Source organism: Shewanella sp. (assembly GCF_047975355.1).
Lineage (GTDB): Bacteria > Pseudomonadota > Gammaproteobacteria > Enterobacterales > Shewanellaceae > Shewanella.
On sequence record NZ_JBKEDJ010000034.1, the window covers coordinates 1 to 56,247 of the forward strand.

54 protein-coding genes are annotated in these 56,247 nt (G+C 48.1%); 30 read left to right on the top strand and 24 right to left on the bottom strand.

All coding sequences use genetic code 11. The annotated features are described in order from the left end of the window. From ACK5NH_RS11155 to ACK5NH_RS11170, 4 genes are all read left to right on the top strand, one after another. The coding region (locus ACK5NH_RS11155) for a sugar nucleotide-binding protein (RefSeq protein ID WP_416920124.1) at positions 1-358 on the top strand (358 nt) is incomplete at its 5' end. Next, positions 351-1,640 (top strand): ATP-binding protein, encoded by a 1,290-nt coding sequence (locus ACK5NH_RS11160; RefSeq protein WP_416920126.1) that lies wholly within the window; start codon positions 351-353, stop codon positions 1,638-1,640. The genes ACK5NH_RS11155 and ACK5NH_RS11160, both read left to right, overlap by 8 nt. Beyond that, on the top strand, positions 1,637-2,188 hold the full coding sequence (locus ACK5NH_RS11165; RefSeq protein ID WP_416920128.1) for a response regulator transcription factor: 552 nt from the start codon (positions 1,637-1,639) through the stop codon (positions 2,186-2,188). Before ACK5NH_RS11160 ends, ACK5NH_RS11165 begins: the two co-directional genes overlap by 4 nt. A gap of 31 nt (positions 2,189-2,219) precedes the next feature. Further along, positions 2,220-2,696, top strand: a complete 477-nt coding sequence (locus tag ACK5NH_RS11170; RefSeq protein WP_416920130.1) for a hypothetical protein — start codon at positions 2,220-2,222, stop codon at positions 2,694-2,696. A 76-nt stretch (positions 2,697-2,772) separates the two neighbouring features. Here the strand turns inward: ACK5NH_RS11170 and ACK5NH_RS11175 are convergent, their stop codons facing one another. From ACK5NH_RS11175 to ACK5NH_RS11220, 10 genes are all read right to left on the bottom strand, one after another. Further along, entirely contained in the window at positions 2,773-3,483 is a 711-nt protein-coding gene (locus tag ACK5NH_RS11175) for an SDR family oxidoreductase (RefSeq protein WP_416920132.1), read from the bottom strand. A gap of 25 nt (positions 3,484-3,508) precedes the next feature. Then, positions 3,509-5,086, bottom strand: a complete 1,578-nt coding sequence (locus ACK5NH_RS11180; RefSeq protein ID WP_416920133.1) for a cryptochrome/photolyase family protein — start codon at positions 5,084-5,086, stop codon at positions 3,509-3,511. 623 nt (positions 5,087-5,709) lie between these two features. Continuing rightward, complete coding sequence (fliB, locus tag ACK5NH_RS11185; protein ID WP_416920134.1) at positions 5,710-6,891, bottom strand: flagellin lysine-N-methylase; 1,182 nt, start codon at positions 6,889-6,891, stop codon at positions 5,710-5,712. Between the two features lie 281 nt (positions 6,892-7,172). Continuing rightward, positions 7,173-7,559 carry a gamma-butyrobetaine hydroxylase-like domain-containing protein gene (locus tag ACK5NH_RS11190; RefSeq protein ID WP_109287479.1) on the bottom strand — a complete coding sequence of 129 codons (387 nt, stop codon included), beginning with the start codon at positions 7,557-7,559 and terminating at the stop codon, positions 7,173-7,175. 147 nt (positions 7,560-7,706) lie between these two features. Next, complete coding sequence (hslU, locus tag ACK5NH_RS11195) at positions 7,707-9,035, bottom strand: ATP-dependent protease ATPase subunit HslU (protein WP_416920135.1); 1,329 nt, start codon at positions 9,033-9,035, stop codon at positions 7,707-7,709. Positions 9,036-9,053: 18 nt separating this feature from the next. Then, a complete protein-coding gene (gene hslV / locus ACK5NH_RS11200; protein ID WP_011073856.1) occupies positions 9,054-9,578 on the bottom strand; it encodes an ATP-dependent protease subunit HslV in 525 nt (174 codons plus the stop codon). 152 nt (positions 9,579-9,730) lie between these two features. Then, complete coding sequence (locus tag ACK5NH_RS11205; RefSeq protein WP_416920136.1) at positions 9,731-10,333, bottom strand: type II secretion system protein; 603 nt, start codon at positions 10,331-10,333, stop codon at positions 9,731-9,733. A 514-nt stretch (positions 10,334-10,847) separates the two neighbouring features. After that, positions 10,848-11,054, bottom strand: coding sequence for a hypothetical protein (locus tag ACK5NH_RS11210; RefSeq protein ID WP_416920137.1), 207 nt, complete (start codon positions 11,052-11,054; stop codon positions 10,848-10,850). Between the two features lie 14 nt (positions 11,055-11,068). Next, positions 11,069-11,350, bottom strand: a complete 282-nt coding sequence (locus tag ACK5NH_RS11215; protein WP_416920138.1) for a hypothetical protein — start codon at positions 11,348-11,350, stop codon at positions 11,069-11,071. Between the two features lie 418 nt (positions 11,351-11,768). Further along, positions 11,769-12,371 carry a response regulator transcription factor gene (locus tag ACK5NH_RS11220; protein ID WP_416920139.1) on the bottom strand — a complete coding sequence of 201 codons (603 nt, stop codon included), beginning with the start codon at positions 12,369-12,371 and terminating at the stop codon, positions 11,769-11,771. A 207-nt stretch (positions 12,372-12,578) separates the two neighbouring features. On the opposite strand from ACK5NH_RS11220, the gene ACK5NH_RS11225 reads away from it, so the two are divergent. Then, entirely contained in the window at positions 12,579-14,384 is a 1,806-nt protein-coding gene (locus ACK5NH_RS11225; RefSeq protein ID WP_416920140.1) for a sensor histidine kinase, read from the top strand. Positions 14,385-14,459: 75 nt separating this feature from the next. Here the strand turns inward: ACK5NH_RS11225 and ACK5NH_RS11230 are convergent, their stop codons facing one another. Then, entirely contained in the window at positions 14,460-15,371 is a 912-nt protein-coding gene (locus ACK5NH_RS11230; protein WP_416920141.1) for a LysR family transcriptional regulator, read from the bottom strand. A gap of 110 nt (positions 15,372-15,481) precedes the next feature. Here ACK5NH_RS11230 and ACK5NH_RS11235 point away from each other — a divergent pair, with 110 nt between their 5' ends. The 4 genes from ACK5NH_RS11235 to ACK5NH_RS11250 are packed head-to-tail and all read left to right on the top strand — an operon-like array spanning position 15,482 to position 18,266. Continuing rightward, positions 15,482-16,618 carry an alkene reductase gene (locus ACK5NH_RS11235; protein ID WP_416920142.1) on the top strand — a complete coding sequence of 379 codons (1,137 nt, stop codon included), beginning with the start codon at positions 15,482-15,484 and terminating at the stop codon, positions 16,616-16,618. After that, positions 16,618-16,815 carry a hypothetical protein gene (locus tag ACK5NH_RS11240; RefSeq protein ID WP_416920143.1) on the top strand — a complete coding sequence of 66 codons (198 nt, stop codon included), beginning with the start codon at positions 16,618-16,620 and terminating at the stop codon, positions 16,813-16,815. The genes ACK5NH_RS11235 and ACK5NH_RS11240 overlap by 1 nt, the downstream gene beginning before the upstream one ends. A gap of 6 nt (positions 16,816-16,821) precedes the next feature. After that, positions 16,822-17,265: an ester cyclase gene (locus tag ACK5NH_RS11245; protein ID WP_416920144.1), complete on the top strand. Its 444-nt coding sequence runs from the start codon at positions 16,822-16,824 to the stop codon at positions 17,263-17,265. Continuing rightward, complete coding sequence (locus ACK5NH_RS11250) at positions 17,262-18,266, top strand: polysaccharide deacetylase family protein (protein ID WP_416920145.1); 1,005 nt, start codon at positions 17,262-17,264, stop codon at positions 18,264-18,266. Before ACK5NH_RS11245 ends, ACK5NH_RS11250 begins: the two co-directional genes overlap by 4 nt. A gap of 65 nt (positions 18,267-18,331) precedes the next feature. Here the strand turns inward: ACK5NH_RS11250 and ACK5NH_RS11255 are convergent, their stop codons facing one another. From ACK5NH_RS11255 to ACK5NH_RS11285, 7 genes are all read right to left on the bottom strand, one after another. Continuing rightward, a complete protein-coding gene (locus ACK5NH_RS11255; RefSeq protein WP_416920195.1) occupies positions 18,332-19,492 on the bottom strand; it encodes a putative sulfate/molybdate transporter in 1,161 nt (386 codons plus the stop codon). 278 nt (positions 19,493-19,770) lie between these two features. Beyond that, positions 19,771-21,159 carry a tetrathionate reductase family octaheme c-type cytochrome gene (locus ACK5NH_RS11260; protein WP_416920146.1) on the bottom strand — a complete coding sequence of 463 codons (1,389 nt, stop codon included), beginning with the start codon at positions 21,157-21,159 and terminating at the stop codon, positions 19,771-19,773. 47 nt (positions 21,160-21,206) lie between these two features. Beyond that, positions 21,207-22,937, bottom strand: a complete 1,731-nt coding sequence (locus tag ACK5NH_RS11265) for a DUF3373 domain-containing protein (protein ID WP_416920147.1) — start codon at positions 22,935-22,937, stop codon at positions 21,207-21,209. Positions 22,938-23,115: 178 nt separating this feature from the next. Beyond that, on the bottom strand, positions 23,116-23,445 hold the full coding sequence (locus tag ACK5NH_RS11270; protein WP_416920148.1) for a c-type cytochrome: 330 nt from the start codon (positions 23,443-23,445) through the stop codon (positions 23,116-23,118). 504 nt (positions 23,446-23,949) lie between these two features. Next, the gene (locus ACK5NH_RS11275; RefSeq protein ID WP_416920149.1) at positions 23,950-24,726 is read right to left on the bottom strand and encodes a substrate-binding periplasmic protein; all 777 of its coding nucleotides are present in this window, start codon (positions 24,724-24,726) and stop codon (positions 23,950-23,952) included. Positions 24,727-24,867: 141 nt separating this feature from the next. Further along, positions 24,868-26,406 (bottom strand): tetratricopeptide repeat protein, encoded by a 1,539-nt coding sequence (locus tag ACK5NH_RS11280; protein WP_416920150.1) that lies wholly within the window; start codon positions 26,404-26,406, stop codon positions 24,868-24,870. A 118-nt stretch (positions 26,407-26,524) separates the two neighbouring features. Further along, the gene (locus ACK5NH_RS11285; RefSeq protein ID WP_416920151.1) at positions 26,525-27,361 is read right to left on the bottom strand and encodes a mechanosensitive ion channel family protein; all 837 of its coding nucleotides are present in this window, start codon (positions 27,359-27,361) and stop codon (positions 26,525-26,527) included. A 168-nt stretch (positions 27,362-27,529) separates the two neighbouring features. On the opposite strand from ACK5NH_RS11285, the gene ACK5NH_RS11290 reads away from it, so the two are divergent. Beyond that, on the top strand, positions 27,530-28,009 hold the full coding sequence (locus tag ACK5NH_RS11290; RefSeq protein WP_416920152.1) for a hypothetical protein: 480 nt from the start codon (positions 27,530-27,532) through the stop codon (positions 28,007-28,009). Between the two features lie 413 nt (positions 28,010-28,422). After that, positions 28,423-29,598 (top strand): type III PLP-dependent enzyme, encoded by a 1,176-nt coding sequence (locus tag ACK5NH_RS11295; protein WP_416920153.1) that lies wholly within the window; start codon positions 28,423-28,425, stop codon positions 29,596-29,598. 63 nt (positions 29,599-29,661) lie between these two features. Here the strand turns inward: ACK5NH_RS11295 and ACK5NH_RS11300 are convergent, their stop codons facing one another. Further along, entirely contained in the window at positions 29,662-29,874 is a 213-nt protein-coding gene (locus tag ACK5NH_RS11300) for a YdcH family protein (RefSeq protein WP_416920154.1), read from the bottom strand. Positions 29,875-30,286: 412 nt separating this feature from the next. Between ACK5NH_RS11300 and udp the strand changes: the two genes are divergently transcribed. Beyond that, on the top strand, positions 30,287-31,045 hold the full coding sequence (gene udp / locus ACK5NH_RS11305) for a uridine phosphorylase (RefSeq protein ID WP_011624236.1): 759 nt from the start codon (positions 30,287-30,289) through the stop codon (positions 31,043-31,045). 113 nt (positions 31,046-31,158) lie between these two features. Here udp and ACK5NH_RS11310 read toward each other — a convergent pair whose 3' ends face one another. Beyond that, positions 31,159-31,911, bottom strand: coding sequence for an outer membrane protein OmpK (locus tag ACK5NH_RS11310; RefSeq protein ID WP_416920155.1), 753 nt, complete (start codon positions 31,909-31,911; stop codon positions 31,159-31,161). Between the two features lie 487 nt (positions 31,912-32,398). On the opposite strand from ACK5NH_RS11310, the gene ACK5NH_RS11315 reads away from it, so the two are divergent. Genes ACK5NH_RS11315 through ACK5NH_RS11325 form a run of 3 tightly spaced genes read left to right on the top strand, consistent with a single transcriptional unit; the run spans position 32,399 to position 34,748 of the window. Continuing rightward, positions 32,399-32,869: an NfeD family protein gene (locus ACK5NH_RS11315; protein WP_416920157.1), complete on the top strand. Its 471-nt coding sequence runs from the start codon at positions 32,399-32,401 to the stop codon at positions 32,867-32,869. Between the two features lie 11 nt (positions 32,870-32,880). Further along, a complete protein-coding gene (locus ACK5NH_RS11320) occupies positions 32,881-33,816 on the top strand; it encodes an SPFH domain-containing protein (RefSeq protein ID WP_279770366.1) in 936 nt (311 codons plus the stop codon). Further along, on the top strand, positions 33,816-34,748 hold the full coding sequence (locus ACK5NH_RS11325; protein WP_416920160.1) for an SPFH domain-containing protein: 933 nt from the start codon (positions 33,816-33,818) through the stop codon (positions 34,746-34,748). Before ACK5NH_RS11320 ends, ACK5NH_RS11325 begins: the two co-directional genes overlap by 1 nt. Positions 34,749-34,957: 209 nt before the next feature. On the opposite strand, the gene ACK5NH_RS11330 is transcribed toward ACK5NH_RS11325, so the two are convergent. From ACK5NH_RS11330 to priA, 4 genes are all read right to left on the bottom strand, one after another. Beyond that, entirely contained in the window at positions 34,958-35,182 is a 225-nt protein-coding gene (locus ACK5NH_RS11330; RefSeq protein ID WP_011624229.1) for a hypothetical protein, read from the bottom strand. A 302-nt stretch (positions 35,183-35,484) separates the two neighbouring features. Beyond that, positions 35,485-36,180: an SPOR domain-containing protein gene (locus tag ACK5NH_RS11335; RefSeq protein ID WP_416920162.1), complete on the bottom strand. Its 696-nt coding sequence runs from the start codon at positions 36,178-36,180 to the stop codon at positions 35,485-35,487. 3 nt (positions 36,181-36,183) lie between these two features. After that, on the bottom strand, positions 36,184-37,929 hold the full coding sequence (gene argS / locus ACK5NH_RS11340; RefSeq protein ID WP_416920164.1) for an arginine--tRNA ligase: 1,746 nt from the start codon (positions 37,927-37,929) through the stop codon (positions 36,184-36,186). A 111-nt stretch (positions 37,930-38,040) separates the two neighbouring features. Then, positions 38,041-40,251 carry a primosomal protein N' gene (gene priA / locus ACK5NH_RS11345; RefSeq protein ID WP_416920166.1) on the bottom strand — a complete coding sequence of 737 codons (2,211 nt, stop codon included), beginning with the start codon at positions 40,249-40,251 and terminating at the stop codon, positions 38,041-38,043. A 103-nt stretch (positions 40,252-40,354) separates the two neighbouring features. Here priA and ACK5NH_RS11350 point away from each other — a divergent pair, with 103 nt between their 5' ends. The 15 genes from ACK5NH_RS11350 to ACK5NH_RS11420 form a co-directional block, all read left to right on the top strand. Further along, a complete protein-coding gene (locus ACK5NH_RS11350; RefSeq protein WP_416920168.1) occupies positions 40,355-41,485 on the top strand; it encodes a FimV/HubP family polar landmark protein in 1,131 nt (376 codons plus the stop codon). A 165-nt stretch (positions 41,486-41,650) separates the two neighbouring features. Further along, entirely contained in the window at positions 41,651-41,863 is a 213-nt protein-coding gene (gene rpmE, locus ACK5NH_RS11355; protein ID WP_011624224.1) for a 50S ribosomal protein L31, read from the top strand. 511 nt (positions 41,864-42,374) lie between these two features. Then, entirely contained in the window at positions 42,375-43,619 is a 1,245-nt protein-coding gene (locus ACK5NH_RS11360; RefSeq protein ID WP_416920171.1) for a malic enzyme-like NAD(P)-binding protein, read from the top strand. 213 nt (positions 43,620-43,832) lie between these two features. Beyond that, on the top strand, positions 43,833-45,743 hold the full coding sequence (gene csrD, locus ACK5NH_RS11365) for an RNase E specificity factor CsrD (protein ID WP_416920173.1): 1,911 nt from the start codon (positions 43,833-43,835) through the stop codon (positions 45,741-45,743). A gap of 238 nt (positions 45,744-45,981) precedes the next feature. Next, entirely contained in the window at positions 45,982-46,860 is an 879-nt protein-coding gene (locus ACK5NH_RS11370) for an MSHA biogenesis protein MshI (protein ID WP_416920175.1), read from the top strand. Next, entirely contained in the window at positions 46,857-47,459 is a 603-nt protein-coding gene (locus tag ACK5NH_RS11375) for a PilN domain-containing protein (protein ID WP_416920176.1), read from the top strand. The genes ACK5NH_RS11370 and ACK5NH_RS11375 overlap by 4 nt, the downstream gene beginning before the upstream one ends. Beyond that, the gene (locus ACK5NH_RS11380; protein ID WP_416920178.1) at positions 47,456-48,106 is read left to right on the top strand and encodes an MSHA biogenesis protein MshJ; all 651 of its coding nucleotides are present in this window, start codon (positions 47,456-47,458) and stop codon (positions 48,104-48,106) included. The genes ACK5NH_RS11375 and ACK5NH_RS11380 overlap by 4 nt, the downstream gene beginning before the upstream one ends. Then, positions 48,093-48,410 carry an MSHA biogenesis protein MshK gene (locus tag ACK5NH_RS11385; RefSeq protein WP_416920180.1) on the top strand — a complete coding sequence of 106 codons (318 nt, stop codon included), beginning with the start codon at positions 48,093-48,095 and terminating at the stop codon, positions 48,408-48,410. Before ACK5NH_RS11380 ends, ACK5NH_RS11385 begins: the two co-directional genes overlap by 14 nt. A 14-nt stretch (positions 48,411-48,424) precedes the next feature. After that, positions 48,425-50,107 carry a pilus (MSHA type) biogenesis protein MshL gene (gene mshL / locus ACK5NH_RS11390; RefSeq protein WP_416920182.1) on the top strand — a complete coding sequence of 561 codons (1,683 nt, stop codon included), beginning with the start codon at positions 48,425-48,427 and terminating at the stop codon, positions 50,105-50,107. 6 nt (positions 50,108-50,113) lie between these two features. Continuing rightward, positions 50,114-51,043 carry an ExeA family protein gene (locus ACK5NH_RS11395; protein WP_416920184.1) on the top strand — a complete coding sequence of 310 codons (930 nt, stop codon included), beginning with the start codon at positions 50,114-50,116 and terminating at the stop codon, positions 51,041-51,043. Beyond that, positions 51,040-52,236 (top strand): tetratricopeptide repeat protein, encoded by a 1,197-nt coding sequence (locus tag ACK5NH_RS11400; RefSeq protein ID WP_416920186.1) that lies wholly within the window; start codon positions 51,040-51,042, stop codon positions 52,234-52,236. The genes ACK5NH_RS11395 and ACK5NH_RS11400 overlap by 4 nt, the downstream gene beginning before the upstream one ends. Then, positions 52,233-53,993, top strand: coding sequence for a GspE/PulE family protein (locus ACK5NH_RS11405; protein WP_416920188.1), 1,761 nt, complete (start codon positions 52,233-52,235; stop codon positions 53,991-53,993). Before ACK5NH_RS11400 ends, ACK5NH_RS11405 begins: the two co-directional genes overlap by 4 nt. A 2-nt stretch (positions 53,994-53,995) precedes the next feature. Then, positions 53,996-55,216, top strand: a complete 1,221-nt coding sequence (locus ACK5NH_RS11410) for a type II secretion system F family protein (protein WP_416920189.1) — start codon at positions 53,996-53,998, stop codon at positions 55,214-55,216. A 38-nt stretch (positions 55,217-55,254) separates the two neighbouring features. Next, positions 55,255-55,749: an MSHA biogenesis protein MshF gene (locus ACK5NH_RS11415; protein WP_416920191.1), complete on the top strand. Its 495-nt coding sequence runs from the start codon at positions 55,255-55,257 to the stop codon at positions 55,747-55,749. A gap of 76 nt (positions 55,750-55,825) precedes the next feature. Further along, positions 55,826-56,247: pilin (locus ACK5NH_RS11420; RefSeq protein ID WP_416920193.1), on the top strand; the 422-nt coding region annotated here is incomplete at its 3' end.

Sequence of the window (56,247 nt, forward strand, 5' to 3'; positions counted from 1 at the left end):
CGCGCCAACATCGACGGCAGATATTGCTAATGCCATCGCTAAGCTCATCCAGCGGCAGGCTGACGGTGCGAAGGTGTCTGGGATTTACCATTTTAGCGCCTCGCAAACCATGACTAAGTATCAAATGCTGATCAGCTTAGGTGAACTGTTAGGGATAGATACTGCGCATTTACTTCCTGAGCAAACACCCATGGATAGCGCCAAAAGGCCGCAAGATTGCACCTTAAGTTGTGGGCGTTTAGCCGCATTGGGGATTCACTCTGAGCTTGATTTTAAGGCTGGGCTTAGTCAGGCGCTTAGCCAATCCAGTGCGGCACTGGCGGCGGTAGGCTGTCGTTTAAGGAATCACCATGGTTAAGATTTTAGGTACCAATTTACAAGCCGCCGACCAAGTGGCGCTGCTTAGAACCTTAGGCTTATTGCTGCAAATTGGTTTGACGTTATTTGCCGCCGACACCTTTGGTTTGAGTTTGCAAATGGAGCCGCTAGTGCATGTGTTTGTGCTGGAGGTGTTGTATTTGTCGCTCACCTTGGCATTGCGTAAGCCCTTGTTTGCGAAAGAGCGTGGCCTGTTTATTGCCCTGAGTCTCGATACCTTGTTTTGGATCTCTTGGCTGTATTTTTCGGGCGGGGCGACCAATGCGTTTATCTCCTTACTGCTATTACCCATAGCGCTCGCCGCCGTGACTCTGCCGATTTGGGCGCCTTGGAGCCTGACGGCGATCTCTACGCTTGCCTACAGCCTGATGATTTTTACCGTGCCTGAGTCGCAAATGCATCACCACGGTATGGATATGAGCTCCCACTATCTCGGCATGTGGTTTAACTTTGTGATTTCGGCACTGGTGTTGACCACGAGCGTGGCGTTAATTGCCAAGCGCATGCGCCGTCAGGATGCGCAGCTTGCCTATATGCGCGAAGGACAACTGCGGCAGGAGCAGTTATTGGCGCTTGGTACCGTTTCGGCGCAAATGGCTCATCAATTGGCGACGCCGCTATCGACACTGCGATTATTGCTCGACGAATTAAGAGAAGAACAACCCGAACCTTCGGTCACGGTTGTTGAGATGGAAACTGCATTAGGCCGCTGCGAACATACCTTGACCGAACTGCGGCTGGCGACTGAGTCGATTCGCGACCGTCGTCAGCGGCCACAAAAGATCACCGAGCTGGTGGCCGGATTAAAGCAGAAAACCCAGTTGTTGATGCCACAAACTGAACTTAATTGGTTGATCACCTGCGCGCCTAAGCAGTTGGAAGAACAACAGATCTTAACCGATATGAGCTTAACCCCCGCCATTATGGCCTTGATTGAAAATGCCGCCCGCGCCAGCGCCGAAACCTTAGGCGTCGCTCAAGTGGATATCAGTCTCGATAGCGCGCCGAGCGAAGGGCAGATCTATTTGCAGATCCGTGATTATGGCGCGGGTATCGCTCCCTCATTATTGCCACAATTGGGTACCTTATTAATTGAGAGCCCCAAAGGTTTAGGCGTGGCCTTGCTGCTGAGCCATGCCAGCCTCGAGCGTTTGGGGACGGAGTTGGTCCTCGCCAATCATCCTCAAGGGGGCACAGTGGCGCAAATTCGTTTTAAGCTCTTGCAGCCTAATGCATCGGCCATGACTGCGGAGGCGCTATGAAACGGCTATTGATTATCGAAGACGATCAAGCGCTTGCGGGCGTATTAGCGCGGCGTTTGACTCGCCATGGTTTCGAATGCCGCTTAAGTCACGATGCCAGTAATGTGCTGCTGGTGGCGCGGGAGTTTTGCCCAACCTATATCCTGCTGGATATGAAACTGGCCGAGGCCAATGGGCTGAGCCTCATCGTGCCCCTGCGTAACCTATTGCCTAAGGTCATCATGGTGCTGCTAACGGGCTACGCCAGCATTGCTACCGCGGTAGAGGCGATTCGTCTCGGCGCCGATAACTATCTTGCCAAACCCGTCGATACCCAAACCTTGTTGGCGGCCTTCGAGGTGAATAGTCAGGCGAGCGCGCTGCCAGAAGATGAAATCGACGACTCGCCGCTCAGCCCTAAACGGCTAGAATGGGAGCATATTCAGCAAGTGCTCAATGCCAATCAGGGCAATGTGTCGGCTACCGCCCGCCAACTGGGTATGCACCGCCGTACCTTGCAGCGTAAGTTATTAAAGAAACCCGTGAGTGAAACCGGGCCGCTCAAGTAAAGACAAATGCACTTAAGGAAGGAGTCGTTGTATGCGTGAGTATGATGGTATCGAAGTGCGTTATCGCAAGCCCGATGCCGATTTAGCCAAAAGCTTGCAAGTGATTGAAAACCTGTTGGGCTTTGCCCCCGAGTTGCAGCAGCTAGACTTTGATTTATCCTTTTGGGCTGGCGGTTCTGGGGTGCTTGATAAGCTGGCGATCTCCTGCAATGTCACGCCCGAGCAGTGGTCAACACTCAAGCAAAAGCTGGATTTATATTCCCCCGAAGAGATGGTTGCGAGGGATGATTGCCGCGAAGACTTTATCTGGTTAGTTGCCGATGATGAGGAATGCAGTGATATTTTGGCGGCTTCGGCGCAATTTATTAATGACAACAATGCGCCGTTTCAAGGGGAATGTGATACATCGCAGGCAATCCACTTTGGCTATATGAGCGATGTGAATACTTGGACGGCAGTATGGGGGCAAGGCAGCCGAATAAACTATGCCTACTTTTGTGAAGGTTAAGAGTTGTCAGGGCTAAGCACTGTCAGTACTGAAAGCTGCCAAGGTTTATCTGCATTAGTGCTAAATGTTTGTATCGCTACCAAGGCAGCTCTGAACCATCGTAGGCCAAAAAGCTGCCCGTTTGTGCTGGAGTGGCATTGGCGATAATACTCACCAAACATTGGGCAACATACTCTGGTGTAAACAGTTTTTCTTTGGGCACACTCTGCTGAAAAGGTTTGGATAATCGCGTATCCGTAGTGCCGGGATGCAGTGCTAGCACCACGCAGTGTTTCATCGTTCTTTGCCATTCAATCGATAGCGTTTTAAGGAACATATTCAGCGCCGCTTTCGAGGCGCGATAGCTGTACCAACCGCCTAATCTGTTATCGCTAATGCTGCCGACTTTGGCCGATACCACAGCAAACCTTGCCGACGCACTGCGTTTTAACGCCGATTCAAAGTGTTTTGCCAACATCATACTCGGCAGCGTATTGAGCTGGATATTGTGCAGGAAAAAATCCCCATCGAGTGCCTGCAGGCTTTTTTCTGGCCCCTTATCCTCCGTGTACAGCATGCCAATACAGTTAATCAGCCAATCTAATTGGGGGATATTTTGACTCAGTTGCTTAATCTCCTCCTCAAGAGTGATATCCAGCTGATGCCAAATCACTCCATCGTCTCGCCCTGTATCGGGCCTATGATGTTTATAGGTCGCATGAATGGTGGCCTCGGGATAGAGTTCGCGAAGCTTATTCACTATGGCGTGACCTATGCCACCGCTACCGCCCAGTACTAGAATATGCATGGCTTTTCTCCTCAATACTCAGTCGTTATAGCCGTTCCAGTTGCGCGAGATGTTGTTCGGCCGTTGCCAGAATGGCCTGCCTTGCTGCCTCATCGGTTTTATCCCAAGTGCGGTACAGCATGGCGATGCGTGGATTGTGGGAGAGTTGTGCGCGGTGTTTATTCATAAAGCGCCAATATAGGCTGTTTAACGGGCAGGCGAGTGCGCCGCTACGTTCTTTTATCTTGTAATGACAACTGCCACAGTAATCACTCATTTTATTGATATAACTGCCGCTCGCGGCATAGGGTTTAGTGCCGACGATACCGCCATCGGCGAATAGCGCCATGCCGCGAGTGTTGGGCATTTCGACCCATTCAATCGCATCCACATACACGCCTAAGTACCACTTATCCACCTCATCGGGGGCTATTTCGGTCAATAGACAAAAATTGCCAATCACCATTAAGCGTTGAATATGATGGGCATAGGCATAATCGAGAGACTGAGATAAGGCATGGCGCAGGCAATTCATTCGAGTCTTGCCACTCCAAAAATAGTCGGGCAACTTGCGCGTGGCCTCGAGGGCATTAATGCTGGCGTAGCTGGGCATATTCGCCCAATAGATACCGCGCACATATTCACGCCAGCCGAGGATTTGCCGAACAAAGCCTTCGACCTGAGCTATCTCAATAAAAGGATTGGCATGATAGTGCTCAATCACCGCATTAATCACTTCTAATGGACTGGTTAATTTGGCGTTTAGGCTAAAGGACAGTCGACTGTGATACAGGCTCCACTGCGCTGGATGTTGCTGGATCATCGCATCTTGAAACCGGCCAAAGGCGGGTAGGCAGTACTCACAAAAATACTGAAGTAATTCGAGGCTTTGTGCGCGGTTTATCGGCCAGAGTAAACGCGTATCCGCCTTGCCCATAGTATTAATCCCATGGCGTTGAAGACGCTCGAGAATGTCTTCCACATTGTGGCCAAACATCAAGGGGGTTGGGAGCGATTTGATATCTTGGGATTTAAGCTTTTGCCTGTTGTTGGCATCAAAGTTCCATTGTCCGCCTACGGGTTTGCCATCTGTTATTAAGATATTGAATCTTTTACGCATTCGCCGATAAAAATGCTCCATCAGCTTGTGTTGTCCTTGGGGAAACTCCCTATCAATCTCGTCAAAGGGGAATAAAAAGTGCTCGGTATCGACGCAATTCACAACGGCATTGGCTAACTTCAACTGGCTTAATTGCGCGAGGAGTCGATATTCGTCAGGCCGTTGATATTCAAACTTAATCGCACCCGTTTCGGCGACAAAATACTCTAGTAATGCGTTGAGGTCGGCAAAGTCTTGGGTATCGTCGAGGGTGAGGTAACGCACTTGATGCCCAGCAGCGCCTAGCTCGCTGGCAAATTGCGCCATGGCACTAAAAAACGCGCAGACCTTTTGCACATGGTGCGTCACATAGGTGTTTTCTTGATGCAATTCTGCAATTAAATACAGCACCTTGGGATCGACTTGCTGATACCAAGTATGCTGGGCGTTAAGCTGATCGCCTAAAATCAACCTAACCGTATGGAAGTGCTGTAATTGCTGCTGTGATTGCTGCCGTAATTGCATTAGGTGGACTCTGGTGGATGACTCTCGCGGTTACACATTTCACGATTGGATATTGCTGAACATTACGGATAGCAGCACTGTGAGGATCATAAGGCGGGGTATTTGTCGTTATTTCGACGGTGAGGTCTATCTAAGCTTGGATTGATTGCTTTTAAAAGCAAAATCAAAGTCGTGGGGCTTCACCCCCCTGATTTTTAATCAAAAGGGGAAAAGCGCTTGTTCCCCTTTCGGAAATCCCCCTGCGCCCTCATCCATGATGTCGCCACGACATTTTTATCTGCGTATTTCGACAACTTCTCAGGAACGGTGAACTACTGAAGTTTCAGTGTTAACCTCTAATCTCAAAAGAGTTCTGCCGGTCTCATATTTTCATTTTTTGCTTAGTCGCTGACGATGAGGAGTGAGGTTATATTTTGGCGGCTTCGACGCAATTTATTAACGGCACAATAAGGCGCCCTTCCAAGAACTTGCCTTGACTCTTATACCATCTGTTTTAGCTACATGAGGGATATGAACTAGGGATAGGGCCAAAGGCATAGTCAAAATATGCCCATGTTGGCCAGGGTTAACGTTTATCAAAAGACCATGTCATTCCAGCTAAAAATACTCCGATACTTGTGGTCCTAGTTTGTCGTTTTTAATAAACTCATTGCGGCCGGAATGCTATCAATACCGCACTCTTGTAGCGTTTCATTTATACCTTCTGAGAATTTTAATTGATGTTGTCGTACAACATGATAAATCTGAAAGCACATAACGATATCGCTTTCAGATAATCCTTTGTTTTTATAGGCGACGGCAGATAGATAGCAGCGGACCATAAAACAGTCTAGTACGAGTAAGCGGAATGCTACCCAAGGCTGCTGAGTATCGATAAATGGAAAGTGATTATGATAAATTGAGTATAAAATGTATCGGTCAAAGAGATCGGGATGATTAACAAGAGCAGGCATAGCGTACTCATCCCATGCATTATTTAATGCGTCAATTTGATATTCATTTTGTTCATTGCACAATAAGGCAATCGCTTCATTTAGTGACGTAAATCGAGGTCTTAAACTTCTAGAATGGGACTTGCATAATTGGTCGTGTACCGAGAGAAAAGCCCGCATTTGAGGTTGTGGTGTGTAGGGGATTTTTTGATATTGCTCCGTTATTAATTTTGACTCTGCAAGTAATTTGAGTTGTTGAAAGCGTTTATCTATCTCTGATATTGGTAGTTCATCTTGGCGGACTTGGTCACTGACTTTAACTAAAAATCCAATTGCCATAAGTGCTTGTTGCCAATCTAGTCCCAAATTAATTAACAGTTCTAAGCTGTATTCATAGGTTTTTTCTAACCAAAGGGGACTTGGCGATGACTGTCGCTTTATTCCACTCGTGTTTACATCAAATTGAAAAGCATCTTGGTTAAATAACACTAAGCGAGCTACTTCAGGGCACGATAGCGATAGGCTCTCATATTTAGTCCCTCCAAAAATATTGTGGGTCCGTGGATAGGTCCGGCATGTGTCACTAAGCGCTTTTTCTCCTGCTTTTGCATGAATATTACAAAGCTTATGCTCATTGACAAATGGACATGTTCCTTGGGGGTTGAGTTTTATTTGTGCCCAACGATCTGCATCCGTTTTTATTTCAACAAACGCAATTTTTGCAATTGCAGAGAGTTGTGGATTTTTAATTGTATTTTTATAGCTCTTTTTATCGAAAGTTATCGTCCAATCGCTACAGCAACTATCTTCACATGAAGCACCTATGCAATTGAATAGTGTAACATAGCTTGGTTTTACGATGAGGTTATCCATTGGGCTATTGATTCTTTCTGATGTGCATTAAACATTAAGGTAACAAATCAATGTGGTTTGCGCCATTTGGGATTAAATGTTTTGGAATTTAACTCGCTAAATAATAGAGGTTAATTTTCTGATAATCAGCGCTATATCGCAGTTGTGAAGGTTGAAAATTTAGAGTCTAAGCAGGGTATCGCTAGCAGCGAAACCCTGCAATGTAGCAAAGTAGCAAATTAGGATCAGTTATTCAGAAGTTCCGCGCATAGTGCGGAGATAGGTATAAAAGGGTTAATAGTTTAGTTGTACTTTATATTCATCGCGATCAGTGGTTCGCGTGAGGCCTTTTCGGCTCTCAGGCGAGCTAAGTATTTTTCCCATAATTCCACTTGGTGAGTGGCGAGATCGTAAAGCACTTGCCAGGAGAACAACCCGGTATCGTGACCATCGTCGAAGACGATTTTTACCGCGTAGTTACCCACGGGTTCGATGCTGGTGATATTGACGTTTTTCTTGTGGGTGACCAGTTTGGGGTTGCCGTGACCATGGACTTCGGCGGAAGGGGAATAGACGCGTAACATCTCACAGGTGAGTTGATACTGCTCGCCGTTATCGAAGCTGATTTCTAAAATGCGCGATTTACGCTTGAGCTTAAGATCGGTGACATTGGGTGTGCTAGTGGTCATAGTAGGTGCCAAGAAAATGCTGGGAATGGACTAGTTGTAACATAACAATTTGTGGCTAAGGTTACAAAGTGTAAGCCCTAGCCACAGTCACAATTTTGCGCTTAATGTTCGGTATCTTGGGATGCCGAACATTGCAGGCTGACGTAGTTAGAGGATAAAGCGGCTTAAGTCTTCGTCTTGAACCAGGTTATCTAAGTGAGCACTTACATAATCGGCATCAATCACAAATGAGCTGCCAGACTTGTCAGAAGCATCATAGGAAATGTCTTCCATCAGCTTTTCCATCACAGTATGCAGACGACGTGCACCAATGTTTTCGGTACGCTCGTTCACCTGCCAAGCCGCCTTGGCAATGCTTTCTATGCCCGATTCGGTAAACTCGATTTTCACGCCTTCGGTGCCCATTAGCGCCACATATTGCTCGGTGAGCGAGGCGTGTGGTTCGGTCAGAATACGTTTAAAATCATCGGCCGATAGTGCATCTAACTCAACGCGTATCGGTAAACGGCCCTGTAACTCTGGGATTAAATCCGAGGGTTTAGACATCTGGAACGCACCCGAGGCGATAAACAGAATATGGTCGGTTTTTACCATGCCGTGTTTGGTGGTCACAGTGCAGCCTTCGACTAACGGCAGTAAATCACGCTGTACCCCTTCGCGGGAAACGTCTGGGCCTGAGGTTTCGCCACGCTTACAGATTTTGTCGATTTCATCGAGGAACACGATACCGTGCTGCTCAACCAATTCAATGGCTTGCTCTTTTAAATCTTCCTGATTAACCAGTTTGGCCGCTTCTTCTTCGATCAACAGCTTAAAGGCTTCTTTGATCTTCATTTTGCGACGTTTTGCCGGTGCTTGGCCCATGTTTTTAAACAGGCTTTGCAGTTGGTTGGTCATTTCTTCCATGCCAGGTGGTGACATGATTTCGATACCGATTTGCGGCTGGGCCACATCGATATCGATTTCTTTGTCATCTAATTGGCCTTCGCGCAGCTTCTTGCGGAAGATCTGACGGGTATTGGAGTTAGCGTCGCTATCTGTGTTGTCCCAGTCGTTTTTAGGCTTTGGCAGCAGGGCATCGAGAATACGCTCTTCGGCGTGTTCTTCGGCGCGTTGGCGGCATTTGCCCATTTGTTGCTCGCGGGTCAGCTTGATGGCGATGTCGGTTAAATCACGGATGATTTGCTCGACTTCTTTACCTACATAACCTACTTCGGTGAATTTAGTGGCTTCAACTTTGATAAATGGCGCGTTGGCGAGCTTTGCTAAACGGCGGGCGATTTCGGTTTTACCTACGCCAGTTGGGCCAATCATCAGAATGTTTTTTGGGGTAACTTCTTGGCGGAAATCGGCATCCAGTTGCATGCGGCGCCAGCGGTTACGCAGGGCGACGGCGACGGAACGTTTGGCCTTTTTCTGGCCGATAATATGGGCATCCAGCTCGTGGACAATCTCACGGGGGGTCATTTCAGACATAATATTCCTCACGCCCTGTTAGTAATTAAGTTCTTCAATTGTCTTGAATTGATTGGTGAATACGCAGATATCGCCTGCAATAGTCAACGACTTTTCTGCAATTTCCAGCGCCGATAATTCAGTATTTTGCAGCAGTGCCAGCGCCGCCGCTTGGGCATAGTTACCGCCCGAGCCAATGGCGACTAAATCATGTTCAGGCTGCACTACGTCACCATTACCTGTGATGATCAGTGACGCTTCGGCATCGGCGACCACAAGCATAGCCTCGAGTTTGCGCAACATGCGGTCGGTACGCCAATCTTTAGCAAGTTCAACGGCCGATCGTAATAGATGGCCTTGGTGCATTTCGAGTTTGGACTCGAAACGCTCAAATAGGGTAAAAGCGTCGGCGGTGCCGCCAGCAAAACCTGCCAACACTTTGTTGTGATATAAGCGACGCACTTTCTTGGCGTTACCTTTCATTACGGTATTGCCTAGGGAGACTTGGCCATCGCCGGCGATGACAACTTGGTTATTACGGCGTACTGATACGATAGTGGTCACAATGAATCCTCTTCTCTTGCCCGCAATGAAAGTCCTGCGGTGGATGATGGAGTAGATATGGGGATGGATAACAAGAATTCAAGTTATCAAAGGAAAAGCCACAGGGAGTTGGGGATTTTATGCCCTATGGCGATCGCTGATGTGCTGGAGCGTTAAGGTGCAGGTGGTTCTGGCGGAGAAAAGGTGGAACGACCGACAACAGTGCGTCCATCGAGGGGATAGTATTTTAGCTCCCAATTCTCGCTGCCAAGGCGGCGATCATCCGACACATAGTTAAAGTAACAATAAGTGTTAGGGTCGGTTATCGTGCCACCGCTGTACCAATAGACGATATCGACATTGGAGGCTTGTTGCGTTTCCCAATTCGTGTGGGAGGAGATAACAAAGTCCTGATTATCGAGTAAAGATTGCCACAGCTCACCGCAGTAAGCGCCTTGTAATTGCGTGCCTTGATTGCTGCTTTGGGCTGTGTCTTTACCGAGTGGAAAGCCCGTAGTGGTGGAGTCGACTGTGCCATCACCATAGCAGGCAAGATTTTGGGTATAACCCGAGTGCCTACCCGCAAGCCAACAACTGTGATACAGCTTTACGCCAGAAGTAAAAGCGGCAAATGCGGCTTTTGCCCGTGCATCGTGGGCGTCTTGACTGAGGTTCATAAAGCGAGGTGCCGCGACCACGGCAAGAATCCCTAAGATGATGATAACCACCACCAGTTCGATTAAGGTAAATCCCTTATATGTGTGTAGACGGCTCATACTGCTCACCTGTTGCTAAGATCGCCGCATTCTAACTTAACTTTTAACGATGAACATTAAGTTATTGATACTAATTGTTTTTAACTAACATACTGGTTACATTGATGACTTGGTTTTGGGAAAGCCGAGTCGGTCAGTTTTCCCATAGGTGGGGTTTGATATCAATTAACCAATACGCTATATCGGCTTTTAACCAATACGCTATATCGGCTTTGCAAATAGCCATTGTCATATTGCTGAGTGTGCAATGACTCTAGTTGAATGGCTTGGGCTAAGTCACTAAAGAGAGGGATACCACTCCCAAGTAGGGGTAGGATGCGTGTTACCGTCAACTCCTGTATCAGTCCCTCCGCGAGAAAGCCTTGAATGGTTTGCCCTCCTCGATATAGAGATGTTAAAGCCGCGCTTTTTTAGCTCTCTAACACTACGGCATCTCCATTAAGCACTTCCCTTTAGTGCTTAATTCTGCGGAGACTTGCATGCCTTGATGGCTTAAGACAAACACTGAAAGCGATTAGTAGGGCCAGTCGCAGTCAAAGGACAAGACATTTTTAAAGCTTTTTCGCCCCATAACAATGGCATCAACCGTTTCGATAAAGGCGTTATAACCAAAATCCTCTTCAGGATTGCTGCTCGGATGCTGATTTAAAAAATCGATATCTCCGCCGGGCGTGGCAATAAAACAATCGAGTGTGACGGTAATAAAAACAGAGGCTTGCATTTTCTTCTTTGAGGTTACTTACGAGAGTGCTTGTTTAGTGATTCTCTTAGGGCTTGCTGTTGAGCAAAGCAATCTTCTTTCGCTTTGCCGGACATATCGGCGCAGCTTTGGCCTTTATCTGAGTCCTCTAATAATGCTGAGGCTGTATAGATTGCAGCGTCAGTTTTGTCGCATTCTTGCTGATCAGAAGGATATGTTTGGTTGCATCTATTACTGACCAGTGTGTTTGTAAGGCATCCGCTTAGGGTGCTAAGCATAAAGAGACTAAAAAAGAGGGTGATACATATCTTAGACATAAATTCTTCCTTGATTGAGTTTTGAGTCTGCTAATTATGTTGTTGATTATGACCTCAAATCATTATGAATGTTCTGAGTCTATGAATGAATTTACTTTGTTTACGGCTGAGGGGCGAGCCTTATTGACAAAACAGAAGTGATAAAAAAGCCCCGAGGGAACTGGCGCCCTCGGGGGAAGGTTCAAAGCAGTGGATCTTTAATGCCTGCGGGCATAAAGGAGAGAACCTGAGCCGAGTGTGGCAGTTTATTGCTCGAGCGACAAAGCCAAAGTGACAAACTGCGACAGCTTGTCGCAGGTAGGATGAAAGTTGTGTTGTTACTGTATCTTGAATAGTCTAGGAAATATGGGGTTAGTTGATAATAAATCATGGCTGGCGAGAGGGGGATGCGAATATTTAACCTATACAGGGCTCTGATTTATAAGACAGAATTTAGATTCCCTACGTGTTGCACTAACTCCGCCATATTGTTTACTTCGAGCTTTTTCATAATCTTAGCGCGATGGACTTCGATGGTTCTTAGGGATAAATACATGGCTTCGGAGATCTGTTTATTGGTCATGCCTTGAACCACATGGGCTAATACTTGTTGTTCGCGCTCGGTCAGTTGGGCAAATTTTTGCTGCAGATGTTGTTGTTCAAAACTGGCTTGGCTTTCTTTATGCGCTTTTTCAATCGCTTGAACCAAAGCTTTGCCGGACACGGGTTTTTGAAAAAAGTCGCAGGCGCCCTTGCGAAAGGCGCTTAATGCCATAGGTAAATCGCCGTGACCCGTGAGAAAGATAACCTCCAGCGGACTTTGGGTCTCGAGCAGTTTTTGCTGCACTTCTTGGCCGGTGATCTCCGGCATTCGGCTATCTAAGATCACGCAGCCCGCTTGGGTTAACGGACATTGGGCTAAAAAGTCTCGGCCACTGTTAAAGGTTTGTACTTGATAGCCAAATTGCCCAAGCATAAAACCCAAGGAGTCGAGAATTGCTTCATCATCATCGACTAAATACAGTGGCAGTTTGGTGGACATGGTTTCCCTTGCGGTGGTTTGCTACTACATCAGCTTAAGCCTGCACTGTAGTAGGCTCAATTTTAAGCCTAGGTCTTGGGAGGTGTATCACTAAATTAGCCAAATCCCATTGGGTCAATCCTAGAGTTTGGCGCCATTCACAGCTTAATTGTTGCCTAGCGCATAGAGTATTCCGAATACAAAGGCATATAACACAAGGCGATAGCAATGGGAGATTGGTGTAGGGCGCTGGTGGTGGTGTGCATCTTGAGCCTGATGGGGGTCAATCTAACCTATGCCGATGAAGAACTCCCAGTGAATGAATTTAGAGTGGGGGTATTGGCTAATCACGGGGTGTTACAGGCGAAACAACGCTGGCAACCTATGATGGATTACCTCAGCGAAAAAGTCCCCAATAGCCGTTTTGAATTGGTGCCCGTCGATTTTAATGGTATGCGTAGCCAGTTACTCAGCCACGACTTGCAGTTTATTGTGACTAACCCCGGCCAGTATCTGCACTTAAGTAATAACTTTCCGCTATCTTGGCTCGCGACCATGAAGAGCCGTAAGCATCAGGGCAGCACTTTTACCATAGGTGCCACCATCATTGTGCGTGCCGATAGCCCGATCCGCAGTCTGCAGGACTTGAGAGGCAAGAATGTGGTCGCCAGCGATCCGCAGGCGCTGGGTGGCTATCAGGCGGCGATGGGATTACTGCATAAGATGGGCTATCTGCCGGAGCAATTCTTTGGCCAGGTACGATTTCTTGGATTCCCTTTAGAACCGCTGATCTACCAAGTGCGCGACGGCAATGCCGATGCCGCCATTGCACCTTTTTGCACCTTAGAGGAAATGATCGAAACCGGGCTTATCAATCAGGCGGATTATCGAGTGATCCACCCTACCAATCCGCCCGGATACGATTGTGAGGTCAGCACCCAGCTTTATCCTAACTGGTCATTTGCGGCGGCGGATACCGTCTCTCCACGACTCACCATGCAAATCACCCGTGCTTTGTTTGATTTACCCGCCGACCATGTGGCGGCCATTACCGCCGATACCTTAGGCTGGACGGCTCCGGTGAGTCAGCTAAAGGTGATTGAATTATTTAAAGAATTGCAGCTGCAAGGCGCAGCTCAGCCCTTGTATCAAACTGTCTATAAATGGATGGAGAAAAATAAAGAGTGGGGCGGGGTTTTGCTGCTGATCTTTATCGTGTCGACCATTTATCATCTGTGGCTCGAATATAAATTCCGTCAAAAGAGCGAGTTTTTGGTCAGCACCGAGCGGCAGTTAAAAGATAAAGCATTGCAATTAGAACGGTTGCAGAGTGCGGCGATTCTAGGGGAGATTGGCGCGGGGCTGGCCCATGAGTTGAATCAGCCCATAGCTGCTATCACCCAATATAGTGAAGGCGCCATGTTACAGTTGGAAAGGTTTGGGCAGGACAATCCCGAACTCTATGATATTTTAGGTAAAATCAACGCGCAATCGATACGGGCGGGCGCGGTTGTGCACCGCATTCGCGGCTTACTCAAACGCCGCCAGTCCAAGGCCGAACCGCTTAATGTCACCTTAGTGGTTAAAGAGGCTTTAGCCCTATTACGCCGTGAGCTAGACCGAGCCGGCGTACAAGTGATTGTAGCCGTTGAAGGCCATCCCTTTGAATTAATGGGTGATACTGTTGGCTTAAGTCAAATGTGGGTCAACCTAATGAAAAACAGCTTAGATGCACTTGAGGCCTGCAAGGATAACCGGGCGCGACAACTAAGGATTGAGATCTATTACCACTCCAGTGAAATCAAGGTATTCGTCATAGATAATGGCGAAGGTTTACAAGGGCAGGCTAGCGAGTTAATGGCCTCGTTTGCCTCCACCAAAGATGCGGGGCTCGGTTTGGGTTTGGCTATATGTAAGGATGTGGTTAGCCGTCACCATGGCAGTATTCAGATTGAAAATTGCCAACAATCGGCACACGCACAACTACCTTGGCAACAGGGCTGTGTGGTAACTGTCATATTACCTCGGGGCTAGAATGGATCGCCGCAGTGCTGTTAATCGCTCATTTTCAGTCGCTACTGAAGTCCTATTTATCTGTTTATTTATCGCTTAAGGTGCTGGGTATTCTTGGCTAAATTGCAGTAGCTTTTGGGCTAAAAACTCAATGGTGCGGCGTATTTTATGGCTCGGGTAGTCGGTTTGCAGGTAGACCAATTGCAGTGGCACCGCAGGCGCGAGTTTATCGGCTAAGATTAGCTTTAGCCTGCCTTCGGTGACATCCTGCGCCACATCGAGCCAGCTCTTATAGGCGATACCTCGCCCCGCCAGAGCCCAATCGCGTACTACGGCACCGTCGTTACAAAAGCGTTTTCCTCTCACTTCTATCTCTACGGCTTCACCATTGTGGCTGAATTTCCACTTCTGCCACGGTTCACCGCCACGATTTAAAATCAACACTTGGTGCTGACTCAGTTCGTTCAGTGTTTGCGGCTCACCATGTTGAGCAAGATAAGCGGGGGAGGCGACCAGCACTCTTGGGGTCATTGACAGCTGGCGCCGCTTTAGATTGGAATCCTCAAGCTGGCCATAGCGCAGGGCTAAATGGATATTTTGATCGATAAGATCCGCCATATGATCGCCAAAATAGAGTTGGATCGACAGATCTGGCGCGCTATCCATCAATTCATCTAACCAACCGCGGATCCAGCTGCGACCAATATCCGAGGGCAGGGCAATACGCACTTCACCTTTGAGTTCGCCCCTATGTTCGGCCAAATTGGCTGAGGCGGTTTCGAGTAAGGCGAGTGCAGGCTTGGCGGCGTCGAGAAATATTCGCCCTTCTTCGGTGAGCTGCAATCGCCGTGTCGAGCGAGCAAACAGCTGACAGCCTAGCTTTTTTTCAAGCCGTTGGAGGGCGGCGCTGGCGGCGGCGGGCGTCATACCAACCTCTTTGCTGGCGGCGGAGAGGCTTTCGAGCGCCGCGATACGCAGGGCGAGTTGCAGATCGTTTATATGGTGCATATCAAATTATTTTTGAAAATGATTTAAATATTTGGCCGATTATCAATATAGATTAATTAATGCACTATTGCACTCAGATATTCAAACTTCATTTATGGTTCGGAGTGCATATGAGTTTATTTACAGCCTATGAGTCAGCGGCACTGACGCTGCAAAATCGTATCGTGATGGCACCGATGACACGGGCGCGTACCACACAACCTGGGAATATTCCCAACGACTTAATGGCGCAATATTACGCCCAGCGTGCTACGGCAGGCCTGATTATCACCGAAGCGACCCAAATTTCGGACGACAGCCAAGGCTACTCTTTCACCCCCGGCGTCTATACCGAGGCGCAAATTGATGGCTGGAAAAAGGTTACTGCGGCGGTGCATCAAGCGGGTGGAAAAATCTTTAATCAAATCTGGCATGTAGGCCGAGTGTCCCATCCGATTTTTCTGCAGGGGGCAGCGCCAATTGCGCCTTCGACGATTACTCCAGTAGGCACTAAAGTGTGGATTGTCGATGAACAGCATCCCGAGGGACAAATGGTGGACTGCCCCGAGCCGAGGGAAATGACCCAAGCGGATATTGACCGCGTAGTGGCCGACTTTGCCAACGCGGGGGCAAGTGCCATTGCCGCAGGTTTCGATGGCATCGAAATCCATGGTGGCAATGGTTATCTCATCGACCAATTCCTGCGGACTAATTCTAACCATAGAACCGATGCCTATGGCGGCTCGCCCGAAAAACGTATTCGGTTTTTATTGGAAGTGGTTGAAGCGGCAAGTGCCAAGATTGGTGCCGATAAAGTAGGCGTTCGCCTTGCACCCTATGTGACCTTTAAGGATATGGCTTGCCCTGAGATAGTCGATACTATCCTGTTAGCCGCTAAGCATTTATCGGCTTTGGGTGTGGCGTATTTACACTTATCGGAAGCCGATTGGGATGATGCGCCCAAGGTGCCAGAGTCCTTCAGAATCGAGCTACGTAAAGTGTTTAAAGGCAGCATCATTGTGGCGGGTCGTTACTGTGTCGAGCGTGCCAATGCGATTATTGAAAAAGGTTATGCCGACTTAGTGGCCTTTGGTCGCGCCTTTATCGCTAACCCCGATTTGCCCTATCGATTAGCCAATCAATTACCCCTATCGCCCTTCGATAAGGGGCCATTATTTGGCGGCAGTGCGGCTGGATATACGGATTATCCTAGCTACCAAGCGGCGCTACGAGCCGTTATCCGCTCTAGCGATGATGAGGTGGCATAATGCAACATCGTACTTATTGCGCCGTTGCGCCTTGGATAAAAGTTGGTTTATGGAGCTCAGGATTACTCGGCTTAGCCATTTTAGGCTTTGCGCTTGCGAGCCATAGTATGACGGTTTTTGCTGCTCAAGGTGGTTCAACCAAGCCAGTGTTGATGTCAAAACGGCCCTCACTCCTAAGGTTATGGCAATGGAGCTGATCAGTGATGGCTCGCCACAATCTGAGACCATTGCCCACGCCGCCCGCCCTGTTATACGCTAGCTTTTGGGATACCGGCGACCCGACATTTGCCCACTGGGCATTAGCGACCCGTTTTATTGATCGCACTCTGCCAGAAGGCCGTGCACAGGGGATTACAGGGCCGCTAGACGCCTCTAAAACCTTTAGAGCGGCAGTGCCCGATCTTTCGGTATCCGTCGAGCATCTGCTGGTGGTCGGTGACCGTGCGGTTGTGCGCCTCCGCTTTAATGGCCATTTTACCGGTGTCTTTGGTGAACAGCGTGGACAAGGGCAAAAAATTGATTTTCGCGCCGTAGATATGTACCGAGTTCGTGATGGTGTTATCACTGATAACTGGCACCTCGAGGATTATCAAACGCTATTTAGCCAACTGGCCTCAAAAGCCGTAACCACGGGAGCTAAGTCATGAACCCGCGTCGACAATTTTTAAAGGCCAGTTTACAGGCGGGTGGCGCCTTGATTGCGGGTGTAGGATTAAGTCAGTCAGCCTTCTCTATGGGATTATCGGGGACAATGGCACTCGATGAACAAACAAAAACTTCGGTAGGAGGCAGTATGAACAACCGTTTTTGGCCTAATGGTGAGCAATTGGTGATCTCTATATCCATGCAGTTTGAGGCTGGCGCGCAGGATCAAAACGCCGAAGGCCCGTTTCCACCAATGGAGCAGGGTTATCCAGATACTATTACCCCCAGTTGGTACGACTACGGGATGAATGAGGGGATACCGCGTTTGCTGCGTTTATGGCGTAAGCACAATGTTCACGTGACATCCCATATGGTGGGCCGCGCCGCCGAATTACATCCATTACTTGCAAAACAAGTGGCGGATGAAGGCCATGAGATTTCAGGCCATGGGCAGACGTGGACGCCGCAATACAGCATGTCGCCAGCGCAGGAGCGTGATTCTTATATCCAGAGTATCAATACCTTAGAAAAGATCACCGGCCAGCGCCCCATAGGATTTAATGCGTTTTGGATGCGCCATAGCACCCAAACTTTAACTATCCTGCAGGACTTGGGCTTTATCTATCATATTGATGATTTATCAAGGGATGAACCTTCGATTATCCCAGTGCAGGGGAAACCGTTTGCGGTGGTGCCTTACACCTTACGTAACAATGATATAGGCCGTTTTGGTGGCAATACTGCGATGACGGCTGACGCCTTCTTACAGGAGCTTAAGGATGAATTCGACATGCTCTATCAGGAAGGCGCATCGCAGCGGCGGATGATGTCCATCAGTGTGCACGACCGTATCGGTGGTACGCCAAGTCTTGCCAATGCCTTAGACAAGTTTATTCAATACGCTAAAGAACACTCAAAAGTGGGTTTTATGCGTAAGGATGCGATTGCTAAATGGGCGCTGGCACAAAAGGATACGCCCACCAATCCTGCAAGAACATTTTAAGGGTTAAAACCACAGCGCATACGCATAATGCGCTGTGGTTTTTGATATCGGAGAGATATATGTGGCTAACGCATAGCGAGCATGGCCCAAGTGCGGCGTCCCTGCTCGAGAATAATCCCGACAGCCAAGCCCGCAGCGGCGTTGATGGCAAGGCAAGTCATAGCGGTCGCGAGGATCACAAAGATACAGAAGGGCTTACCATCGATCAGGCGTTTTGACCACGCCAGTTGCAATCCGCCGATGGAGAGTAAACTGCCGAGAATGGCCACAGGAATAAGCCCGAGCAACCACGCAATTTGGCTATCCCAAAACAGGGCAATAACCACACAAGTACCACCGAAGATTAATGGCGCGAGGTGAGTGCGCGCGCCAAAGTGATACTGCACCGCGAGGCCTCCCGCACCGTGACACATGGCCGCCGCACCAAAAGGCGCGAGTAACAAATTGGCAAGCCCAGAGCTAATGGCCAAGTTTTTGGGCGTGAGTTTAGCGGCGTCTTCGGGGAATTTTTCCTGCGCCATGGCTGAAGTTGCAATGACGGCATTGGTTAAGGTGAGGGCGAGCTGTGGCAGCACCAGTAAAATCGCCGCCGAGCTCCACTCATTAAGACTCGGCCAAGCCAAATGCAGTGAGGCGCTCAAAGCGGGAATCGTCAGGCTGCTAGTTATTTCGGTTTGGCTGTTGGCTTGCCACAACATACCCGCTGCGATAACGAGTGGCATGGCAAGGTAGCGTAAGGGTAAGAATTTACTCACAAAAAGCAGAGTGAATGCGCCGAGTCCGAGCAGCCAAAAATCGCTCATCATCTTGGTGCCCATCCACATTAATTGCAGGCCAATGGCGAGTTGAATGCCTACACTCACGGCTTGGGATAATTGCTTGGCAAGCCAAGTGATGGCGCCACTAAACGCTAAGATTAACAGTATGATACCCATCAGCATTGCGCTGGCTTGGAGCATCCCAGGCGTTAAGCCTTGGGCGATGACGAGGGCGGCGATGACCTTCATGGGTTGGACGGGAATAGGGCGGCGATAAAATAAGGCGCTTAATATCGCGAATAAGCCAAAGCCTAAAAATATCCCTTGGGGCGAAAATTGGTTTAGGGCAATTAAGCCCAAGACTAAGGGTAAAAAAGTGCCTAGGTCGGCGAAGGCGCCGCTGGTTTCGCCGAGTAAACGGTTGAGCGGTTGAGTCGGGTGCTGTGTTGGGGTTTTGCCCGCGGTCATAGAGGTTGCCACAATTGAACATTGCCTGATTAGGCAAAATAAATGCCATAAAAATCAGTTAATTTTACTTGTAAACAGAGTCAAAGTCCTTTTGTCGCCTATAGGGTGAGACAAACTGGGATAGTGCTCATTTGTGACTGTGGCGATTTGTCTTTGTTGGCGGAAATGCCACGGTAAAAAAGAGAGCTTAGCCAGAGGGAACTAAGCTCTCAAAGGTTTGCAGGGGAGCGATACTCGCTATGCCTTAAGTTCGGTTAGGCGATAGCGAGTGGAACAGCTTATGGTTGTTTATGCTTAGGGCCTTGCTTGTTTTTCATTGGGTCGCCTTGATAGCCCAAGGCTTGCCAATCGAGACGAGTGCCTTTGTTGTGGCAGTCATTACAGTTAAGTGCTTGTTCCTTCGGTGATACCATGTGGTTGATACGCCACCACATTTCAGTAGCGGCAAAGTCATATTCACCACTGTATTTGATGCCTTTTTCAGTCATGGTGGTGTTTGCTTCCATACCCAGTTTCGCTGCTAAATTCCAATCAAACTCGCTCCAATATCCGCCCTTGCCATAGGTTTTGGGGGTGATAAAGATGTTGAGTTTTTTGTCGTAAATCTGCTTACCGGTATGCACCTTAAAGGGATAAATCTTGGCTTTAGCATCGTTAATGTCGCCCGTAGGGTAGGTCAGTTTAGTGACGACATTCGGGTCCATTTTGTCCCCCGCCATATAAGCGTTTGCCGTGCCGTTGTACCAAGCGTATTGGGGCTTGACCATTTTCTCCCACACGAAGTCACCCTTCTTCTTCTGATAGGTGTGTTTGCCATATTGGTCTACGGTCTCAGGCTTATCATCACCCGCAGTTGACCAATCCCAGTGCATCTTGGTGGGTTCATTCTTAGCGAAGAAAGGAATATGGCAGGTTTGGCAGGCCACGGTTGCGGTATGGGTATTGAGCTTTTTATTGCTGTGCGGCGCGCTCTCGTGGCAGTTCTCACAGCCTATATGGTCAATACCGCCTGGGGATACCCCCATGGCATTTCCCGAAATTTGATGTTTCTCAGTGGTATGGCAGTTTTGGCATTGGAAGTTATTGCCGTCGCTATCCATGTGCACATCGGTGGCTTTATCGGGATAGGCCATGGAGGAGTCGAGATCCCCGTGTTTGACTGCATCACCACCGCCACCGTAGAAGTGGCAGCTACCGCAGTTATCCCGCACGGGTTCACCCACGTTTTGCGCGATCTTCGCCAAATCGAGTTTTGCCATGGGTTCGCCTGCACCGGCGGGGTCTTTCACATAGGTGCCTGTGGTGTCGTGGCAGACAAGGCAGTCCACTTTGGTTTTGTCTTTAAAATCAAAGTTACTGTCCTTCCAACCATAACCTGCGTGGCAGCTGGTGCAGCGAGGCTCGTTGCTGGAAATCGACACACAGAAGTTATTAATACTGTTTTTCTTACCGCGTAATACGGTTCTATCGGGGAGCTTTTGTTCTAATTCCCATGTCCAATGGGAGGTTTTCATCATGTCCGTGGCTTGTTCTTCGTGGCAGGTTAAACACTGAGTCGTGACCTCTGAACCTGTGGCGAAGGGGCCTTTGAGAACGTCTTTATGGGGATTGGCAGCCTGCGCTTGCAACGCCATACCCGCTAAGGCAATAACAATGATTTTTTTCATTCTGGACTCCTGCCCTCGGCAGTACCGAGGGCTGAATGGCATTTAGGTTAGAAGTTAATGGTTAGCGAGGCGTTCACATCGAAGGCCTTATCGACTACCGGCAGCATTGAATAGGCTGAGCCCGCTAACACTTCATCGATTTTTTGTGGTGCGCCAACAGGTGTGCCGCTACCTGTGTATTCGTAGTCGTAGTAGAGTCCGGCCAACTTGATAAACATTTTTGGATTGATATCAAAGATGTAATAGGCTTCGCCGACATGGCCACGGGTGGCTAACTTGCTACCGATTGGGTCATCTTGGGCTTGGGTGAAGGGCGTCCAATATTTAGAACCGTAGTTATATTCCAAGCCAAACTTGCCGTATGGCGCAGGGATTTGGATACCCACATAGATGCCATAACCATCTTTGGTTTCGGTATCATCGCTGGTTTTCGGCACCATGATGATTTCGGTCCCAGTGCTATTGAGCTCAGCTTCAAACACCGCATCGGATAACATGCCGCCGAACATGCCGGCATTACCATTAGGCTCTGCACGTGTCCAACCCAGTGAGGCAAACCATTTGATATCGTTAGCTTCCTCCCGCGCAAAACCAATGCCGCCGAGGTACATATCACCAATGACGCCGCTAGGCTGTACTCGGGTGACAAAGTTAAAGTTGTCAAACTTTTGCATATCCTGGTACATGGTGGGGGCAAAAATACCCGCCAGTTGAGTTGGGAAGGCCATAGTGCCTTTAAAGCCATCGTTGATGTCTTTGGCACCAAACAGGGTAAATTGCAGGAAGTTAGTGCCGTCATTGATGGCATCGATATTAAAGCCGCCGAGGTGGGTATCCTTGGTGACTATGTCGCCAAACATTTCGCCATTACCCCATTGGGATTCAAAGCCTTGGCCGTAACAGAAGCGAACCACTTGCCCCTCTACCCCGGTGATTTCCCCTAGGTTGTAGCCTAAGGTTGCACCGTCGAAGTTAAAGTTGACTAAATGGCCTGAAGGCGTGCCGCCACGCAGTTCGTTTTCACGGTAGTGGCTTGGTGGGCCATAGGTGGATGGGCGGCGACCAATCGAGAGGTAAAACTCGGAGCCATTGATTTTTTTCCAGTCGAAATAGGCGCGTTCTACCCTTAGCCAGTCACCACTGGTGTTGCCGCTGCTGGTGCCATCCATAGTGAATGACCGCCAAGAGTCGAACACTTGTACGCCAGTGGAGTCGCCCCAGTTTTTGTACATGCTCAGACGACCGGCAAAGCTGACGTTATCCCATACCTTAGCCTTAAGGTTTAACCGCAGGCGAGTGGTGTAAAAGATATCGTTATCAATATCTTGGATATGTTGCTGTGCGAGTACGTAGGGCATAACACCCTGTAACATGCCATTTTGGAAGGCGGCTGCCAGATCGGGATTGGCTTGCATCATCTGTCCGAGTGGTGAGTTAGGGTCGTTAGGCATCCCAAAGGAGCCTGACATGGCTTTGGCGCCAAAATCATTGAAGTTAACCTTAATTGCTGGGTTCCAAACCACGTCGCGGTAATGTAGAGAGTGTGCCTTGGTTCTAAAGTCACCAGTGATTTCAAGCCGGTCTAACGAGGTGTGGCGCTCGGTTTTATCGACGCGGCTATTCAGTTCATCGAGCTGCTCGGTGATGTCGGCCAGTTGTTGTTTCAGCTCGGCCATTTTTTGGGTGTCCGCTTGTACTTCATTGGCCGCGGCAAAGGCTTGGCAAGACATAAACAGCGCATTAGCAACCAATATCGAAATGAGTGTAGGTGTACGCATAGGGTTTCTCCCTGAGTGTTCCGTTGGCACCGACTCAAGGTCTGGTGCCAAATTTACCCAACAGGAGGCCCTGAGGTGTGCTCCCCATTTTTCTCTTATTGGGCTTTGGTTTTATATCAATGGGTTAACTGACAGTTGCAGGCCTGCGGTTATCCCTTTGATTTAGGCTTAGCAGCGATTAGCCGCAGGTTTGCGGTTGCTCCGAGTCGGCGGCATGGTCATACAGGAATTGCTGTATATCTTTGAGGTCTTGCTCGGTGAGGCCGTTGAATGCCTCAGGTTTGAGTTTGTGCTTATCTTTGTCGAAGAAGCGGTCCCATTGGCTCATGGTTTTGCTCATTGGGGTTAGCTCGCCACCTTCACCACCTTGGCTATGGCAGGCTTTACATTCTTTTTTATAGAGGTGTTTTCCCTTTTTGGGATTGCCTCCATCGGCGGCGTAGGCTTGAAGCCCAAGACTACTGACTAGCGCGACGGCGATTGCGATCTTAGTTGAAGTTTTCATCATCTCATCCTTTCTTAATTGTCATTCGCATGACTTTGTTGGTGGAATGTGGTTATTGCTTCCACCTTGTGAATAAATTTATCAAAAGTGATGGGATGTTTATTTGAGGTGTATCACTTTCATTAAAAAAATCTAATTGATAAAAAATTCATTGATAAAAATCTAATTGATAGGTGATGGAGTGGTTTTGACAGGGATTTACATTTGCAAAAACAACAGTTTGTTTTTGCAGCTAAATTAGTGTTTTGTGTAGCATGGAGGATTTAAGGCCAGAAAGGGCTAAGAATCGACAGTGATCGAGTTAACATTTTGTAAAACTCCCTATATCTAAAGTAGTAACTCTGAATAATTTGACTCGATTAAAGGTGTTTAAGTTTGATGGATTGCTTGCTATTTAAAGTTGCTGCAGCAACAAGGTTTTCAGGGACAATTACACCACCCATTTCATCAAACTGCTGGGCAAGCGCTGGCAACATTACTGCCGCATCTGATGACCATAACGGCTTCTTAGTTAGGTGTTTTGGCTAAATCATGTTGATTGATAGGCGGGTCGACGCCAAAGGACTCAAATAGTTGAGTGATTTCCCCCGAGTTACGCATATCATCAACGATTAATTCAACCTGTTTAGCGTATTTGTGCAGTGGTGATTGTAGTGGGATGCTGAAGAAGCGGCCATTTAAACTTATATCAGCATAATCCATTGCTTTAAATTGCGCGTTTCCCGCAAATGTGTGCATTTCATTTAGCTCTGAGGTTATTGCTAAATCAATACGTCCAGCCTTTAGCATGTTTATTAACTGCTGATGATTATTAACAAATGTGACCTTGAGTTGTGATTTGTGGTTATTAAATTGATGACTGTAAAAGGTGCCTCGTATGGCTCCAATCACATAAGGCTTTAACTCCTCAAAATGGGTGACATGGATTGGAGAAGCGGATAGGGCATAGTAATACACGTAACGTTTATGATATCCAAGGAGCATAGGATGGAGAAACTGGCTACGTTCAGATGTCATCGAATGAATTGGAATGAGATCGACTTGTCCTGTTTCTGCCACTTTTATGGTACGTGCCCATGGCACATTACTCCAGCTGATTTGATGCCCTAGGCGATTGATAACCTGATTGATTACAAAGGCACCAGGGCCTTTACATTGCCCATTTTCAAAATAGATTACGGGATGTCTATCACGGCAATGGGCTTGCCACACTGGGGAGGCTGTGTCAGCCTGAACCTTTGAGATAAGTAAGCTGGCAAAGAAGATAAACGGGATGAATCTCATATCGTTAGCCTTGGATGATCACCTATATCGGTGGGCAATGCTAAAACTTGCTTGATAGAGTGTAGCGTTTAAATATAACTTTGCTTGTTAGACAAAGGTTTGACCTATCAGTATTGGGCAAACCTTATGCTCAATTTACCGCTAGTTATCTTTTTCTAGATAAGGCGCTAGCTGGGTTTCAATCTTCTCGATTTCGTCCTGGGCATACAACAGCTCGGATTCCGTTAAGCGCGGCAGGGCTTGTTGTTGATACAGGAGTTGATCGCTATTCATACCGTATTTGCCAAAATTGCGCAGCAGTATGCTCGACCAAATATATACCTGAACCGGTTTATCGATCGACTCATGGCGATTGATTTCAACTAGGGCTTGCATGGCATTTTGACTGCCCAAGTCGGCGGCTTTGCGGTAACAAGTTTCTGCGGTTTGTAGCGCTTCGCGGCTCGGATGCTCGCCTTTGCGGTAGATTTCTGCTTGGTTAAGGTAGTAATAAGCTTGCTGCTCATCGGGGATAGGGTGTTGATGCAGAAAGTTATTACACAGGTTTTTGGCTTCGCGGATCTCTAGGGTGCCCAAGCGCTTACTAAGCTTCTCAAATGCGTTTTGATAGTCACTGATGTGGCTCATGGCCGCCAGTTGGTAATACATTAAGGCTTTAATCGGTTGGCGCGAGACGCCTAAGCCTTCTTCGTAGATTTTACCTAGGCCGAATAGGGCTTCTTCTTGCCACTGGGACGCCAAAGTCTCGAATTCTGTTCTTGCCTGCAGGTAGTCATTATCAGTTTGTGGGTCGAGTAGCTTAAGATGTGCCAGCGCTAACTTGGCAAAGACATTGTCAGCGGCGCAGGATTTTTCTAACCAGTGGCGGGCCTTGCCGTAGTCGACGGCAAAATCTTCACCATAAAGGAAACGTTTGCCTAGGTAATACTGGCGAAAATCATTTTCTGCGGCATATTCGCTGAGTAGGGCTTCGGCACGGACGAGATCCTTAGGGCCGCCTTGGCCTGCGGCAAGCATATGGCCTAAGTTATCTTTTGCGAGTTCATCACCAGCGGCGACGGCTTTCTCAAAGTATTCCCGTGCTTTGCTATAGTCCGACGTGACACGCTCATCGTGCCAATAGAGAGTCCCCAAGTGGTAATAGGCATCATGGTTGCCTTGGGCGGCCGCCTTTTCGAACCAATAAATGGCTTGGCTAGCATCGGGATCGAGAAAGGGTTGTCTGAGATACAAATAAGCGAGCTCATATTGAAACTCGACTTGCCCCGCTTCTGCACTGGCTTTGAGTTGATCTACCTGCTCGCGTAACTGCTCGGGTGTTTGTGCCTCTGAGGCGACCAAGCTAGTCAGGGTGAGCATGGGTAAATATTGCGGATCGATCTCGGCGGCTTTTCGATACCAATATTCAGATGCCTTAGGATCGGCGGGGACTTGGGGGAATCGACCCGAATACAGCTCGGCCATGGCAATGGCGGCCACGGCGAAGTCCTTATCGACGGCCTGCTGAATATAGTCTAGGCCTGAATTGACTTCGCCCTGATTGATTAATGTGAGTCCGTGATTGAGCAGCGCCGAAGGTTCTCCCGCGGCAAGCGCTTCGGCTTGTATCTTCTTTTTTTGGTATTTGGCAAAAAGAATAAACAGTACGACAAAGGCTATAATGATAAGTATCAACAACATAGTATTCCATCACTATCGATATTTGGGCTGCACAGTAAACGTGGTTCCCGCAAAAAATGCAAGTTTACAGTGGGAGAAGCGGGGCGGATGGCCGAGTCCATTGCCCCGGTAGATGAGGTTACTTTTCTTGCAAATGAATTTCCCGCACAGGGCAAGCCATCTCGATACCGGCCTGCTTGAGGGCGTTATACATGGCTAGATTAATCTTATATTTATGCTGAAAGTAACTTTGGGTTGGTACCCAGTAACGCACACCAATCTCAATGCCGATGGCATTAAAACCGTTGATACCAATATTTGGCGTAGTGTCCTGGCTGACATTGGGATTTTGGCTCAACAGTTCAGTGATTAAGGTTATCGCCGCTTCTGGGTCGTTGTTGTAGCTCAGGTTAAATTGGGTTTCGACCAGCTTATTACTGAAGGAGTTATGCAGGATCTCGCCGACTATGTGTTTGTTGGGAATGCTAATTTGCTCGCCTTCCTCGTTGGTTAAAATTGTCATACCCAAATTAATGCGCGTCACAACACCGCTTTCACCTTTGATTTCGATGGTGTTTCCGACCACAAAGGGACGAGTCACAATAATGGTAACCCCAGCGGCATAGTTCGACAGCATGCCCTGCAGGGCTAAACCAGCACCGAGGGAGGCTGCACCGATGGCAGCCACCATGGGCGTAACACTAATCCCTATCTTGCCAAGGGCAATAATGGCCACCATGACGATGATCAGGATACGTATCAGATTGCTGACAAAGTTACTGAGGGTGATGTCGATGTGATGCTTTTCGCACTGCTTGGCAACCAAGCGCGAGACTTTACTGGCGAGCCACAGGCCCAATAAAAAGACCAGCGCCGCACCGATTAATTGGAAACTATAATTGATTAAAAATTCGGTGATCAGTTGGTAGACGCCCTGCAGTTGTTGCAATTCTTGATCGAGCCCCGGTGTTATCATCATGATATCCTTGCAATAAATTTAACTGCCCTAGTATAACGCACAATTGCTTTGAAAGGCGTATTCACCATGCATTGTGAAGCGTATCATGTAATGGCGCGGATTAAATGAGCCAGTTGCGAGACTCGGGTATGCTATTACCTGTATCAAAAATGGAGTTAAGTGTTTATGAGAAAGCTGTTATTGTGCCTGCCCTTGCTTTTCACTCCCATGATGGTCCTTGCGGCGAGTTATGTTGCCGGTGATGCCATCAATCCTATTTCATTGCAGGATCAAAACGAGCAAGCGGTCAGTGTGACCGACGAAACCAAAGTGGTGCTCTTTAGCCGCAGTATGAAAGGCGGCGATATCATTAAAGAAACACTCACGCCACTCACCGGAGATAAGTTTCCGCAACACTTAGTCTATGTGGCGGATATCAGTGGTATGCCATCGTTGATCGCCAAATTTGTCGCAGTGCCGCAAATGCAGGAGTTGCCTTTTGCCATTGGGTTAGACAGAGAGGGCGAGATCAGCCGCCTGTTACCCGATACTAAAGATATGGCGACGATGATTTTACTGGATCACCGCAATATTCAGGACATCGCCTACTTCGATTCGAGTGAAGCCCTAAGCCAAGCCTTAACGAAATTGAGCGAGCAGCAGTAAGTCTTCTTCGTGGTCAATCTTGAGGGGTGTTCACCCCTCAGCTCATTTCATCCTGCTTAGAAATATGGTATTTGACTCGTTAAGATGGCGCAGGAGTCTTAAATCGGTCGTCAAATTTTACTTAGCGTTTCCCTCAGTCAATCCTTAGCGACATTAAGCTTGGTTGACGTCGTAAAAAATTCATTTTTCCTACCTCAAAAACGTCAATATTCTCTGTTGCGCTCTTGTGCATAATTATCTGTTTTAACGATGCTTTTTTTAAGTCTGTTACTGCTTAAAATTTCTCGGAATAAAAAGTTAGTTATTAAGCATAAAAATTCGTTGCGTTAAATAAAAAAATAGCGTTTACTGCGCACGTTTTTAAGACAGATAGCGAATCTTTTACCATTTGACCCAAAGGAGACTCTGGCCCAATGAGCCAATTTCAATCTATTGATGTTGCTGACTATTATGATGCTCAAACCTTCAAACGTATCGAAGAGTTTGCCAAAGATAAAGCGACCCCGTTCGTAGTGATTGATACCAGTATCATTGCGAAACAATACGATGACATGGTTAATAGTTTTCCTTATGCCGATGTTTATTATGCAGTTAAGGCAAACCCAGCGGCCGAGATCTTGACCTTATTAAAAGATAAAGGGTCAAACTTTGATATTGCCTCGATTTATGAATTAGATATGGTCACTAACGTGGGCGTAACGCCTGATCGTGTTAGCTATGGCAATACCATCAAAAAGCGTCAAGATGTGCGTGCGTTTTATGAGCGTGGTGTGCGTATGTATGCATCGGATTCTGAAGCCGACTTACGTATGATCGCCGAAGAAGCGCCTGGTTCTCGCATCTATGTGCGTATCCTGACCGAAGGCACAGACACCGCAGATTGGCCATTGTCACGCAAATTTGGCTGCCAAAATGAGATGGCTTATGAGCTGTTAGTCTTGGCGAAGGAATTAGGCTTAGAGCCCTTTGGTATTTCATTCCACGTGGGGTCACAGCAACGTGATATCGGCGCTTGGGATTCGGCGATTGGTAAAGTGAAGAGCATCTTCGATCGTTTGCGCGATGAGCACAACATCGTCCTGAAGATGATCAACATGGGTGGCGGCTTCCCTGCCAACTATATCGACAAAACCAATCAACTCGGTGTGTATGCAGAGCAAATCACCCACTTCCTGAAGGAAGATTTTGGTGATGATTTGCCACAGATCATTCTGGAGCCAGGTCGCTCGCTGATCTCTAACGCAGGGGTGCTGGTTTCTGAAGTGGTGCTTATCAGTAAGAAATCTTACACCGCATTAGAGCGTTGGGTATTTACCGATGTGGGTAAGTTTTCAGGTTTGATCGAAACCATGGATGAGGCGATTAAATTTCCCATCTTCACCCATAAACAAGGTGAGTTAGAGAAGTGTGTTATCGCGGGCCCAACTTGCGATAGCGCCGACATCATGTACGAGCATTACAGCTATGGCCTGCCGAATGACTTAGCTATTGGAGACCGCATGTACTGGTTAACCGCCGGTGCTTACACAACTACTTATTCAGCGGTGTGTTTTAACGGTTTCCCACCACTCAAGGATTACTACCTGTAATCTGTGCCAGATGGCAACAAAAAGGGCGCTTAGGCGCCCTTCGTTTTTTCCCGCGATTTCAGCTTAGCTGTGGGACTTAAGAATTTGATATATCTCTTCTTTTAAGTGGAGCTTTTTGCTCTTAAGTTCTTTCACCGCGGGATTGAAATCACTACCGACGCGTTTTTCCAGTTGTTTGATTTCCTCATCTAATTGATTGTGCTCGTCGAATTTACGTTGGAAATGAGCATCTTGAGTCTTTAAGGTGGTAATTAGCTCTCGATATTCTGGAAACATTGGCGTTCTCCTTGTCGTCTTTTATCGTGCTTTGGTCTCGTCTTAACCCTAACCTTAGGCACAATGATGAAACGTGATTTGGATCAATATTTGTCCTTCTACAGATTAATACTAAAGGTTGATTTCAGCAAACTGGCTATAAATCAATAACCTATATATTTTATATTGCTCAGTGTGGCGACTGAGTCAGATCTGGCTCACACTTAATTTTACCTAATTGACGGGTGCCGACAGAAACATCACAGATTTGCTATCTTTGTGATCAAGCTGTAATAGATTTGGTAATTTCATTACGGATGAACAATTCTTCTTGCCGATAATTCTGTGATCAAGTTAACCTTCACCGCTTCGATACTAGGTTAAAGTCGATTCAATAAGAATTTTATTATCAAAAATGAAAGGGGTTTTCACGATGGCTGATGTATTTCACTTAGGTTTGACCAAAGCGATGCTCGATGGTGCCACTTTGGCGATTGTGCCTGGCGATCCAGAGCGTGTAAAACGTATTGCCGAGTTAATGGATAATGCCACATTCCTCGCAAGCCACCGCGAGTACACGAGCTACTTAGCCTATGCTGACGGTAAGCCTGTGGTGATTTGCTCAACCGGTATTGGTGGTCCATCAACTTCTATTGCTGTTGAAGAGTTAGCGCAATTAGGCGTGAATACCTTCCTGCGTGTCGGTACTACGGGTGCGATTCAACCCCATGTGAATGTGGGCGATGTGATTGTAACTCAAGCGTCAGTGCGTTTAGATGGCGCGAGTTTACATTTTGCACCTATGGAGTTCCCTGCGGTTGCTAACTTCGAATGTACCACTGCTATGGTTGCTGCGTGCCGTGATGCGGGCGTAGAACCTCATATCGGTGTTACCGCGTCTTCAGATACTTTCTACCCAGGTCAAGAGCGTTATGACACTGTGACTGGTCGTGTGACGCGTCGTTTTGCTGGCTCAATGAAAGAGTGGCAGGATATGGGCGTGCTGAACTATGAAATGGAATCAGCGACTCTATTCACTATGTGTGCGACTCAAGGTTGGCGTGCTGCCTGTGTGGCCGGCGTTATCGTAAACCGCACTCAACAGGAAATCCCGAACGAAGCCACAATGAAACAAACTGAAGTCAGTGCGGTTTCTATCGTTGTCGCTGCGGCTAAGAAGCTACTGGCTTAATTTGCTGAAACACTCCCCTGCAAAGCGAGTGTAGTGTGCGTAATAATAAAAAAGGTGCCCAAGGCACCTTTTTTATTTTCCGTCACCACTGAGGCGACTACGTATCACTCAGATTAGAAGTGGTACTGAGCAATCACAGAATACGTGTCTTGGTCGACACCTTTCACACCGTATTTATTGGTCCACAGATCGTACTCGATACCCACAAGTAGTTTATTGGCTTTGTGGTCACCAAATAGGCTCTTACCCAAATCGTATTTCAGCTGAGGGTTGAAGTGGAAGTTTTCTTCATAGCCACTGTTATCAGTCGCAAATACCCAATCGATAAAGCCATCGAGAACGATATTGGCAGAACCCACAGGAATATCGATTCTGAAGACTGGGGTGAACTGCCAGCCATCACTGATATTGCCTGAGCTCATCGCATCGCGACGATAGGTGTTGAAGTTAAGGTAAGTAAAGTAAGGCACTGCAACATCAACCCCTAAGCCATAGAGCAAGCTATGTACTGGGCCTTCACCTTCTTCGTAGGTAAGGGCTAATGAAAGATCGGTTATAGGGCCGAATGCAATCTTTTCGCCGAGGATTTTGCTCGCGCTAAAGCGAGGTGAAATCTCTCCGTAGGTGGTGCTATCCATGCCCGTGTGGTTGCCTTTAAAGTAGATAAAATCTTGGAAGGCAAACCAATCACCGTATTTCCATGCACCAGCGGTTTCGAGTGTGACTGTCGTTTGCTTGTCCGAAGGAGCCAAGTCGTAGTCTTCGCCATAAAGGGCGGTTGCACTGAAATCCCACCACTGTACTAAGTCACCAGCAAATGCTTGAGGTGAAAGCATTAATGCTAGACATAGGCATGTCTTTTTCATTGTTATTTCCTGTTGTAGGGGTAGAGGCTAAATAAGGTTGTACTCAGTTCCTGCTCGTAAGGCAGAACCCGCAAACGGCTTAGCAGAAGCGGCTTACATTGGTGCTGGCTGAGGGCAAGGTAAAAAGTGCGGGCAATATATGCAAAAATTTACAATTATTCAAAGTTTTTTATCGAATGTTGTTGTGAAAATCACATAATCAAATTGTGGACTTTTAGTTGTTTAATCTATTGATTTTTAGTGGTTATTTTATATGTTGATACATTTTTGATGATATTTTGAGCTAACTTTTTGAATTGATTGTGCTTAATTTTAGAACAACTCAAGTCAGCTTTTGGTCGCGAGTAGACTTACTCTCTCACTATCCCAAGTTAATTGTCTTGCTGTGTTCTTTAAATCGGCGTATAAATTTATGACATATTATGTCGCATATCTATCACTCTGCTGTTATAGTGCTGCATAGGATGCTCTCATTTCAGGGGGGAATATGGAGTTTTCGAATCTGATTTTAGTCTGGTCTATTATCGGGATTATCTTGATGTTAGCCGAGCTGGTGATACCAGGAGGTATTGTCGTGCTACTCGGTGCCGCCTGTTTAGTGGTAGCTGGCGCCTTAGGGATTGGTCTAGTGGAAGGATGGGTTCAGAGTCTGACACTGTGGTTTATTTCCGCCATCGTCTTATTACTCGCCTTTCGGCAAGTCACTCAAAAATTGGTTGGTGGAGATTCCCATGTGGATAACACCGATGAAGAACTTGATATCTACAATCAAATCGCCCGTGTTAAAAAAACCATAGGTCCAGGACAAACGACAGGAAGAGTCGAGTTCCAGGGGAGCGAATGGCCCGCATTGGGGGATGGTAGTATTATTGCTGTGGGCACTGAGGTCAGGATTATCTGCCGTGAAAACATTGCCCTAGTGGTTGAGCCTGTTGATCAGGCAACGTCTCAAAACTAAAGGATGAGTCTATGTTTGTGTTTACCTTAGTCATTTTATTTGTCTTGTTTATTCTCTATAAACTGATGCTGATAGTGCCGATGCGTGAGGTGCATGTCATTGAGCGTTTAGGGAAATTTCGCACTGTACTGCAACCGGGATTCCATTTCTTAATTCCATTTTTCGACCGCGTCGCATATAAACACGATACCCGTGAGCAAGTACTCGACGTGCCGCCACAAAGCTGTATCTCAAAGGATAACACCCAGCTTGAAGTGGACGGCTTAGTGTATCTCAAGGTCATGGACGGAAAATTAGCAAGTTATGGTATTGAAAACTATCGTAAAGCCGCTGTGAATCTTGCGCAGACGACCATGCGTTCTGAAATCGGTAAGCTCACCCTCAGTGAGACCTTTTCCGAGCGTGATCGCTTAAACGAATCCATAGTGCGCGAGATTGATAAAGCGTCTGAGCCTTGGGGGATCAAAGTGTTACGTTATGAGATCCGCAATATCACACCATCGCGCCATGTGATCCATACCCTTGAAAAACAAATGGAAGCCGAGCGTCGTAAGCGCGCCGAAATCACCTTGGCCAATGCCGAAAAGGCCGCGATGATCAATATGTCAGAGGGTGAGCGCCAAGAGGCGATTAACATTTCTGAAGGCCAAAAACAGAAGCGTATCAATGAAGCTAAAGGTACGGGCCAAGAGATAGCCATTATCGCTAAGGCCAAGTCAGAAGGCATGGCGATGATTTCCCAAGCGCTAGCGGTCAATGGCGGTAACGATGCGATGAATATGCTGTTAAAAGAGCAGTTTATTGCTCAGGTCGGTAAGATCCTCAACGATGCGCAAGTCTCGGTTGTCCCTGCTGAAATGGCAAAACTCGAAGGTTTCTTCGAGGGAATGGAACAAGTCACCCAAACAGTAGGTGGCCATAATGCAACTAGCAAAGGAGCACGCTAATGCAAATCCCATTGAATACTGATGTCGCGGTAATGGTCATTTGGGGACTGATTTTCGCAATATTCGTGATTAAGTTGTTCCAATCCATCCGCTTAGTCCCAACTAAATCGGCTTATATTGTTGAGCGTTTAGGCAAGTACCACTCGACTTTAGATGCGGGTTTCCACACCTTAATTCCTTTTGTTGATAAAGTGGCTTATATCCATGACTTAAAAGAGGAAACTATCGACGTACCACCGCAGGAGTGCTTCTCGAGCGACGAAGTGAATGTGGAAGTCGATGGGGTGATTTATATCTCTGTTATCGACCCTGTAAAGGCCAGCTATGGCATCACAGACTATCGCTATGCGGCAATTCAATTGGCGCAGACCACTACGCGTTCAGTGATCGGCACCTTAGATCTCGATCGCACCTTCGAAGAGAGGGATGTGATTTCGGCTAAGGTAGTGGAAGTGCTCGACCAAGCGGGCGCCATGTGGGGTATTCGCGTGCACCGCTATGAAATTAAGAACATCACGCCGCCCGAGACAGTGAAAAATGCCATGGAAATGCAAGTGAATGCCGAGCGTGAGCGCCGTGCATTACTAGCAAAGAGTGAAGGTGATAAGCAGAGTAAGATCAATCGCTCAGAAGGTATTAAAGCGGAAACCGTAAACCGTTCTGAGGGTGAAATGCAGCGCCGTATCAACGAGGCCGAAGGTAAAGCGGAGGAGATTTTAACCCTGTCGCGAGCCACTGCGGAATCGATTGAGCGTTTAGCGGCGGTGATTGCCGCGCCAGGTGGTCATAACGCACTGCGGATGCAACTCGGTGAGCAGTATTTTAAGCAGCTCGATGGCTTAAGTCAGAAGTCCAGCCGTGTGGTGCTGCCAGGTAATATGGTCGATTTCGATTACTGGATGAATAGCATAGGCTTAAAAGAGAAAGATTAAGGCGCATAAACTATGCAGCGGCTTAAATATTCATAAGCTTAAGCACCCATAAACCTAAGGCCAAATAGTGATATTTGGCCTTATTTTTTGCGGTTTAGCATGGGATTTAAGATAAAGAGACTGGTTATAAAATATTGGTTTAATTGGCGCGGTGAATGGGGGACTCAATGAAGCCATCCATTGGCGTGTCGCATCATCTTCAGCCGTTATTAATAGGCCAAGCGCTCGGAAATTTCAGAGTGGGAATGGGTTTCGATAAGACGTGCAATCGTGTCTTGTTCGAGCACAGCTAAGGCCGAAATCTCGTTGTAAATCTTATCCTGAACATCTAAAGGCATGTGCACATGCTCCATATACATCCGGATGCTTAAAGCGTCACCGCTTTTGAACAGTTGGCTGAATTCAGAGGCTTCAATCTCGATTAATGCATTCATAATACTTCACCCTGAGGTTGGATTTTTGATGAGTAGACAACAGGTTTTGCTGTTACCTAAGAGATACGCCTAAGTTTGATCTAGGTCAATTAAACACCATATTAATCTTTCTTAATAAACAAATTTTCCTTTTAAAAATAGATTGTTATAAATTTGATAAAATGAAAGTGTGACATGTCTCAATGTTTGAAACGAGGTGAAAGAGGGCTATTTTCGATTTAGAGTGGCAGGGGAGAAAATAAAAAATCGCGGCGAGTGATGGCTCACGCGCCGCAATATTAAGACTCGTTTTACGAGTAGGGTTACTTAGGAATGGCTAGGAGTTGGCAGCCATTGATCCCTGCATTTTGTAGGGTGTGGCGCTTACGCTCGGCATCGCGTCTACGTTCGTAGGGGCCGAGGATAACCTTGTACCAAGTGCCAGAGGTGCCTTCAATTTGTCTGACCTGCGCCTCTAGTCCTTGGAACGCAATCACAGCCTTCATCTGGTTCGCCTGAGACTCCTGACGGAATGAGGCGCACTGTAATTGATATTGCTGTGGTGTGCGCGTGGCCACGACATCGGGAATATCCACTTCGACGTTTTTATTCTCAAGCTCGTCCAGATAGGTCCATTCTTCCTTGGGCTTGGGTGGCAAGGCGTTAGGATCTTTCTTCGGCGCTTCAACGACGGGCTTTTCTTCCTCGGGCGCAGTCACGACCACGGCTTGGCGCTCGGCCTCTTTCACCTTAGGCGTCAGAATCGTTGCCGGTTCTTTTGCCTTGGTCAGCTTCTCGGTTTTCACCTCGACAGGCGCTTCCTGCTTGGCAGTATCTTTAATGCTAAACAGAAAATAGCCAAAACCACCGACGGCAATAAAGGCAAACAGGATCAATGGGATCGGGAGCTTACGGCGAGGCGCAGCCTTTTTAGCCGCGGGTCTCGCTCGTGTTGCGCGCATAGGGCGCTGTTTCGCGCCCGCTTGCGGTCTTCTGTTGGCATAGTCACGATTGCTCATGGCTTACATCCGTTCTAGGGTTTCGATACCTAGTAGATTTAGGCCTTTTTGCAGTGTGTTGGCCGTCAGTTGTGACAGCAGTAAACGGCTATGCTTTTGCTCGTCATTATCGGCGGCAAGCACTGGGCAGGCTTCATAGAAGCTAGAGAAAGCCCCTGCTAATTCATAGAGATAACCACAAAGTACATGTGGTTGGCCCTTGTCGATCACCCGGCTTAGGATTTCACCAAACTGCGCCAGTTTGTTACCTAAGTCTTTCTCTTTTTCGTGCTCGAGTACGATCTTCGCTTGGCTTAAGTCAATATCGGTTGCACGCTTGAAGATTCCAGCAACGCGGGTGTAGGCGTATAGCAGGTAAGGCGCGGTATTGCCTTCAAAGCTCAGCATTTGCTCGAAGCTGAAGATGTAATCGCTGGTACGGTTTTTCGACAGATCGGCGTATTTGACTGCGCTGATGCCCACAACACGGGCGATTTCAGCCAGAGTCGCTTCATCCATATCAGGATTTTTGCTGCGAACCAGCTCAAGTGCACGGGTATTAGCTTCATCCAGCAGATCGACCAGTTTCACGACGCCACCGGTACGGGTCTTGAACGGGCGACCGTCTTCACCATTCATAGTGCCGAAGCCTAAGTGTTCCAGTGACATATCATTACGGACAAACTTGGCCAGCTTGGCAAGGCTAAACACTTGTTGGAAGTGTAGCGCTTGGCGTAAATCGACAAAGTACAGCACGCGGTCGGCTTTTAGCACGCTTGAACGGTAACGCATGGCGGCTAAATCGGTAGTGGCATAGAGGTAACCACCATCGGCTTTTTGAATGATAACAGGCAGTGCTTCGCCTTCTTTATTACGGAATTCTTCTTGGAAGACCACTTTGGCGCCATTGCTTTGGGTCAGTAAACCTTGGGCGTCTAAGTCTTTTACCACTTGTTCTAAATCGGCGTTATAGGCGCTTTCACCGTGCACGTCGGCGCGGGTTAAGCTCACCCCTAAACGCTCGTACACTTCGTGGCAATGGCTTAGGGAAATATCGTTAAATTCACGCCACAGTTTGTTGCAGTATTCGTCACCAGATTGCAGTTCAACCACGAGCTGACGGGCACGAGTCGCGAACTCGGCGGATTCGTCAAAACGCAGTTTGGCGGCACGGTAGAAGGTTTCGAGATCCGATAATTCTAATTGAGCTTGTTCGCCATTTTGCGCGCGCAATTCTTCCATGTAAGCCAGCAGCATACCAAACTGGGTACCCCAGTCGCCTACGTGGTTTTGGCGGATCACTTTGTGGCCTAAAAACTCGAGGGTACGCACCACGCTATCACCAATGATGGTCGAACGCAGATGGCCGACGTGCATCTCTTTGGCGAGGTTAGGTGAAGAGTAGTCCACAACGATAGTTTGTGGCGTTGGTAGCTTAATCCCTAAATGCTTATCGCTAATTGCAGCCTGTAACTGGTTCGCTAACGCGTTGTCATCAATGAAGAAGTTGATAAAACCAGGGCCTGCGATTTCGACTTTTGCCACATAGGCTGAGGCGGGGAGGTTGTCGATGATCAGCTGTGCCAATTCGCGGGGATTTTTACCCGCCGCTTTAGTTAGCATCATGGCTAAGTTGGTTGCCAGATCGCCATGGCTCTTATCCTTGGTTCGATCTACTTGAATTCGCGCCTCAAAATCCGCAGGTAAAATACCTTGTTGTTTAAAGGATTCGATAGTTTGTTCAAGTAATGATTGGATATGTGATTTCATGGATTAATTAGCTACTAACTTTAAGAATGAATACAGGGAATAACCGCGTATTTTAGCCGTTTGTGGTGACTAATTGCTATCTTCCCGATGATTTTTTATCAAATTATTGAATCACAACAGATCCTGCGGATCTCTATCCAGGCTCCAGCGGCAACGTTTGGCCTCCGGCAGCTGTTCGATTAGGGGATAAATACGCTCAAATTCTTGTTGTAATCTATGCCTGTGCTTGGCTTGAAACATCAATTGACGGCGAAACTTACCGGCTTTTCTGTCGAGTGGCGCTGGCATTGGGCCGATGATTTCAAACTCTTTATCTTGGGGCAGTAGCGCTGCAAACGCATTAAGAAAGTTATCGGCGTCCACGGCGGAGTGAGCTTCTGCGCGCACCAGCACCATGTGCCACGCTGGAGGCAGCAGCGCCATTTGCCGCTCCTTTAATTGGCTGCGGGCAAACTCGCCATAACCCCGGTGGAGCAAATCCCTCAGTATCGGGTTATCACTCTGGTGAGTTTGCAGCAATACAGTGCCGGGTTTATTGGCACGGCCAGCGCGACCCGCCACTTGGGTATAGAGCTGGCCGAAGCGCTCTGGCGCCCTAAAGTCGGCGCTAAAGAGCGCGCCATCGACATCCAGTAATCCCACTAAGGTCACATCTGGAAAGTGGTGCCCTTTGGCAAGCATTTGAGTGCCGACCAAGATCTTGTACTCGCCCTTATGAATTGCGCTTAAGTGGCTTTCGAGCGAGCCTTTAAGGCGGGTGGTATCACGATCGATTCGCACCACGGGATATTTCGGGAACTCCTGTTGCAGTGCTTCGGCGAGTTGTTCTGTGCCTATACCTTGGCCCATCAACATAGTACTGCCGCAATTGTGGCACTGCCTTGGAATGGCATATTGGTTGCCACAGTGGTGGCAGCGGATCTCGCCAAGGGATTGATGTACAGTAAAAAACGCATCGCAGCGATCACACTCGTGTAAGTGCCCACACTCGTGGCACAGCAGTGCTGGGGCAAAGCCGCGGCGGTTCAAAAACAGTAATACCTGATTCCCTGCCTCTAAATGGCTGCGGATTTCGTTGATGAGTGGCGCCGACATCCCCGCCTTGAGGGGCAGGTTTTTGATATCGATAATCCCTTGGCGTACTTTTTTCGCATTACCCGCTCGTTCTCCGAGTTGCAGATGATGATAGCGACCACTGAGGGCGTTCTGCAGGGTTTCTAACGAGGGCGTCGCCGAACCTAAAATCACCGGGATCGATTCTAAATGTCCGCGCATCACGGCGAGGTCGCGGGCGTGATAGCCCACGCCTTCTTGCTGTTTAAAGCTGCTGTCGTGTTCTTCATCTAGGATGATTACGCCGGGAAAAGCCATGGGCGTAAACAGGGCAGAGCGGGTGCCAATGATGATGGCGGCTTGGCCGCAGCGAGCCTGTCGCCAAGCTTCGAGGCGCTGGTTGTCGGTCAGCCCCGAATGCAGCACGGCCACATTGACTTTAAAGCGGCGCTTAAAACGATTAATGGTTTGCGGTGTTAGGCCAATCTCGGGTACGAGGATCAGCGCTTGCTTACCTTGCTTAAGGATATGTTCGAGTACGGCTAAATAGACCTCGGTTTTACCCGAACCGGTAATGCCCTCGAGCAGAGTGCAGTGGTATCCTTGCTGTTGGGTGAGCAGGGTGACGGCAACTGCTTGTTCCTTATTGAGTCTATGGGGGGCTTCATCGAGTTCCAGTTGGCTGCGCCAATCGAGATTGAGCTCGGCGAGTTTCTCGTGTCTGGCAATCCAGCCCTTATCCTCTAAGGTTTTGAGCGCGGCTTTATTCAGTTCTAAACTGATGACATCTTCTTGCGTCAGGCTGGTTTGCTGTAAGCGTTCGAGTAAGCGTTTCTGAGCCGGGGCGCGTTTTAATGTCTCAGGCGCAATATTGCTGCCCAGCTCTGTGATTTGCCAGTACTGAATTTTTTGCGGCGCGGCATCGAGCCCTTTACGCAGCGCCACGGGGAGCGCCTGTGTCAGCATTTGCCCTTGGCTGCAAAAGTAATATCTTGCGGCCCAGAGGGTTAATTTATAAAGCGATTCTGGCAATAAGGGCGCGTCATCAATAAACTCTATGACAGATTTAAGTTGCGTAGGTGCTAGATCGCAGCTGTCGGTGATGGCGGTGACAAGGCCAATCAGTTGCTGGCGTCCAAAGGGGACTTTTACTCTTATACCAATCTGAGGCTCTTGAGCGCTTTCCTCACCTTGCTCAGCGGTATCGACTCGATAGGTAAAGTTTTGCCGCATAGGCACAGGTAACGCAACTTCAACAAACAGTGACATATGCAGGTCGAGTCTTAAGGGAAATGAGGTTTAGTGTACTCAGCACGGCTAGCGAGGGCTAGTCCTAATGACAGTTTATCCAAGGATAGTTGAGAGTAAGTAAATGACTAAAATAGCGAAATCATTAGGACTATTCGCCTTAGTGTGTAGCGCATGTGTGCAGGCGCAAGTTTCCCATGTGAGTGTCAATAGCCGCATGTTTGAATTGGGCGCTTACCCCAAAATGCGCGTCAATGTGATCACCGATAATCAGGATATGACGCGGCTTGAATTTGCGGTGCAGCAGTCAGGCGGTGAAGAAAAACTCATGGCCGAGCAGCTTAACCGTTTCTTGGTTTTGCTAACAGGTGTGGAGGATGTGACCGACCCCAAGGCACGGCTGTTAGTGCGCGAGTATCGTGTCGACCGTTGGTATGAAGTGAAAAATCTGCCGCTGTTTGATAATGCTTCCTCTGCGACGTCTTCAGTATCGCAAGCAAAAACGGCGGTTGTGAAATCGAGTAAAGCGGCCACAGCCGAGACAAGTCAGTTGGTGGCAAGCTCTGCTAAAAGTGACAAAACCCCAGTTAAATCAACTAAGGTTGTGCAAGAGGTGAATTTAGTCACCGCTGAAGCTGATGTTGCTCCCGTTGCACCCGTCGTTGTGGCTGCGTTGACGGCAGAGGTCGCTGCTGCACCTCGCACCTCTGGATTTACTTTCCCAGAGGATAAGCCTGATGCGAAAGTATCATCCACCTCGAGTTCGTCGGTAGCGGCATCTGCTGAGGTTAAATCTGAGCCATCTAAATCTGATATGTCTACACCAGAGCCGTCGACAACAAAAGCCGCGAGAGAGCTGGCGGTTGCACAAGCGTCTGCTGATGTATCAAAAGTCGACAAGAGCAAGGCTGCGGTTGATGCGCACGAAGTTAAGGCTGCCGAAGCAACTGCAACCGAGGTTAAGGTGGTAAGTTCGACAAACGCCAATGCAACAAACTCGGGTGAGTGTATGTTGGATTATCACAACGAGACCCTATGGCGCATTGCCAATCGTTATGCCCCGAAATGGCAAGTGAGTGTATATGGCGCTATGTTGGCGATTCATGATGCCAACCCTAAGGCATTTTCGAAGAATCGAATTAACGCGTTGAAGAAAGATGCCACTCTCCATTGCCCATCGGCTGAGATACTTGCGCGCTATCCCGAAGCGCAGGCGGCTAAGACAAGTTTCGAGGATAGAGAGGCGGGGAGATAAATGTTTGCGAGCAAGTAGATTATCGTGAAAATGCTCAGATAATCTACTTGTATCCGCGTAGGTGATACTGTACTATTCTGCGCCCTAACATATCGTTATTAACTGCATGTGGTGTCCGACTTCGGGTTGGAAGAGCGACATGGCCTTACATTTGAGGTAATCCCAATGAAACCAGGTATCCACCCAGAATATGCAGTAATCACTGCAAACTGTACTTGTGGCAACGTAATCAAAGTAAACTCTACTGCTGGTAAAGACCTGCACTTAGACGTTTGTGGTGCATGTCACCCATTCTACACAGGTACACAAAAAGTTGTTGATACAGGCGGTCGTATCGACAAGTTCAACAAGCGTTTCGGTATGCTTGGCAAGAAATAATTGCATTAGCAATGTTTCTCCAAAAGGCGCCTATGGCGCCTTTTTGCTTTCTGGTTCTCTGGCACAAAATCGCTACTTTTCTATCTTTCTGGTACGACTTCACTTAAAAAAGCATCAAAGTCACTTTATGACTGCCTAAAACTGCATAAATTGACTTATTTATAGCAATTAACTATAAGATAACGCAGTTAACTATCACTATTGTAATTTAGTCAATATTTTTGGTTTTGTTAAGCGTTTTTTCATTGTTTTAGCGGGTTATGTTCGTTTGTTTTCTACAAATTTAAACAGATAATCATCCTTTCTTGGCAGAGATAAGTTTATAAAACTTGGCTTAGAGAGATAAATCTGTCGCAAAGGCGAAATTTCTCAATATCTTATTTAAAAATTTACCCAATTGGCGTATCTTACCCCGACCTGCCACACTGTTTAAATCGCCCGTAAATGAGGTGATCTTGGGTTGGTCGGCCTTACTTCCATACTTATAAATGTCGCATTTCAGGATGTTAAAATGTCAGATATTCGTCAACAAGCACTCGATTATCATGAATTCCCCGTTCCCGGTAAAACCGCAGTCTGCCTCACTAAACCTGCTGAAACGAGCCATGACCTCGCACTAGCCTATAGCCCAGGTGTAGCTGAACCGGTACGTGAAATTGCCGCTAATCCTGACAATGCATATCGTTACACCAACAAAGGTAACACAGTCGCTGTTATCACCAACGGCACAGCGATTCTGGGGTTAGGTAACTTAGGCCCATTAGCATCAAAACCCGTGATGGAAGGTAAGGCTCTGTTGTTTAAACACTTTGCAAATATCGACTCGACCGATATCGAAGTGACCCACAACACCCCTGAAGAGTTCATTAACACAGTTGCGGCTATCGCTGGCACCTTTGGTGGGATTAACCTCGAAGACATCAAGGCGCCAGAGTGCTTTGTTATCGAGCGCGAATTGATTGAGCGTTGTAATGTGCCCGTGTTCCACGATGATCAGCACGGCACCGCCATTGTGACCGCAGCGGGTATGATCAACGCCTTAGAAATCCAAGGAAAACTCATTAGTGATGCCACTTTTGTGTGTATGGGAGCGGGTGCTGCTGCAATTGCCTGTATGACCATGCTGGTTAAGTGTGGTGCAAACCGTGCCAACATTTATATGTTAGACACTAAAGGTGTTATCCATACCAGTCGTACCGATCTGAATGAATATAAAGCCTTGTTTGCTAACGATACCGGCAAGCGCACCTTGCAAGATGTGATTAAAGGTGCCGACGTATTCTTAGGTTTATCTGGCCCGAACGTGATTGGTGCCGAAGAAGTGGCCATGATGGCGGATAAGCCGGTGATTTTTGCCTGCTCGAACCCAGATCCTGAAATCAAACCTGAGCTTGCTCACACAACGCGCAGCGATTTAATCATGGGTACTGGCCGCAGCGATTATCCAAACCAAGTGAATAACGTGCTGTGCTTCCCATTCATTTTCCGTGGCGCCTTGGATGTGCGTGCATCTTGCATTAACGACGAGATGAAAGTAGCCGCAGTACATGCGATTGCTGGATTAGCGAAAGAAGAGGTACCTGCGAGCGTACTTAAGGCTTATCCAAAGGTGAGTTCATTAAGTTTTGGCCCTGAATATGTGCTGCCTAAACCAATGGATCCACGCTTGTTACCTCGTGTAGCCCGTGCGGTTGCACAAGCTGCGATTGATTCGGGTGTTGCAGCTATCACTACGCTGCCACACTATGCGGATTAAGCGCTAAGTTGATTAACAAAAAAGAGGCTAAATAGCCTCTTTTTTGTTTTTACTCTAGATTAAACTTATGCAATCTGAATTCTTTTTAGAGGCTTTGAAAACCAATCCTTGGTTGCCTTTTAGCGTATGCTACTGAATAATCTTGGCAGCATTTGTTGAACTCGTGTTAAGAGTGCACCGATAATTATAATAATCCAGCAGGATAGCGGATCGATGAAATTCACTCGAATGTTAACTACTAAATTGACCAGTTTTTGGTTAATGTCTTTGGCCGCTATCGCCTTTGTCTTTTTACTCAGCGCCATGATGAGCTTTGTGCAGTTGACCTATAAGTTTCAACAGCAGAAAGTGTCTGAGCTTGAGTCCCTACTAATTGAACATTATCAAACTCAACCCGATTGGGAATTAGAGTCTTGGTTGCCTCCGATGCTGCTAGCGTATAACGCCGTTGAATTCCGTTTAACCATGAAGAGTGAAGTGCTCTTCGCCTATCAGGGCAATGTGAATACGCAAAATGCCATGGTGTATACCCATTTGCTCGATCCTCAGTCGGGGCTCAACATGACCCTCACGCTGCCACAGCCCTTTGAGCATTACAGTGTTAGTTGGTATGAGCTGCTCATTTTAGGCGTGGGCTTGCTGGCGGTGATCGCTCTAGTGCGTTTTGGCCATGTATGGTTTTCGCAGCAGTTGGATGGTATTGAAGAACTTGCCCAGCGTAGCCGACTGATTTTGCAAGGTAAGCATGAGCAGGCTCTCGCGACCCCCGGCAATGGTAAGCCAAGACTTATCAACCGGGCCTTAACTAAGCTACTTGAAGAATTGCAGGACGCCCACAAAGAACGCGGCCGTTTCGATAAATTTATTCGCTCAAACACCTTTTTAGATGCACAAACCCGTATCGGTAATCGGCTATTTTTAAACAACCGTCTCGATGCCTTGAGTCATGACCAAGGCATGGTGGCCCATGGGGTGATTTATCTGTTGGAGATGGATGACCTCGATTTACTGCAACAGGCCAAAGGGGAGAGCGCGGTTAAAGAGTTACTCCATGCGACAGTGAACAGCATTAACTCTATTTTGCAGACGTTACCCAACAGCATTTTTGCACGCCGCTCCCATAATCAATTTGCGATTGTCGTGCCCCATGTGTCTTTGATTGAGGCAGATCAGCTCGCCAGTAAACTGCTGAAAGTCTGTTTGAGTCAACCTTTGCCCGATGACGTGGAGAATCAAGACAACTTTTACCACTTAGGCTGCGCTTACTTTACTGCGGGGGATAATGTTAATCAGTTGCTCGATGAAGCCGACATGGCCTTACGTGCCGCACAGTTACAAGGTAACAGTAATTGGTTTATGTACGATAAGGGCGCCATTGATGAAGAGTTTGCTAAAGGCTCAGTGCGTTGGCGTAGCTTCTTAGAAAATGCCTTAGTTCAAAGGCGTTTTTATCCTTTTAGTCAGCCTGTGATGGACTCTGACGGTGTTGAGCATCACAAGGAAGTCTTTACCCGGGCGCGGGATAATCAGGGCGCGTTAGTGCGGGCAACACTTTTTATTCCCATGGCCAACAAATGTGGTTTGATGCCCCAGATTGAGCGGCAGATGATTGAGCGAGTACTTTGCTTATTGGCGCAAGAGCAGCATAAAAATCAAGTTTATAGTGTGAACTTGAGCCTAGATACCTTAATGAGCCGTGCCTTTACTCAGTGGCTTAAAACCACTTTGCTCGAATATCGCCACCTGACGCCACAGCTGATTTTTGAGGTGTCCGAGGACATAGTTATCCAGCACCAAGATAAACTTAAGCCAAAGCTGGATATGATCCGTAAGATGGGGGCGCGTCTGTGTGTCGACCATGTTGGGCAGCAGGTGGTGGGCACTTACTATATTCGTGAATGCCACTTCGACATGATAAAACTGCATAGGTCGATAGTGCGACACATTCATTTACGCCCTGAAAATCAATTGTTTATTCGTAGTCTTATCGGTGGCTTGTATCGCACCGAAGTGCAAGTGTGCGCCGAGGGCATTGAAGTCTTTGAGGAATGGCAAACCCTGCAAATCCTCGGCGTGGGTATGGCGCAGGGCACCTATTTTAGTGACCCTATTGAGGTGCAATAGCGAGCATTTTTTCCCTTGCCGTATGTGATCGCTGTGGAAGAATGGGGCCGAAATGTAGGATTTCTCTATAAAATTCACAGATTAGCGGCTAAACTAGCCTGTGCCAAAATTATGACGCTAGGGATGATGGGTTTCACATTTCTCATTTTGGTGAACATTATCCTGATCCCGTTTTGGACGTTTGTTATTCGCGCTCTTATGACTCAAGCTTTAACTTTATCGGAAGACAGGCATTTTTATGGATAAAGGACTTTTTGCTCGGTTGGCCTTTTGGCGAGCCAAACAAGCTGGCTCGGCGCTCGGTGTATATGTCTGTGCCGATAAGCTATGGGTCTATGCACCCGCGACTGAAAGTCTTGCAGAACAATGGGTTTCCTATGAACTGCAACAAAACCAATGGCAACAGGCCTTTGCCAAACTTGCCAATGCCTTTCCCCATGCCTCCTTACAAATTGTCCTCGGCAGTGGCCGTTATCAATTGCTTGTGGCCGATAAACCCAATGTCGATAGTGACGAATTATCCCAAGCTTTGCTTTGGTCTATCAAAGACATGGCCACTATCCCTGTGCCGCAGATTCACTTGGATTATTTTGAGTCCCCCCTGCCGAGCAATAAACTGAATGTGGTCGTGGTCGATAAAGACAACTTACGTGCTATGGTGCAAGCCATCAGCGATCAGGGCTTAAGTGTGCTAGGCATTAGCATCGAAGAATTAGCCATGACCAACCTGTTTAACGATAATAATCAGGCGCGATTAGTGGTGAGCCATCACACAGGACAAGAGTTGCTGTTAACCGTGGTCAAACAGGGCCAGCTCTATATGCAGCGCCGAGTGCGGGGGTTTAGTGAACTCGATAAGGCCGAAGTAGATGAGTTGAATTACGGCTTGGCGGATAACTTAAGCTTAGAAATACAGCGGTCTATGGATTACTTTGAGAGTCAACTGCGTCAGCCTCCAGTCGCGTCAATTGAATTATTTGCCGACGGCGCCGTGGATGCCTTGGCTAAGTTAGTATCGGCTAATTTTAACCAAGCCGTTAATGTCGTGAATAAGCGTGCCGTGGGCGCGAGCATGGCGGGATTAGCCTTTAGTGAACTTTCACGAGGTGCCGAGTGATAAAATCGAGAGTCAATCTATATTCTGCGGCATTATTACCCCCAAAGCAGACTTTAACCTTCGCGAAATTAATGACTTATACCTTAGGCTTGGTACTGGTCTGCGCCATACTCGCGGCCTTTAGTTATTGGCAATCGGCCGAGTCTCAGCGGGCGCTAAGCCAAGCTTCTACGCAAAAACAGCAATTCGATCAACAAAAGGCGGAGCTTGAGGCACAAATTGCCACCCGTAAACCCGATCCGGAGTTAGTCGCGCGCGTCGAGTTAGAGTCACAGCAGCTCGAGTTAAAACAATTATTAATGAGCGAATTAGCACTGCGTTCGTCCCTCACCAGCCGAGGCTTTGCACCTGTGTTGAAGGATTTGGCTATGGTGGCCGATGCGAGTGTTTGGCTGAACCATATTGTGATTAACGAGCAGCACTTTATGTTTGAAGGCTTTGCCGATCATCCGCAGAGCATTCCACAGTGGGTGGGTAAGTTGAAGACCACCAATACCTTAAAAGGTCAGGCTTTTTCGTCTATGACCATGGATCGTGGCGAGGATAAACCGCTGGCTTTCACACTGACGAGTGAGACCCCAGAGGAGCGCACGCGATGAAAGCCCAATTTGAACAGTTAGCGCAAAAGTTTGATGCACTCAGTCAGCGTGAGCGGGGGCTTATTACTGTCGCCGTGTTAGTGCTGGTCGCTATGTTGGCCTATATGCCTATCGAGTCGTTTTGGAAACAACAGTATTCGACGGCGCTGCAATTGAAGGCGTTAGAGCAAGAAAATAAGATCTCGGTGCAACAGATTGATTTATATCAGCAGCGATTGGCTATGGACCCTAACCAGGACTATCGCCAGCGTTTAAACATGTTGCAGCAACAGAATCAAGAGATTGATGCTCAGCTCAACGAGCAGATGGTCGATATGGTGCCCGCCGATTATATGCCTGAGCTGCTGGGTAATCTGCTTGGGCAGGTTCAAGGCATTAAATTACTTAAGTTTACCTCGGTTGCGCCCGTGCCACTCCTTGCCGTGGGCGAAGAGAAAAAGCTCAATCTCTACAGCCATGGAATACGCATGAGCTTGGAGGGGGATTATTTCTCCGTGCTGCGTTTTGTTGAAGCGGTAGAGGCCATGCCCGACAAACTTTATTGGAAACGACTCGACTATAAAGTGGCCGATTACCCTAAAGGGAAAATCGATATCGAGCTATATACCTTGAGTATTAATAAGGACTTTATCAGTGTTGCTAAATAAGCCTTATATTTTCATCGCATTATTGGGGATGTCGGCCCAAGTGTCGGCTGAAAGCTTAAGGGACCCCACTTTGCCCGGTAAAGGTTATCCGGCCGCTGGCGCCGTGACTCAGAACCAAAATCAAGCCCTAGTGCTCAATAGCATCGTCAGCTCGGGCAACACGGCCTATGCCGTAATTAATAATAAAATTGTGTCCGTGGGAGACAGCATCCAAGGGGTCAAAGTGGTGCGTATCACCCCCTCGTCGGTGTCTTTGTCTGACGGACGGAAATTAGCATTATTTCAAGCAATAATAGAGAGATAGGGAATAACACTCAGATGACTGCCATTAAATATATTACACCTCTACTCTCACTTTGCCTTGTGGCTTGCCAAACCACGGATAGACCACAACCCGTTGCCTCAAAGGAAGCACTGGCCGCCTCGATGCAAACCGCGACTCAACCGCCCCCTCCACCACCAGCCACTATGCCAGATGCGGTGCAGCGCGAGCTGAACGCCAATGCCATGATGGGCGGTTTAACCCCGCCGATGGAGACTGAGCGTCGCATCGATGTGTCAGCCCACGATGTGGATGCCAGAGTGTTTTTCCCCAGTCTAGTGCAGGGCACGCCGTTTAGTGTGGCCGTGCATCCCGATGTGCAGGGCACGATTTCATTGTCACTAAAGGGCGTGACCCTGAGTGAAGCTATTCAAGTGGTGGAAGATATTTATGGTTATGAGGTGAGTCGTGAAGGGCGCATCCTGCGCGTATTCCCTGCTGGCATGCGGACCGAGACTTTCCCGTTAAATTACTTATATATGGAGCGTGATGGCCTGTCGTTGACCTCAGTAAGCTCGGGCCGGATCTCCGACAATAACAACTCGAATAACAATAACTCCAATAGCAACTCCAACAACGGAAACTTTGGCAACAATAGCGACAATAACAATTCCAACAACGGCAATTATGGCAACAATAACAGCAGCGATAGCACTAACGGCACCTTTATTCGCTCGCGCACTAAGACCGATTTTTGGGGCGAGTTGAAAGAAACCTTAAGCGCTATCATCGGCGATACCAGCGGTGGTCGTCAGGTGGTGGTGACGCCGCAAGCTGGTTTAGTGACTATTCGTGCCTATCCTAATGAGCTTCGCCAAGTACGTGCCTTTTTAAATTCCGCAGAAAGCCATCTGCAACGCCAGGTGATCCTCGAAGCGAAGATCCTCGAAGTCACTTTATCTGATGGTTATCAGCAAGGTATTCAGTGGGAAAATGTGCTGGGGCATGTGGGAAATACCAATATTAATTTTGGCACCTCTGCGGGCGCGGGCTTGAGCGATCAAATCACCGCTTCTCTTGGTGGAGTGACTTCCTTAAGCATTAAAGGCTCGGATTTCAATACCATGATTAGCCTGCTCGATACCCAAGGCGATGTGGACGTGTTGTCCAGTCCAAGGGTCACGGCATCGAACAACCAAAAGGCGGTGATCAAAGTCGGCACCGATGAATATTTTGTGACTGACGTGTCATCGACCACAGTGGCGGGCACTACGCCTGTGACTACGCCTCAGGTGGAGTTAACACCCTTCTTCTCGGGCATAGCCTTGGATGTGACACCGCAAATCGATAAAGACGGCAATGTGTTACTCCATGTTCATCCTTCTGTTATCGATGTTAAAGAACAAACCAAGGACATTAAGGTCAGCAGCGAATCCTTAGAGCTACCGCTGGCACAGAGCGAGATCCGCGAATCCGATACCGTTATCCGCGCGGCTTCGGGCGATGTGGTGGTGATCGGTGGTTTGATGAAGAGCGAGAATACCGAGGTGGTTTCTCAAGTGCCGCTACTCGGTGATATTCCACTTGTTGGCGAATTATTTAAAAATCGCAGCATGCAGAAGAAGAAAACCGAGCTGATTATTATGCTAAAGCCGACTGTAGTGGGTAATGATACTTGGAAAAACGAGTTAGAGCGTTCTAAGACCTTACTCGACCGTTGGTATCCAGAAAATAAGTAAGCTTTCATGTATTTGAAGCACTTTGGACTCAGCCAAACGCCATTTTCGTTAACACCTAATACCGGATTTTTTTTCGGGTTATCCCCGCACGTAGAGGCGCTGCAAGTGTTGCAGACCGCCCTACAAACCGGGGAGGGCTTTATTAAAGTCACCGGCGAAGTGGGCACGGGCAAAACCTTAATCTGCCGTAAGTTGATTAACGAGCTGCCGCAGGGCTTCCATTGTGCGTATCTTCCCAATCCTTATCTCAGCCCCGCCGAGCTGCGCTGGGCGGTAGCCAATGAGCTTGGGTTAAAGTACACCAGCGACATTGACCAGCAGCAACTCACCGGACTTATCCAGCAACAATTACTCGCCCTGAGCGCCCATGGGCACGCCATCGTATTGGTACTGGACGAAGCACAGGCCTTGCCCGATGAAAGCCTCGAAGCGCTGCGGCTCTTTACCAATCTTGAAACCGAGAGTCGTAAACTGTTGCAAGTGGTGCTCTTTGGTCAGCCCGAATTAGATGAGCGATTAAAGCGCCAAGCCTTTAGACAACTGCGGCAACGCATTACTTTTAGCTACAGTCTGCGGCCGTTAACCTGGGATGAAACCGATGCCTACATTCGTTACCGCCTTGCGGTGGCAGGGTATGCGGGACAAGCGTTATTTGGCCCTAAGCTCACTCGCAAGATTGCCGCGGCATCACGTGGCATTCCCAGATTGATCAACATTTTAGCCCACAAAGCCTTGATGCTCAGTTTTGGCGAAGGGGCAACGCAAGTGCATATGTCCCACATTAAGGACGCGATACAAGATACCGAAGATGTCAGTCGCGGCTCGCAAAAGTTGCCGACCTATATTGCGATCGCACTGATAGCATGTGCAGTGGCTATTGGGGCATTGTTGGTTTCTGGCGTTAACCTGCAACAGTTGTGGGGAGGCGTCGCATGAGCGTAATCAATAAGATGTTGCAGGATCTCGATAAGCGCCAGCAGGGGCACACTTTCAGTAATGTTGCTGTGCATCAGGCGCAGTATTTAGGGCGTCCAAATACATCGCGCAAATGGTTAGCTATCAGCTTAGTGTCACTGCTTGTGGGTGGTTTGTCGGTTTATGCCTTTCAGGCTATGCACGACTCAAGGAGCCTCGCGGATAACGGTACAAATCCTGTGGCGAGTACGCAAACTCAGCCGGATAAAGCAAGTCCACAGGCCGATGTTCGCCTAGAGGAAACGGTAAAGACTACGCCGACTGAGCCAAGTGCTGAGGCGGCGCAAGCGAGTCCGTCGTCAACAGACGCTCCAGCAAAAGATATGTCAGCGTCAGCCCCAAGTGTTGCTCAACCTCCCCGTGTTAACGCTGCACCCGTTGAGCCAAAGAGCGAACAGGTAACAGAGTCGGTTGCGGCTAAAGCCAATCAAGCAAAAATTAACGCAAGCCAGAGTGAAGTTAAACTAACCCAAACAGAGGTCAGAGCGAGTGAGCAGGCCGCGTCTGTTGTGACTAAAGCTTCGTCCCAAACTTCGCCAACAGGGCAAATGGCGGTCATGGAAGTCATACTTTCACCAAACCAACTCGCGCAAAAGCAGTTAGTGTTGGCGGCAGACGCCGAAAAGCAAGGTCAGTTGCTTAAGGCTATGGATTACTATGCTAAAGCGCTCAAGCTCGATCCGAGCTTACATGAGGAGCGAAAACAACTAGCGGCGCTGCACTATGGCCAAGGCGAGCTTGCTCAAGCGGCCGAAGTGTTAGCGCAGGGACGATTGCTTTATCCGCAAGAGTTTGAATTTGCTTTGCTATTGGCCAGGGTGCAACATGCTATGGGTGAGACAGATTCGGCTCTTGCTAGCCTTGCTCAAATCCCCGATAGCCATAACTTGGCGCGACAAAAGTGGTTAGCACAAACGGATTTAGCCCAAAAGCAGGGGCAATTTAGCTTGGCTGAACAGGTTTATCGCAAGTTATTGCTGCAGGAGCCGCAGCAGGCGAAATGGTGGATGGGATTAGCCTACGCCCTCGATTCGCAGCAGCAATTCGGCCCCGCTAGTCAGGCCTATCGCACCGCCTTAAGTTATGCAGGCCTGTCGACCCAAGCCACGGCTTTTATTGAACAACGTTTACAACAACTAGGAGATAGCCAATGAAACCCAGATTAAAGATGCGTTTGGGCGATCTGTTAGTTCAAGAATCGATTATTACCGAAGAGCAGCTACAACAAGCCTTAGGTGAGCAGCGTAAGACAGGGCATAAACTCGGCCGCACCCTGATTGAGCTGCGCTCTATTACCGAAACCCAATTACTGCAATTTTTGTCGCAGCAGTTAAATTTGCCGCTGCTGGATATCAGCAAACGCCCCATCCCAGCCGAAGTGGTAAGCCTTATTCCTGAGGTGCAAGCTCGGCGTTTTCGCGCACTTGCGGTCGAAGATAGGGACGACACTGTATTGGTCGCAATGAGCGACCCGGCAGACTTACAGGCGCTCGACCATTTAGAAATTTTAATCGCACCGAAAAAGCTCAGTGTCGCGGTCGCACCCGAGCAACAATTACTGCAAGCCTTCGATAACCTGTATCGCCGCACCGACCAAATCGCGCAAATCGCCGGTAAGCTCGAAGAGGAATATGCCGCAGATCAAATGTTTGATCTGGCGAGCCTGACTTCGAGCGATAGCGATAATGAAACCACAGTGGTTAAGCTGCTGCAGTCGATTTTTGAAGACGCGGTGCAAATGCGTGCCTCGGATATTCATATTGAGCCCGGCGAAAAGGTGCTGCGGATCCGTCAACGTATCGATGGTCAGTTACACGAGACCATTCTAAATGAGGTCAATATTGCTGCGGCTTTAGTATTGCGCCTTAAGCTTATGGCTGGGCTGGATATTTCTGAAAAACGTCTGCCGCAGGACGGACGTTTCCATATGGAAATTAAAGGCCACAAGATTGACGTGCGTATGTCGACCATGCCGATTTACCACGGCGAATCTGTGGTGATGCGTCTACTCGACCAATCCGCAGGCTTGTTGACCTTAAACGAAACTGGGATGCCGCCGCATATTTTGGCGCGTATTCGTAAGCAGATTAAACGTCCTCACGGCATGTTGCTGGTGACTGGGCCTACGGGTAGCGGTAAAACCACCACCTTGTATGGCATCTTAAGTGAGCTCAATACTGCGGATCGCAAAATTATCACGGTAGAAGATCCGGTCGAATACCAATTGCCAAGGATCAACCAAGTTCAAGTTAACCATAAGATTGGACTCGATTTTTCGAACGTGCTGCGTACCACCTTGCGTCAAGACCCGGACATCATCATGGTCGGTGAGATGCGCGACCAAGAAACGGTGGAGATTGGTCTTAGGGGCGCACTTACAGGTCACTTTGTGTTATCCACATTGCACACTAACGATGCGGTGACTAGCGCGCTTCGTTTGCTCGATATGGGCGCCGCCAGTTACTTAGTGGCGAGTGCGCTAAGGGTGATTATTGCCCAGCGCTTAGTGCGCCGCGTTTGCCATAACTGTGGCGTGGAATATCAGCCCACAGCGCAGGAAAAAGCCTGGTTGAATAGTGTGAGTCGTCAGGATTTTTCATCGGCCAAGTTCCGCATTGGTACTGGGTGTCAAAGCTGTAACGGCAGTGGTTATCGCGGCCGTATCGGTATTTTTGAGATCCTCGAATTGGACGAAAAGATGATAGATGCGATGCGTACCGGTAATCCACAGGATTTTGCCCGTGCGGCACTGCAAAGCCCGAATTTTACCCCGCTTGCCGAGTCGGCACTGCAATATTTGAGCGAGGGCATGACGACCATTGAAGAGGTGGCTAAGCTTGTTGAGGATGTGAGTGAGTCACAGGTGCCACTCTCACGGGATATTATCAGTCAGCAAGGCGTTGAGGCGTAATTATGCCGGTTTATCAATACCGTGGACGCAGTGGACAAGGTCAGGCCGTAACGGGGCAGCTCGATGCCACCTCCGAAAGTGCCGCCGCCGATCTGCTGTTATCCCGTGGCATTATCCCGTTAGAAGTCAAAGTCGCGAAGGAAGCCAAGTCCTTTACGCTGGCCCAGTTGTTCAAACGCAAAGTCGGCTTGGATGAGCTGCAAATTTTTACCCGGCAAATGTATTCGCTAACGCGCTCGGGGATCCCAATTCTGCGGGCCATTGCTGGCTTATCTGAAACCGCTCATTCCCAACGGATGAAGGATGCGCTGAATGATATTTCAGAGCAGTTAACCGCGGGGCGTCCGCTGTCATCGGCCATGAACCAACATCCAGATGTGTTCGATTCTCTTTTTGTTTCTATGGTTCATGTAGGGGAAAACACCGGTAAGTTAGAGGATGCTTTTATACAGCTCTCGGGTTATATCGAACGTGAGCAGGAAACTCGCCGGCGGATTAAAGCTGCGATGCGTTACCCCATATTTGTATTGATTGCCATCGCGTTGGCCATGGTGATTTTAAATATCATGGTGATCCCGAAATTTGCCGAGATGTTTGCTCGCTTCGGTGCCGACTTGCCTTGGGCGACTAAGGTGTTAATCGGCACATCAAACTTATTTGTGAACTACTGGCCTTTAATGCTGGTTATTTTACTCGGGACTATTATCGGGATCCGTTACTGGCACCATACAGAAAAAGGTGAGAAACAATGGGACCAGTGGAAATTACACATCCCAGCCGTGGGCTCGATTATTGAGCGTTCGACACTATCCCGTTATTGTCGCAGTTTTTCGATGATGCTCAGCGCTGGGGTGCCGATGACGCAGGCGCTTAGTCTGGTCGCCGATGCGGTGGACAATGCTTATATGCACGACAAAATTGTTGGGATGCGCCGCGGCATTGAGTCTGGCGAGTCCATGCTGAGGGTATCGAATCAGAGTAAATTGTTTACGCCACTAGTATTGCAAATGGTCGCGGTAGGCGAAGAAACCGGACAAATTGATCAACTGTTAAATGATGCCGCCGATTTTTACGAAGGTGAGGTCGACTATGATCTTAAAAATCTCACCGCTAAGTTAGAGCCGATTTTGATTGGCATTGTAGCTGCGATCGTGTTGGTGTTGGCTTTAGGCATTTATCTGCCGATGTGGGATATGCTCAACGTAGTCAAAGGCGGGAAGTAATGCCGAGTCGAGAATTTAACGTTATTAGGATCAAATAGATGCAGAGCCAGCAGAAGGCAGAAAGCGATCTATTACGGGTTTATGGGCGACTCGTTAGCCTGACCTTGATCCTGATTATTCTCGCGGTGATTGGATTTAAATATTTTGCGACTATGCCACAACTTGCCGCCCGTAATGTGGAGTTAGAACATACTCGCTTCTTAAATGTGTTGGCTATGGTGCGTTCCCAATGGCTTTCCCTTGGCAAACCACAAGAAATGCGACTAGATTGGGAAGTGTTTAGCGAGCAAAGTGCAAATAATGAGCAAACATCTGTGCTCATGAATGCGCAGGGCTGGCCACAACCTAGCCATCTTGATGACCAAAGTTGTCAGGTATTATGGCATCATTTAATGGGCCAAGGGGCGGGTGACGAATCCCTTATCGGCTCGTATTTTGCTAAAGATAATAGCTGCCGTTATCGCTCAAAAAATGGGGACAGTATCGGCTATCAACTCTACTCTGGCAGGGTCATTTTTTTGACGTCTTCCTAAAATATTGTTAAGTAACGGGCTTTTTTAAACTGATTTAGCTGTTAGAATGGACTTTCATCAAGATAGGGAGAGACTAATGAAGACTAAGCAAGATGGTTTTTCATTGATTGAACTGGTCATAGTGATCGTAATTTTGGGTCTGTTGGCCGCCACCGCGATCCCTCGTTTTTTAAATGTCACCGATGATGCCGAAGATGCCAGTGTGGACGGAGTCGCGGGTGGTTTATCCACCGCAGTGAGTTTTGTTCGTTCACAATGGGAAGTCGATGGTCGCCAAAATAGCAGTGTGATTCTAGATGGCACTGCAGTATCCCTCGACCCGCGTTTTGGTTATCCAACGGGTGCCTCTGGCACCGATGCGACTGCGATGACGGATGCAAGCTGTCAGCAGGTATTCAATACTGTATTGCAAAGTGCGCCGCGTAACGTGCTTTATTCGCAAGATGCGCGCAATCAACGTTATACAGTGCGCGTTATCGATGGTGCGGGCGGAAGTTC

Coding starts and splice junctions, on each gene's coding strand:
- ACK5NH_RS11205 (WP_416920136.1), bottom strand. CDS start 10,333: ATGAGCCGTCTACACACATATAAGGGATTTACCTTAATCGAACTGGTG.
- ACK5NH_RS11370 (WP_416920175.1), top strand. CDS start 45,982: ATGGATAAAGGACTTTTTGCTCGGTTGGCCTTTTGGCGAGCCAAACAA.
- ACK5NH_RS11245 (WP_416920144.1), top strand. CDS start 16,822: ATGGCTCGCCACAATCTGAGACCATTGCCCACGCCGCCCGCCCTGTTA.
- ACK5NH_RS11225 (WP_416920140.1), top strand. CDS start 12,579: ATGGGAGATTGGTGTAGGGCGCTGGTGGTGGTGTGCATCTTGAGCCTG.
- ACK5NH_RS11290 (WP_416920152.1), top strand. CDS start 27,530: ATGAGAAAGCTGTTATTGTGCCTGCCCTTGCTTTTCACTCCCATGATG.
- ACK5NH_RS11250 (WP_416920145.1), top strand. CDS start 17,262: ATGAACCCGCGTCGACAATTTTTAAAGGCCAGTTTACAGGCGGGTGGC.
- ACK5NH_RS11395 (WP_416920184.1), top strand. CDS start 50,114: ATGTATTTGAAGCACTTTGGACTCAGCCAAACGCCATTTTCGTTAACA.
- mshL (WP_416920182.1), top strand. CDS start 48,425: ATGACTGCCATTAAATATATTACACCTCTACTCTCACTTTGCCTTGTG.
- ACK5NH_RS11350 (WP_416920168.1), top strand. CDS start 40,355: ATGACTAAAATAGCGAAATCATTAGGACTATTCGCCTTAGTGTGTAGC.
- ACK5NH_RS11230 (WP_416920141.1), bottom strand. CDS start 15,371: ATGCACCATATAAACGATCTGCAACTCGCCCTGCGTATCGCGGCGCTC.
- ACK5NH_RS11285 (WP_416920151.1), bottom strand. CDS start 27,361: ATGATAACACCGGGGCTCGATCAAGAATTGCAACAACTGCAGGGCGTC.
- ACK5NH_RS11315 (WP_416920157.1), top strand. CDS start 32,399: ATGGAGTTTTCGAATCTGATTTTAGTCTGGTCTATTATCGGGATTATC.
- rpmE (WP_011624224.1), top strand. CDS start 41,651: ATGAAACCAGGTATCCACCCAGAATATGCAGTAATCACTGCAAACTGT.
- ACK5NH_RS11405 (WP_416920188.1), top strand. CDS start 52,233: ATGAAACCCAGATTAAAGATGCGTTTGGGCGATCTGTTAGTTCAAGAA.
- ACK5NH_RS11255 (WP_416920195.1), bottom strand. CDS start 19,492: ATGACCGCGGGCAAAACCCCAACACAGCACCCGACTCAACCGCTCAAC.
- fliB (WP_416920134.1), bottom strand. CDS start 6,891: ATGGATAACCTCATCGTAAAACCAAGCTATGTTACACTATTCAATTGC.
- ACK5NH_RS11325 (WP_416920160.1), top strand. CDS start 33,816: ATGCAAATCCCATTGAATACTGATGTCGCGGTAATGGTCATTTGGGGA.
- ACK5NH_RS11410 (WP_416920189.1), top strand. CDS start 53,996: ATGCCGGTTTATCAATACCGTGGACGCAGTGGACAAGGTCAGGCCGTA.
- ACK5NH_RS11360 (WP_416920171.1), top strand. CDS start 42,375: ATGTCAGATATTCGTCAACAAGCACTCGATTATCATGAATTCCCCGTT.
- ACK5NH_RS11210 (WP_416920137.1), bottom strand. CDS start 11,054: ATGCAAGCCTCTGTTTTTATTACCGTCACACTCGATTGTTTTATTGCC.
- ACK5NH_RS11270 (WP_416920148.1), bottom strand. CDS start 23,445: ATGATGAAAACTTCAACTAAGATCGCAATCGCCGTCGCGCTAGTCAGT.
- ACK5NH_RS11300 (WP_416920154.1), bottom strand. CDS start 29,874: ATGTTTCCAGAATATCGAGAGCTAATTACCACCTTAAAGACTCAAGAT.
- ACK5NH_RS11275 (WP_416920149.1), bottom strand. CDS start 24,726: ATGAGATTCATCCCGTTTATCTTCTTTGCCAGCTTACTTATCTCAAAG.
- ACK5NH_RS11220 (WP_416920139.1), bottom strand. CDS start 12,371: ATGTCCACCAAACTGCCACTGTATTTAGTCGATGATGATGAAGCAATT.
- ACK5NH_RS11335 (WP_416920162.1), bottom strand. CDS start 36,180: ATGAGCAATCGTGACTATGCCAACAGAAGACCGCAAGCGGGCGCGAAA.
- ACK5NH_RS11295 (WP_416920153.1), top strand. CDS start 28,423: ATGAGCCAATTTCAATCTATTGATGTTGCTGACTATTATGATGCTCAA.
- ACK5NH_RS11180 (WP_416920133.1), bottom strand. CDS start 5,086: ATGCAATTACGGCAGCAATCACAGCAGCAATTACAGCACTTCCATACG.
- ACK5NH_RS11280 (WP_416920150.1), bottom strand. CDS start 26,406: ATGTTGTTGATACTTATCATTATAGCCTTTGTCGTACTGTTTATTCTT.
- ACK5NH_RS11265 (WP_416920147.1), bottom strand. CDS start 22,937: ATGCGTACACCTACACTCATTTCGATATTGGTTGCTAATGCGCTGTTT.
- ACK5NH_RS11165 (WP_416920128.1), top strand. CDS start 1,637: ATGAAACGGCTATTGATTATCGAAGACGATCAAGCGCTTGCGGGCGTA.
- ACK5NH_RS11160 (WP_416920126.1), top strand. CDS start 351: ATGGTTAAGATTTTAGGTACCAATTTACAAGCCGCCGACCAAGTGGCG.
- udp (WP_011624236.1), top strand. CDS start 30,287: ATGGCTGATGTATTTCACTTAGGTTTGACCAAAGCGATGCTCGATGGT.
- ACK5NH_RS11320 (WP_279770366.1), top strand. CDS start 32,881: ATGTTTGTGTTTACCTTAGTCATTTTATTTGTCTTGTTTATTCTCTAT.
- ACK5NH_RS11380 (WP_416920178.1), top strand. CDS start 47,456: ATGAAAGCCCAATTTGAACAGTTAGCGCAAAAGTTTGATGCACTCAGT.
- ACK5NH_RS11240 (WP_416920143.1), top strand. CDS start 16,618: ATGCAACATCGTACTTATTGCGCCGTTGCGCCTTGGATAAAAGTTGGT.
- ACK5NH_RS11190 (WP_109287479.1), bottom strand. CDS start 7,559: ATGACCACTAGCACACCCAATGTCACCGATCTTAAGCTCAAGCGTAAA.
- ACK5NH_RS11400 (WP_416920186.1), top strand. CDS start 51,040: ATGAGCGTAATCAATAAGATGTTGCAGGATCTCGATAAGCGCCAGCAG.
- priA (WP_416920166.1), bottom strand. CDS start 40,251: ATGTCACTGTTTGTTGAAGTTGCGTTACCTGTGCCTATGCGGCAAAAC.
- argS (WP_416920164.1), bottom strand. CDS start 37,929: ATGAAATCACATATCCAATCATTACTTGAACAAACTATCGAATCCTTT.
- ACK5NH_RS11310 (WP_416920155.1), bottom strand. CDS start 31,911: ATGAAAAAGACATGCCTATGTCTAGCATTAATGCTTTCACCTCAAGCA.
- ACK5NH_RS11235 (WP_416920142.1), top strand. CDS start 15,482: ATGAGTTTATTTACAGCCTATGAGTCAGCGGCACTGACGCTGCAAAAT.
- ACK5NH_RS11170 (WP_416920130.1), top strand. CDS start 2,220: ATGCGTGAGTATGATGGTATCGAAGTGCGTTATCGCAAGCCCGATGCC.
- ACK5NH_RS11215 (WP_416920138.1), bottom strand. CDS start 11,350: ATGTCTAAGATATGTATCACCCTCTTTTTTAGTCTCTTTATGCTTAGC.
- csrD (WP_416920173.1), top strand. CDS start 43,833: ATGAAATTCACTCGAATGTTAACTACTAAATTGACCAGTTTTTGGTTA.
- ACK5NH_RS11260 (WP_416920146.1), bottom strand. CDS start 21,159: ATGAAAAAAATCATTGTTATTGCCTTAGCGGGTATGGCGTTGCAAGCG.
- hslU (WP_416920135.1), bottom strand. CDS start 9,035: ATGTCTGAAATGACCCCCCGTGAGATTGTCCACGAGCTGGATGCCCAT.
- ACK5NH_RS11175 (WP_416920132.1), bottom strand. CDS start 3,483: ATGCATATTCTAGTACTGGGCGGTAGCGGTGGCATAGGTCACGCCATA.
- ACK5NH_RS11330 (WP_011624229.1), bottom strand. CDS start 35,182: ATGAATGCATTAATCGAGATTGAAGCCTCTGAATTCAGCCAACTGTTC.
- ACK5NH_RS11415 (WP_416920191.1), top strand. CDS start 55,255: ATGCAGAGCCAGCAGAAGGCAGAAAGCGATCTATTACGGGTTTATGGG.